The sequence below is a fragment of the Mesorhizobium sp. B1-1-7 genome (assembly GCF_006442705.1).
Taxonomy (GTDB): domain Bacteria; phylum Pseudomonadota; class Alphaproteobacteria; order Rhizobiales; family Rhizobiaceae; genus Mesorhizobium; species Mesorhizobium opportunistum.
This window is the reverse complement of record NZ_VFWQ01000009.1, coordinates 280,490-326,745: the sequence shown is the minus strand read 5'-3', so window position 1 is coordinate 326,745 and position 46,256 is coordinate 280,490. Positions and strand designations below refer to the sequence as shown.

Genomic DNA, 46,256 nt, shown 5'->3' with positions numbered 1-46,256 from the left:
GATCCACACGCCGATGTGGGTGGTCAGCGACGCCGCCCGCGAGGCGATCGACCTGATCGAGCGCGCGGTGGAAAAGCGCCAGGTGCTGACCATCGACTATTCGGACGAGGCAGGGCGCGGCACCGCGCGCGATATCCGGCCGCTCGGCCTGTGGTTCTGGGGCAAGGTGTGGACGCTGGTCGCCTGGTGCGAGATGCGCGACGATTTCCGCGCGTTCCGCATCGACCGCATCGCCTCGGTGGTCATCGCCGGCCGCATCTTCAAGCCGGAGCGCGGCAAGCAGCTCGCCGACTTCTACCGCGCGGTGGAACGCAGCGAGGACTACGGCATGGCGCCGGACCGCGCCGCGCGAAACTGACAAAAAAGCCCGCTCGAAGCGGGCTTTTTGTCGTCATGTTGCGGGCGCTCATTCCTCGTCGCCGGAATCCTCATCCTTCGACTTCAGTGCCGAGAGCTTGGCGAACACGGCGTTGGCATCGAGTTCGGCGTCCTCGTCCTTCGGCTTCTCCGGAGCCGGCACCAGCCGCTCGGTCAGGGCCGCCGGCAGCAGCGTGTCGCCGACCGGCTGCGCCTGTTCGCGGCCACGCGAAGCGCGGTTGACCTCCATGTCGAGGTCGATCTGCGAGGCCAGGCCCAGCGTCACCGGGTCCATCGGCTGCAGGTTGGCCGAATTCCAGTGCTTGCGTTCGCGGATCTGCTCGATCGTCGACTTGGTGGTGCCGACGAGGCGCGAAATCTGCGCGTCCTTGAGTTCGGGATGGTTGCGCACCAGCCACAGGATGGCATTCGGCCGGTCCTGGCGCTTCGACAGCGGCGTATAGCGCGGGCCTTTGCGCTTGGATTCGGGCACGCGAACCTTGGGGTCCGAAAGCTTCAGCCGATGGTTGGCATCCTTCTCGGCGCGCGCGATCTCGTCGCGGGTCAGCTGGCCGGTCATGATCGGGTCCATGCCCTTGATGCCTTGCGCCGATTCGCCATCGGCGATTGCCTTGACCTCGAGCGGATGCAGCCCACAGAACTGCGCGATCTGCTCGAAGGAGAGCGCGGTGTTGTCGACCAGCCAGACGGCGGTCGCCTTGGGCATCAGCAGCGTATTGGCCATTTTTAAAAATCCTTCTCGTTCGCCCGCGTTCCCGCGCGGGCGGTGGTTTAGAGCCACCAAAATGGGAAATTCGCGGCCTGTATAACCGTTCCCTGCCTGTTTCGCAACGTTTTTGGATACACTCGCCGGAAACCGCGAACTGGAGGCTAACGGAACGGCTCGGCGCCCTTGAGCAGCGCCACCGGCTGGCTCTGCTGGCGCGTTTCGGTCTTGGCGCCACCACGCCGTCACGCGGCAACCGCCTGCCAAAGTGTCATGCCGAAAACTGAGGTCAAGCCTGCCGCCGCCGATATCGCAAAACGGCTGGCCGGCCGCTTTCTCGGCCCCAAAAGACAAAACCCGCCGGACAGTGTCCAGCGGGTTCGGAACCGGAGACGGGTAACGTCTCGACGGCTCTACTTCCAGGCGTAGGCCCGGCCCTGTGGCCGGGTCACGCTTTGAAGTCAGATCGCCTGACGGGCGATCCGTTCGATGTCGCCACGGTTGATGCCGAGGTCGCTGAGCTGACGCGCGTTGAGGCGGTTCAGTTCACGCACGGTCTCGTTGTACATACGCCAGTTACGGAAAGCGCGGATCGGGTTCATGGTAGTCCTCCAAATGGGGTGTTCGTTTCGATGATGCTCAAATAGTCATCATCGAGGGCGACTTGAATGGCTGATTTTGCATAGCAATGATGCAAATGCTGCATTGCAGCATTAAGCTCTTGTTCATCTTGTAGGCAAGCGCGTGCCGCGCTGACTCAGGACGCAGAGATACCGTCAGGCCGGCATCACCGAATGTCGATACGCCCTAGTGCATGTCGCCCAAAAACGACCCCGGTTTTGGGAGAACGACATGCATAAAAACAAAGACCTAGCCAACGTCGAGCACGATCTTGCCGATATGCTCGCCCTCTTCCATCCGTTCGTGCGCGCGCCAGGCTTCGCTGAGCGGGAAGATCATGTCCATGACGGGAGCAACCTTGCGTGTGCCAAGCAGGGGCCACACCTGCGCTTCGAGCGCCGCCGCGATCGCCGCCTTGAATTCGACGGTGCGCGGCCGCAGCGTCGAACCCGTATGGGTCAGCCGCTTGACCATGATCTTCGAAAAATCGGCGCTGGCGATGGCGCCGGCCTGCACGGCGATCTGGACGATGCGGCCCTCGACCGCCGCGGCCTCGTAGTTCCGCTGGACATAATCGCCGCCGACCATGTCGAGGATGACATTGGCGCCCTTGCCATCCGTCGCCTCCTTGACCGCCGTGACGAAATCTTCCTCGCGATAGTTGATCACCCGGTCGGCGCCGAGCCTCAGGCAGGCGTCGCACTTCTCCTTGCTGCCGGCAGTGGTGACGACATAGGCGCCGAAGGCCGAGGCAAGCTGGATCGCCGTGGTGCCGATGCCGGACGAGCCGCCATGCACAAGCAGTGTCTCGCCCTTTTTCAGGCCGCCGCGTTCGAACACATTGTGCCAGACGGTGAAGTAATTCTCCGGCACCGCCGCCGCTTCGGTGTGGGTGAAGCCGGCCGGCAGCGGCAGCACACTGCCGGCATGGACCTTGACATATTCCGCGTAGCCGCCGCCCGGCGTCAGCGCGCAGACCCGGTCGCCGATGCGCCAGCGCGATATCTCGTCTCCAAGGGCGGCGACTTCACCCGACGCCTCCAGGCCCGGCAGGTCCGATGCGCCGGGCGGCGGCGGATAGGCGCCCTTGCGCTGCTGCACGTCGGGCCGGTTGACGCCGGCGGCATGCACCTTGATCAGGATCTCGCCGGGACCGGGCTGCGGCACGTCGCGCATTTCCGGCTTCAGCACCCGTGGGCCGCCCGGCTCCGAAATCGCGATCGCCGTCATCCTTGCCGGAATTTTCTGTCCGCTCGCCATGAAGTTTCCCGTCTTTCCTCGCCGCATTCTTACCGGCTGTTTGCATCGACACCCCCGCCCTATGTATGCTCATTGCCAAATCAGGCAAATGGCCAATCTGGTGTGGCGGAGGAGGAGCAACTATGGCGATCTTCGACGACGAACCCAAGAAGAAGGCGCGCCCGCACGAGATCGGGCAGGATCTGGCGCTGCTGTCCGTCGGTGAACTGTCGGAACGGATCGGCATCCTGCGCGACGAGATCGCCAGGCTGGAGGCGGAGCTCAAAACCAAGGACAGCACCAAGTCGGCGGCCGAGGCACTGTTCCGCCGCGGATAATCCGTCAGCGGCACGGGCCGCCGCTGAAAAGCCCGAATGCGACTGTCTTCAAACCCTGTCACCCGTTCCAGTGTCCAGCCGGATCAAAAAATGCTTGCATCCTACAGACCGATCCTTTCCCTGCTTCGCGGCACCGCCTTCCTGCTGGCGGCATCGGGGCTGCACGGGCTGCTGCTGCCGCTGCGCGGCCAGGTGGAGGGCTTCTCGACCGCATCGCTCGGCTTGATGGGCACGGCCTGGGCAGGCGGCTTCGTCACCGGCTGCTTTTTCGCGCCGCGCATCGTGCGCCGTGCCGGACATGTGCGCGCCTTCGGCGCCTTTGCCGCTTCCGGTGCCATCGTGGCGCTGCTCACCGGTCTCATCATCGACGAATATGTCTGGATCCTGCTGCGCGCCTTCACCGGCTTCACCATGGCCGGCGCCTTCATGGTCATCGAGAGCTGGCTGAACGAGAAAGCCACCAACGAGAACCGCGGCACCGTCTTCGGCCTCTACATGATGGTCACCTATGCTTCGATCATGGGCGGACAGATGATCGTCGCCGGCGGCGACGTGAAGTCGGCGTCGCTGTTCATGATCACCGGCATCCTGTTCTGCCTGTCGCTGATCCCGACCGCGGTGTCGACGGCGTCGCACCCCAAGCCGCTGCAGGACGTCAAGCTCGACGTCAGGGGGCTCTACGCCAACTCGCCGGTCTCCGCGATCGCCTGTCTATTGATCGGCATCGCCAATGGCGCCTGGGGCACGCTCGGTGCCGTCTATGGCGCCCGCATCGGCATCTCCACGGCGGAGATCGCCTTGATGATGAGCCTCGTGGTCGTTGCCGGCGCCGCCATGCAGCTTCCCGCCGGACGCCTGTCCGACAAGACCGACCGCCGTTTTGTGCTGGCGGGTGCCGCCTTCGGCGCGGCGCTCGTCGCGCTCATGATCTTCCTGTTCGAACCGCGCTCCGGCGTCTTCGTCATCGTCTTCACCGCAGCCTACGGCGCCTTCGCCTATACGCTCTATTCGATCGCCGTCGCGCACGCCAACGACCACGCCCGGTCGGAGGACTTCGTCAAGGTATCGGGCGGGCTGCTGCTGCTCTACGGCTTCGGCACCATGATCGGGCCGTTGCTGGCAGCGGCCCTGATGGGCTGGATGCGTCCGGAGGGCCTGTTCCTGGCAACCGCCTTCGCCCATCTCTGCCTGGGCGGCTACACGCTGCTGCGCATCAGCCGCCGCGCCCCGGTGCCGATCGAAGGCCGTGACGCCTTCAAGACCCAGCCGGCCGACCGCTCCGTGACGCCGGAAGCACTGCGTCTTGACCCAAGAAGAAAAGCAGAAGCAAGCAGTTGAGATTCGAAAGACTTTGCCCCACAAATAAGCGATGATGTTTTCCGATGCCTTCATGGCGATCGCCGACCCCAATCGGCGCCACCTTCTGGAAGAACTTCGACGCGGCCCGAAGACCGTCAACGAGTTGGCAGCCGGGCTGCCGGTTTCACGCCCCGCCGTCTCACAGCATCTGAAAGTTTTGCTCGACGCCGGTCTGGTCCATGCCAAGGCCGAAGGCACGCGGCGTGTCTATACGGTAAGCAACGCCGGCTTCCTGAGGCTCAACATCTGGCTCGATCAATTTTGGGAAGCTTGATTTTTTGATGTGCTGGATGGCTTCTCATCTTTCTCAGCCGGCCGGCCATCCGCCGCCGCGCCGGATCGGCAAGCGCCTGGAACGTCAGGTCGAGCTGGGCGGGATCGTGGCGGTCAGCCGTTGTTGTAGGGGAAGAGCTGGAAGTAGGGCTGCGCCTCCTCGATCACCCTGACGAAGGCGGGGCGCTGCAGCAGGCGGTCATGGTAACGCTTCACCGCCGGATACTTGTCGCCGAACGGCTCGACCTTGTTGGCATAGAAGAGCGCCGGAGAGGCCGCGCAGTCGGCCATGGTGAAGGCATCGCCCATTGCCCAGGCCTTCGACTGCATCTCCTGCTCGACGATGGCGTAGGAATTGCGCAGCTGGGCGCGCGCCTCTTCGACGCCGAACGGATCGGTCTTGTCCTGTGGCCGCAACCGGTCGCCGACGATCTTCTGCATCGGCTCCTGCACATAGAAATCATAGAAGCGATCGGCCTGGCGGACCGCCAGCGCCTGGTCGATATCGGCGGGAACGAGTTCGACCGGCCCGGGATAGTGCGCGGCCAGATATTCGACGACGATTGTCGATTCCAGCACCGTGCGGTCGCGCGCATCGTCGCGCAGCGCCGGCATCTTGCCGGTCGGCGAAATCTTCAGGAAGGCTTCGCGCGAGTGGGCATCGCCGAGATCGACGATGACTGGCGTAAAGGGCGTGCTGTTCTCGTAAAGCGCGATCAGCGGCTTCCAGCAGAAAGAGGCCAGCGGATGGAAATGAAGCGTCAGGGACATTCTTTTCTCTTCTGTTTTGGCTTTTCTCGTCTGTTTCTGGTTCATCGGTGACCGGATGTTGCGTCAGGCCTGGTCCGTCAAGGCTCACCCGGAAGTCTCAGTTGGATCGGATATGCGCGACAATGGCGGCGGCAATCGCCGGCCAGTCTTGCGGATGCAACTCGTGGCCGCCGCCTTCGACACGAAGCAGTTTAGCGCCGGCGACCGCCTTGGCCAGCGCCTCGCCATGCTCCACAGGAAAGATCGGATCCGTCGTGCCGTGGATGACCAGCAGCGGCGCCGTCATCTCGCGCAGGCGGCCGTTCCATTCGTCACTCCCCTTCAGCAGGAAGTGATTGGTGGCGCTCAGGAAACCACCGGAACGGTCATAATCGCGTTCGATAAAGTCTCTCATTCCGGCCTCGTCGAAGGGATGCGCCGTGCTGGCGATCGCCCTGGTATCCCGGACCATGAAATCGAGCACCTGGCCGCGATCCGACCAGTCGACACCAGCGCCCTCGGCCGAATGCTCGGCGTAAGCATCGCTCATATGCGGCAGATGCGAGGTGTCCATGCCCATCGGCGAGCTGCTGATCACGATCAGCGACGCGACACGGGAGGGATGCCTGAGCGCCACGCGTTGCGCAATCATCCCGCCCATCGACATGCCGGCGACATGCGCTTTGCCGATGCCATGGCTGTCGAGGACACCGATCGCATCATCGGCCATGTCGTCGAATGTGTAGGGCGGCTCGCCGGGCGGATATTTGGTCGAGCGGCCGGCATCGCGATTGTCGTAGCGGATCACGTAGAGGCCGGCATCGGCGAGTTTCCGGCAAAGCGCCTCCGGCCACCAGAGCATCGAGGCCATCGCGCCCATGATCAGCAGCAGCGGAGGATTTTCAGGGTCACCGAAAGCTTCGGATATGATCTCCGGGCGATTGATCGTCGTCATCGTATGGCCTCCTATCTGATTGCATTTTGCAATCGGTTGCACGATAATAAAACTGATACGATAATGCAACCGGTTTTGTGGAGAGAATCGAATGAGCCTCGATCGCCGGTCCGGCTGTCCGATCAACCTGTCGCTGGAAGTGTTCGGCGACCGCTGGAGCCTGATCATCCTTCGCGACATGATTTTCGGCGGCAGGCGCCATTTTCGCGAATTGCTCAATGGATCGATGGAAGGCATCGCCTCCAACATCCTCGCCGACCGGCTGAAGCGCCTGATGGAATTGGGCATGCTGACCAAGGCCGACGACCCCTCGCACAAGCAGAAGGCGATCTACAGCCTGACCGAGATGGCCATCACGCTGGTGCCGATCCTTGCCCATCTCGGCGCCTGGGGTCGCGTCTGGCTGCCGACCAGCGAGGAATTGTCGATCCGCGCCGAGCTTCTGGAAAAGGGCGGACCGCCGATGTGGGAAAAATTCATGGACGAGTTGCGCCATGAGCACCTCGGCAAACCGGCCGTCCCGACGGCCGGGCCATCCGTGCGGGCGACCCTGCAAGCGGCCTATGAGGCCGTCGTCGCCAGCAAGGCGCACGCCGCCAGCCCGGCCGCGTGACCAACTATTTTCCCCGTTGAGAGGTCGCCTCTGCTACAAGAGGCGGAAAACGCACTTTACGGGATTGGACAGGCTGTTGGTTGAGAACTCCAGGGATACGGCGCGCGCGCGCGCCGATCTGCGCTTCAAGAAGCAGGAAGAAGCAGCGACCGTCCGCCAGAAGGCGATGGCGGAATATGTCGCCGAGAGCGACGCCCGCAAGGCCAAGACCGACAAGCTGCGCGCGCTGCGGCTCGCCAAGGAAGCCGAAGACCTTGCCAACGCGCCGGCAGTGCCCGCCAAGAAGCCCGCCCGCGCCAAGAAAAAGTAACGCACGACACCGCCGGCAGCTTCGACTTGGTCTGAACCGGGCCATCGTCGATCGCGTATCGATACCATCTAGCTGCACGGCGCTGTCCATCACACCGCTTCACGAGAAGCAATTTCAACCGAAAGCGGGATTGCTTCATCCGGCTGGCGGCCGAAAATTGACTCATTTCAAAACAGGAGACTGCAATGACCGCACTGTCGCTGGAAAAAGCCAATGAGATCATCGCCGCGGCCTTCGCCAAGGGCGCCGATCTCAAGCTCAAGCCGCTTGGCGTCTCGGTGCTCGATGCCGGTGGACATCTGGTCGCCTTCCAGCGCCAGGACGGCGCCTCGTTCCTGCGCCCGCAAATGTCGGCCGGCAAGGCCTATGGCGCGCTGGCCATCGGCATGGGTTCGCGCAAGGTCGAGGCCTTCGCCAAGGAGCGCCCGCATCTGGTGGCCGGCATCTCCGACGTGTCGGGCGGACGCGTGCTGCCGGTGGTCGGCGGCGTGCTGATCCGTGACAAGGCCGGTGCCATTATTGGCGCCGTCGGCATTTCCGGCGATACCTCGGACAATGACGAGGCGGCGGCCATCGCCGGCATCGAGGTAGCCGGCTTCACCGCCGATCCTGGCTGAGGCGCCGGCTCTAATTCAGGTTCCGGCTAATTCAGGTTGATGTCCCGGCTGGCCGACCGCATCGACACCGCGAATCCGGCCAGCACATCGAACAGCGCGATGATCATCAGCGTGAAGAAGATGGAGTGCGCCGCGCCCTTCACCAGCAGGAACTCGACCAGGAAGGCGACGAAGACCAGCGTCGACAGGAGATGGTCCATGATCGAAGCGCTGGTGGTGCGCGCCGACTTCACCATTTCGAGGAACAGGAAGATCAGCCCGATCAATATCATCAGGTCGCCGAGCGTCATCGAGAACACCCCGCCCGACATCATGCGGAACGAGAACACCTCACTCGCCCACGGATCGTCACCGCCGCCGAAAATTCCGAGCAGTCCGAGATTGTAGAGAATGAAAGGCACGATCAAGAGCGGGACGGCACCGAACATCTGGCGTCTCCATATGGGGGCATCTTCTGTAGAATGCGCCGCAGGCACGCCGTCAAGATTTTTCGTGCAAAGCCGCAAACACGGTCGAAGACCGGATGCAACAACCCTGTCAGCCGGTTGTCCGGCTGGCAGGGTTTCGGTTCTAGAGCATTTCACCGTTTCACGGAAACGGCGAACCGCTCTATCTCTTTGTTTTTACGCAATTCCGGACGGAAAACCGTGTCACACTTTTCCTGGAATTGCTCTAGCGCTTGATTTTCAATTTTGGCGCTTGAATTGACCGGCGCGAACGGCGGCGCCGATGACATTGAGGATGATGTTGCCTGCCGTCATCGATGTGATCTCGTTGATATCGCGTGCCGGCGCGATCTCGACGATGTCGACGCCGACCACTTCTCCCTTGGCGAACAGCCCCTTGATCAGGTCGATCGTCTGGCGATAGGTGACGCCACCCGGCGACGGTCCCTCCACCGCCGGCATAATGGCCGGATCAAGACCGTCGGCGTCGATCGTGAGGTAGTAACGGCCGCCATCGGGAATGCGCTCGAGCAGGGCCGCCGTGCCGATATCCTGCCACTGGCCAGCGGTGATGATGTTGGAGCCGTAGGCGCGCGCCGCTTCGACTTCTTCCATGCGGGCGCTGCCCTGGCCGCGAATGCCGAGCTGGAAGATCGCGTCGATATGCGCCATTTCGGATGCCCGTCGGATCGGGCTGGAATAGCCTTCCTTGACGCCGTTGACATTGTCGCGCCAGTCGAGATGGGCGTCGATCTGCACCAGCGTGATCGGCCCCTCGCCATCGAGCGCCCGGAAGATCGGGATCGGAATGCCGTGGTCGCCGCCGATGGTGATCGGCAGCGCGCCGGCGGCACGTATCTTGCGGATCGCCGCCTCGGCTCTGGCGTAGTGCCCGGTGGAATCGGACGCTTCGCCCGGCACGTCGCCGACATCGACCACCTTGACGTCCTGCCCGTCGAACAGGGTACCGCCAATGTCGAAATCATAGCGATCGAGCCCAAGGCTGATACGCTGCGAGGCACGCCGCACCGCGGTCGGCGCATTGGTCTGGTCGTTGATGGTCTCGTCGATCGTATAGGGCGCGCCGTAGGGCATGCCGATGATCGCGACATCGGCGCTCAGCGTGTCGAGGTCCTCGACCAGCGGAAAGTCCAGGAATGTCTGGAAGACGGTGCGCGGCGTGACGGTCAGTTTGGACATGGGGTCTCCTCTGTTGCCTCGCCTTCGTCATCACCCGCGGCTCGAGCGGTCGGGGTCTCGCGTGTTTCCAACCACATGAAACGGCGGCGACGAAAGCGTTCAAACCCCGGTACAGCAAGGTCACTCCGGTGGGTATCGCCACCGACCGCCTTGCCCTTGGCATAGGTCATGCCGGCCCGGACACCTGCAAACGCAAAAAGACCGGCCACTGGCCGGTCTTTTGGAACCAAAAACCTTGGGAAAAGCTGGTCTCAGCTTTCCTTGGGGGTCAGCACCTGGCGACCGCGATACATGCCGGTCTTCAGGTCGATGTGGTGCGGGCGGCGCATTTCGCCGGAATTCTTGTCCTCGACATAGGTCGGGGCCTTGAGGGCGTCGGCCGAGCGGCGCATGCCGCGCTTGGACGGAGAGGTTTTGCGTTTCGGAACGGCCATGGATATGCTCCACTACATGGTCAAAAGCCCCGCCCGCCCTCGTGAAAGGGCCATGTCGGGGCCTAAATCTGAGAAAGTCGGGTGCCTATACACGCCTGATGCTGTTTTGGCCAGCGCTGCCGTGAATTTTTTTGAGCAAGGCTACCGGAGACAACCGACATAGGCGCCGGAACGGCCGGCCCTGCGTTCGATCAGATTGGCAAGCCTTCTCAGGCCCGGTCCGGGTTTCGCCGGGTTGCGGGCGATCGGGTTTGGCAGTGTGACGGCCAGAAGTGCCGCCTGCCGTCTGGACAGCTGTTTTGCCGAAACGCCGAAATGGTGCTGCGCCGCGGCCTCGATGCCGTAGATGCCCGGCCCCCATTCGGCGATGTTGAGATAGATCTCCATGATGCGCCGTTTCGACATCACCGCGTCGAAGTAGACGGCCAGCGGCAGTTCGACGACTTTGCGCACCGAGCCCAGCGGCCGCGACCACAGGAAAAGGTTCTTCACCGTCTGCATGGTGATGGTCGAGGCACCGCGCGTCGCCTCGCCGGCCAGCGCGTCGTCGACGACGCCGCGCAATTCGCCGAGATCGACGCCGCGGTGGAAGCAGAACTGCCCGTCCTCCGACATGATGACCGAATGGGCCAGCACCGGCGCGACATCGTCGATCGACACCCAGCGCCGGTCATAGCCGGAGAATGTCGTCAGATCCTTCAGCATCAGCGTCGACACCGGATGCACGAAGGGTGGCAAGTAAAGAAAGGTGAACACCACCGGGATGAGCGCCAGCACGGCGGCCACGACGATGCCGCGCCGGACCCAGCGCCTGAGACTGCGGCGGTTCACGCCGCGCGATCTCGGCGCCATGTCCAGCTTTTCGGTTTCATGATCGACGATCGGTTCCGCCAAGCCGCCCAACCCGTGCTTCTCCCTCCCCCGGCATAATGGCGCTTGCCTTCTTGCGCAACGTCTGAGTGTCGGCTACCGCTCCCGGCCATGACGAATGACGACGAAATGGCGTTCGAAATGGCGCTCATCCGGCGAGCGGCCGCCGTCGAGGTGCTGCTGCGGCGGCTGCTCGACGACCGTCCGCTTACGGGTGAGATCGCGCGGCCTGGCCGTCTGATGGCGGCGATGCGCCATGGCGTGCTGAACGGCGGCAAGCGCCTGCGCCCGTTCCTGGTGATGGAAAGCGCGGCGCTTTTTTCAGCCGATGGCGAGGCGGCGCTGCGCGTCGCCGCGGCACTTGAATGCGTACACTGCTATTCGCTGATCCATGACGACCTGCCGGCGATGGACGACGACGATCTGCGACGTGGCCAGCCGACCGTCCACAAGGCCTTCGACGAGGCGATCGCGATCCTGGCCGGCGATGCCTTGCTGACGCTGGCCTTCGACATCATTGCCGGCGAGGCGACCATGCTGCCGGCCGAGCGGCGGGCTGCCCTTGTGCTGGCGCTCGCCCGCGCCGCCGGGGCCGGCGGCATGGTCGGCGGCCAGACGCTCGACCTCCAAGCCGAGCGCACGCCGCCGGACGAAGCCGGCATCATCCGGCTGCAGGCGATGAAGACAGGCGCGCTGATCCGCTTCGCCTGCGAGGCGGGCGCCATCATTGCCGGCGCTCCGGCCGAAGACCGCGAGCGGCTGGCCGAATTCGGCTCGGCCGTCGGCCTTGCCTTCCAGCTTGCCGATGACCTGCTCGACCTGACGGCCGACGCCAGCCAGATGGGCAAGGCCACCGGCAAGGACGCCGCCGCCGGCAAGGCAACGCTGGTGGCGCTGCACGGGACGAACTGGGCGCGCAGCCAGTTGCACGGGCTTGTCGAGCAGGCGCACGCATTGCTCGAACCCTATGGCGAGAACGCAGCCTTGCTGAAGGCCGCCGCCACATTCGTCGCGACGCGGAACAACTGACGGGCGGCCGCCAATATCGGGACCGCATGGCGAGAACCAACGGAGATCAGCGTAGATGTCATCCAATCTGTTCGATCTCGCCGGGCGCAGGGCGCTGGTAACCGGCTCCTCGCAAGGCATCGGGTTCGCTTTGGCCAAAGGGCTGCGCCAAGCCGGCGCCGTGGTGATCCTCAACGGCCGTGACGCGGAAAAGCTCGACGCCGCGGCAGCGCAGATCCCCGGAGCGGAAACGCTCGCCTTTGACGCCACCGACCACGACGCGGTCCGCTCCGCGATCGACAGTTTCGAGCTGTCAGGCGGGCCGATCGACATATTGGTGAACAATGCCGGCATGCAATTCCGCACGCCGCTCGAGGACTTTCCCGCCGACGCGTTCGAACGCCTGCTGCAGACCAATGTCGCCAGCGTCTTCCATGTCGGCCAGGCCGTCGCCCGGCACATGATCCGTCGTGGGCGCGGCAAGATCATCAACATCGCCAGCGTCCAGACGGCGCTTGCCCGCCCCGGCATCGCGCCCTACACGGCGACCAAAGGCGCGGTCGGTAATTTGACCAAGGGCATGGCGACGGACTGGGCCAGGTTCGGCCTGCAATGCAACGCCATCGCGCCCGGCTATTTCGACACGCCGCTGAATGCCGCACTGGTCGCCGACCCGGCATTCACCGAATGGCTTGAAAAGCGCACGCCGGCCGGCCGCTGGGGCAAGGTCGAGGAGTTGGTCGGGGCCTGTGTCTTCCTCGCCTCCGATGCCTCGTCCTTTGTCAACGGCCATATCCTCTATGTCGATGGCGGCATCACGGCATCGATCTGATCTCGCTTCTCCGTTGTCGAGCAACTCGCCGGTCCGCGCGAACGAAATCTTAATGTAAATGAAGCGTAATCCCGACCATTAAAATAATGCGTATGTGTTGGGGTTGCGCATGCCGGAATATTCTTCCTTCATCCGATTGGTCCGGATTCGTTATCTTTCAGGATTGTTGGCCTTCGCGCTGGCTTCGGCCATCATCATTTTCGCGCTCAATCGCGTCAATTCCTTCCGCCATGAGGTCGATGCGCTGAGCGCCAATCTCGTGATCTTCACCCGCGACCTGCGCAACGCAACCAGCTTCTCCGAGACAACCAGCTCCGCCTGGCGGGCAGAAACGCGCGATGCCCTGACCACCGCGGCGCGTGGCCATTCGGAGCGCCTGACCGGCGAGATCGAAACGCTGAGCGCGCAGCTCGCCGCGATCCGGTCCCGCCTGTCCGCAGGGACCCTCAACGAGCTCGAAGCGGCCTCCGTCAACGGCGACCTGTTCTGGTCGCCGCGCGACATGGTGCGCAACTTCAACCTGATGTCGGTGGCGCAAAAGACCGACGAATGGAGCTCCCGCGAAATCCGCAACCAGAACGATCTGTTCGTCCAGCCCATGCTGGTCCGCGTGCGCACCGCCATGGATGAAGAGCGTCACCTGGCCGATATCGCCAGCGACCGGCTGCTGCTCTGGGCGAGCGGCCTTTTGTTCGCGGTCCTGGCCGTCGTCGCCTTCTGGATCTTTCGGCCGATGGAACAGGCGATCCGCCGCGCCTTTGCCCAATCGGCCGAATCCCTGTTCAAGGCCGAGGCCGCCGACCGCGCCAAGTCGGAATTCCTGGCCAATATGAGCCACGAGATCCGCACGCCGATGAACGGCGTGCTCGGCATGGCCGAACTCCTGGCCAAGACCGAACTGACCGCTCGCCAGAAGACCTTCACAGACGTCATCGTCAAATCGGGCAACGCTCTGCTCACCATCATCAACGACATTCTCGATTTCTCCAAGATCAATGCCGGCCAGTTGACGCTGGACCCCGCCCCCTTCCGCCTTTCCGAAGCGGTCGAGGACGTGGCGACGCTGGTATCGGCGCGCGTCGCCGAAAAGAACCTCGAGCTGATCGTGCGTGTCGACCCGCGCCTGCCGGCCTATGTCGTCGGCGACGCCGGCCGATTCCGGCAGATCGTCACCAACCTGGTCGGCAATGCGGTGAAGTTCACCGAGAAGGGCCATGTGCTGATCGATGTCGGCGGCGAGACCGTCAACGGCGTCGTCCAGCTCAAGCTGCGTGTCGAGGACACCGGCATCGGCATCCCGGCCGAGAAGCTTCAGAACGTGTTCGAGAAATTCGCGCAGGTCGACGGATCGTCGACCCGCCGTCACGAAGGCACCGGGCTCGGACTTGCCATCGCCGCCCGTCTCGTCGACCTGATGGCCGGCAAGATCGGCGTCGAGAGCGAGATCGGCCGCGGCTCGGTGTTCTGGTTCGCGGTGCCGCTGCCCCTTCACACTGCCCAGGCGCGCGACGAGATCGTGCCGGTGGACGTCACCGGCGCACGCGTGCTGGTCATCGACGACAATCCGGTCAACCGCGAGATCCTGCTCGAACAGCTGAGGAGCTGGAGCTTCGACTGCGCCGCCGCCGAAAGCGGCGCGGTGGGACTGGCCTTCCTCGACCGCGCCTACCAGCTGGGTGCCGCCGTCGACTGCATCATCCTCGACTACCAGATGCCCGGCATGAACGGTGCCGACGTCGCGCGGGCCATTGCCGCCGACAGCCGGCTGTCGGCCATCCCTATCGTCATCCTGACCTCGGTCGACCAGGTCGATTTCGGCAAGATGATCATCGACTTCGGCATTGCCGCGCATCTGACCAAGCCGGCGCGCTCCGCCGTTCTGCTCGGCACCGTCATCTCGGTCATCCAGAAGGCTCGCTCCCAGGTCGGCAAGGCGCAATTCACGCGCGAGCCTGTCCAGCCTCAGCCCCAGGCGGCACCGCTTCCCTTCACCGTCATCCGTGGCCCCGCCTTGCCCATGGTTCCGGCGCCGGAATCGACCGCCACGCCGAACGGGCCGATCGACATCCTCATTGCCGAGGACAATGACGTGAACCAGCTTGTGTTCGGCCAGATCCTCAACGGCCTGGGCCTCAGCTACCGCATCGCCGGCAATGGCCGCACGGCGGTCGAGATGTACCGGTCGCTGCGTCCCAGGCTGATCCTGATGGACGTCTCGATGCCCGAGATGAACGGCTATGAAGCGACCCTCGCCATCCGGGCGATCGAGACCTCTTCAGGCGGCCACATCCCGATCATCGGCGTCACCGCGCATGCGCTGAAGGGCGACCGGGACAAATGCATCGAGGCCGGCATGGACGACTATCTGCCCAAGCCGGTTTCACCCGATCGTCTCGGCGCCAAGATCGGCACATGGCTGAGCGAGACGGTGGTGGCCAAGACGGCCTGAGCACCCTCCATCGACACCTCAGACGGCTGCGTCCACATGAAAGCGGCGCATCCAGTCCAGGCTTGTCTCGTCGGAGAGCTTTGCGACGCCTGGCCGCACCTCCTCGGCGTCAGGCGCTTGAACGCCCAGGGCTTCGCAGATGGCTAGCAACGCCGCGGCCGGATCGGCGGAAAGGCGCTCATAGGCTACCCGCAACGGGGTGACGCCGTGTTTTGCGAACCATGTGTTCCAGGCCGCGTCATACGCTTCAAGCTCGATGAGCTCGCCCTTGATCCGCTGGAAATCATACCGAGGTTGCCCGGGAACTCCGACCCTCTCGATCTCGGTTCCGTCGGGCGCGACATGCCAAAGGCCGGTCTGCTGCGCCTTGACCAGCGAGACAGCCTGCGCCAGCTTGTCCTCGCGCGACAGGTGTATGTATAGGATACGGCCAAAGGCCTTTCCGAAACGCGCTGTGTCCGACCCAAGCCCAGGGAAAATCCTGTCGAGGATCGCCGAAAGCTCATCCAGGTTTTCGCGCATCAGGCGCAGGCCGAAGATATCTGTCCCGCCCTTCCCTGCGGCGATTGCCGCCTTGAGATAGGCAACACTGAATTCGAGCTCATCCATCGTCTCGCGGGCTGGCAGTTTCCACTCCTGCGCCCACTCCGGCAAATCCTGCCGCCGGTAGAAGGAGTGAGGATCGCCTGACGTCCCGGTGGAGGCCAGCAGCTTGCACAGCAAAGTGCTCCCGGTTCTCGGCGTGCCGCAGATAATATAGGCGTCGAACATGTGGCTGCCCCGGTCCTGTTTGAGGCAGGGGAAGCCCAGCCAATCGATCGCCGCCTATAGTCGAAATTGTTGCTGGATGCGACGGGTCGGCTATCGGTTGCGCACCACCACGCAGGCTCCGCCGACGCTCTGCAGTTTCTGGCAGATGAGATTGGCGTCGGCGCGGTCATTCACCCCGATCCTGACGGCGTAGATGCCGCGCCGGCCGATCGGCGTGCGCACACGGCTCACCACCGGATCATGGCCGCTGAGCAGGGCCGGGAAACGGCCTCTCACCCGCAGCCACTGGCCGATCGCCGCGCTGCGGCGGAAATTGCCCGCCACCTGGACGCCCCACGGCTTGACGTTGATCGAGGCCATCGCCACGGTCCTCGACATGATCACCGGCAGCTTGCGGCAGGCGGCGGCAAAATCCGTCTTAGCGTCGAGAGGCGCGATCTTGCCGGCATAGGCGCGGTCGGTGAACTTGTCGACCGGCTCGCCCATGACGTCGAAGACATAGCTCTCGGTCTCCATCGGCAGAAAGCCGCCCGAACCCAGCCAGCGCGACACCCGGCTTTCGCCGGCATTGTAGGCGGCCGCCGCCAGGCCGAGATTGCCGTAGCTGACTTTCATTTCGGCCAGGTATTTCGCCGACGCCGGGATCGCCTGGTTGATGTCGAAGGAATTGGCGAGCCCGCGCATCTTGGCGGTGCCCGGCATGAACTGGGCGATGCCTTCGGCGCCGACGGGGCTCACGGCGTTGGGATCGAACCGGCTTTCCTTCCAGATCAGCCGGGCGAAGAAATCCCGAGGCAGTCCGTTCTGGTCGGCATGGGCCTGGATCAGGTTGCAGACCTTGTCGATCAGCCTTTGCTTGGCCGATTGCGGCGGGTCGGCCTGAACCAGCGTCGACCAGGCCAGCCCGCACAGGGAAATCAGCGTCACCCAGAGGAAACGCTGCATTTGCCCTACTCTGCCGCGGCCTTGCCGCCGCGACCGAACCTCTGCTCGATATAGTCGGCGACCATTTTCTCGAAATCCGATGCGATCGACGGCCCCCGCAGCGTCGCCGCCTTCTTGCCGTCGACGAAGACGGGAGCCGTCGGCGTTTCACCGGTGCCGGGCAGCGATATGCCGATATCGGCATGCTTGGATTCACCCGGACCGTTGACGATGCAGCCCATCACCGCGACCTTGAGGTTCTCGACACCGGGATATTTTTCACGCCACACCGGCATGTTCTTGCGCAGGTCCGCCTGGATGTTCTGGGCGAGTTCCTGGAACACGGTGGAGGTGGTCCGGCCGCAGCCGGGGCAAGCGGCGACGATCGGCACGAACTGCCGGAAGCCCATGGTCTGCAGCAACTCCTGCGACACCTGCACCTCACGCGTGCGGTCGCCATTCGGCTCCGGCGTCAGCGAGATGCGGATGGTGTCGCCGATGCCTTGCTGCAAGAGGATGCCCATCGCGGCGGACGAGGCGACGATGCCTTTCGAACCCATGCCGGCTTCGGTCAGGCCGAGATGCAGCGCGTGGTTGGAGCGGGTGGCAAGTTCGGTATAGACCGCGATCAGGTCCTGCACGCCGCTGACCTTGGCCGACAGGATGATCTTCTCGCGCCCGAGGCCGATCTCTTCGGCCATCTCGGCCGACAGGATCGCCGACTGCACGATCGCCTCGCGGGTGACTTCCTGCGCGGTCAGCGGAAAACCCTTGTCCTGGTTGTCGTCCATCAGCCGGGTCAAAAGCTCCTGGTCGAGCGAGCCCCAATTGACGCCGATGCGCACCGGCTTGTCGTGTTTGATCGCCATTTCGACGATGTCAGTGAACTGCCGGTCCCTCTTGTCCTTGAAACCGACATTGCCCGGATTGATGCGGTATTTGGCCAGCGCCTCGGCGCAGGCCGGATGGTCGGCCAGAAGCTTGTGGCCGATATAGTGGAAGTCGCCGACCAGCGGCACGTTGATGCCAAGCCGCAGCAAGCGCTCATGAATGCGCGGCACGGCGGCCGCACTCTCGTCGCGGTCGACGGTGACGCGCACGATCTCGGAACCGGCGCGGTGCAGCGCCGCGACCTGCGCGACCGTCTGGTCGATGTCGGCGGTATCGGTGTTGGTCATCGACTGCACGACGACCGGCGCGCCGCCGCCGACGACCACGCCGCCGACATCGACGCCGACCGAGGTGCGGCGAGGGAAGGGAAAGGAAAAATATCCGGTCATGCCGGCAGCCTTTTGTCTCTGAAGCCCCATGCGTCCACTTGGACGCACGAACGCTCCCCGGGGCCGATACGCTGAAGTCCGGGCATGAGGTGGATGAGCAAAGATGGCTTGTCAATGGCGACAGGTCGCCACTGGCAGCAATTGGTCCCCGCCAGGGACCTGAAACGGTCCACGACCCGGGGTCAAAAAGTGAGACCGGAAGGTATATGCGGCAAACGGCACGGGCGGCGCGAACCGGCTAAACCCACATGCCAGCGGGTGGCCGGCATGATCGGGCGTGGCTTTCCTATTCTCTATCAGCATCATTGTGACGGTCGCATTTGGCCGTGGCCGTGCGGAAGCCTTGTTTGCCCAAAGCGGTGCTTGCATGGCAGAAATTTGTCCAATGCGGGCGGCCGAAGCTATCAGCGTAGTGAATATGCCCGTAGACGTAGAGGCGCAACTCACCGCTCTCTATGGCGGCCAATTCGGCGGGAGTCATCGAGCGAGCGCTGCCCGTGTGGTAGTGAGCCATCCCGTTGGGCGGGATGACGCTTCGCGTGACAGGTTGGTCCTCGATAAAAGGCCCCACGAAGGTAAAGCTATCGGGCAGGGGCCATTTTTCCAAAGCGACCCAACCAATGCCAATGACGTCATGGGCGGGAGTCAGGCCCAAGTTTCTGACGTGAATTTCAATCTCGACAGTCTCGGAAATAGATGGGTGACGGACAAATGTCATTTCTTTCTGGGGGTCGAGAAATACGTAGGGTCGCAACTGCCGTCTGGCAGTATCCTCAGCCCCGACAACCAGTTGCCTGGTAGCTCGCCAAAGAAATATGGTGGAGAAGCCAAGGATGGCCGTGAAGGCAGCTATAACGATAGTGCCGAAGGCGACCCAAAACTTGTCATGAGTTTCGAAAATGCTGATGAACCAACCCGTGCGGGAAATGCTCGGCTTATCGTCGGTTTGGGCTTTCTCTTCATTCCCGCCGCTGCTGTTGTCGTCGGCGGTCTGAGCAGCAGCCGTCTTGTCTTCTGGCTTTGCGTTGGCGTTCTCACTTGCTGGTTTGTCAGCGTTTCCATTGTGTTGATGGATGCTCTGGGGTGGTTGCTGTGACCAAGCAACACCTGCACCAAGCAAAAGGCATATGATCACCGCGACAAGCGACCAGCACGAACGACGCGAACATCTGTTTGTCATGGGGAAGGCATCGTGTCCTCGGAAGGCTCTGCACTGTTGCCATAGTTGTGGTAACGGGCCTTATCTGCGCTAATGAAAGCGCGGCTTTTGTTCGGCCTGCTGTCCACTTTGAGACTACGGTCTCTGCTCGCGGTAGCATACCTGTGGCAGAAGCGTGTGAAGCATCGGCGCCCGTACCCGTTGTCGTATTTGACGATCCCGTAGACGTAGACGTTATGATCGGGCACACTGAGTTCGGACATAGCTATGGTAGGCTTTTCGCTTCCTTGGCGCATTTCCCCGCCAGGTTGGATGACCCGATCCGATTCCGTGGCCACTTTTCGAATATTAAAAATCTCCCTGCGAAAGAACGAGTCAGGCTCTGGACCGGGCGACAACTCCATTGTTACGACGAGTGTCACGTTGCGCGCCGGCAGTCTGCCGACATTTCTCAGCACGACATGCCCCATAACGTCGGGCTCACCGATCAACTGATTGATTCCGTCCGGAACGACGGTGAGATAAGCGCGAAGTTCTTTTCTGGCATTACCCTCGATGAGGCTCATCTGCCTCTCGCCAGCAACTCCCAAGTCGTGGGTGGATTTCCAGAGAGTCCCAGTGAAAGCGGCGATGACAATGGTGGCCAAGGCGGTGATAAGCCCATCGTTATCGTCGATGGTCTCTTTGATCTCGACCAGGTAATACGCCGCGAGGTTATAGGGAGCGCAGTGTTCCTCGCCGCCCATTGTCTGCTTGCATATTATTTCTTGAGACCCGGAGGTCCAGGCAGCGGCTAGGAGCACGACCAAAAATAAAAATGGCACAGCTATTAATCGCGCCAAAGTTGGTTCGTGCATCCCCAAAGCCGCCCCTGAAAGCCTAGATGTTCTCCAGTATTACGCCCTCCCGGCTAGTGGCGGCAAGTACCGCAAGAAAGATGCGCAGACATAGTTGCGCCAGCAAGCTTGTTGGCAATGCTGGCCTTTGTTTCGTTGAAGCCGTGTTCCTTGAGCCGTTCGGCCAGATCATCATACGTTAGATCAGCGTGCTTTAGTTCGACCTTCAGATGACACGCGCCGGTAGTTGGTGGCCATTTCGGCGGGTATGTGAAGCCGGCCAACCGCAAGGAAAACCGGCTCGACCGTCGCCTTTGGGAAAACCAGAACGGCAAGCGTAAGGCCGTTGTCATCATTCATGAGCGCAATGGGAACTCGCTGCCGGCGGTTTTCGGCACAGAAGGCGCGGCTGGATTCAAATCCTGTGCTTTTGCGCCATGATACCGGACCGGAAAGGATATTAGCTGCGGCTCATGGTGGAGCGGTGAAAACCAAAGCTCACACCGGCGGCGCTTGCCGCCGGTAAGGAAAATCGCAAATGGCGAGCGGCTATATCAGGTGAGCGTCAATGCGTGGTCGCCCTCAGTTTTTCAATCTCGTCCTTGAGTGCCAGCTTGCGTCGCTTGAGATTCACGATTTCGAGGTCGTCCACCGACGGGTGGTTCATCGCGTCATCGATCTCGCGTTCGATGTCGCCGTGTTTCCGCTGCAACTCATCAAGATGGGATGCAAGAGACATGATTGGTTCTCCCTTTCATGGTTTCCTCGATTGCAGCCGTCAAAGGCACGTCCACCGCAGGTCGCTTCTGTGACGGCACAATGACACTGTGCCACCTTCCGGCTGGGATGTCGAATGCTGCGTGGTAGCATTCCACGACAATGTGAAATGTGATATGGCCTGCGCGCCGGTGGCAGAAATTGCCGCCCCCGCCCAATCAGGCCCAGTTTTGGGCGCCGCAGACGTGCAGACGGTAGAGAATGTCCGATCAGGAACAGGCCGATATTCGCCTCGAATTTTCCCGGCTGAAGCAGGAACACGCCGATTTCGACGCGGCGATCAACGCGATGATCGCCATGGGTTGCGATCCGCTGCAAATCCAGCGCATGAAGAAGAAGAAACTGGTCCTCAAGGATCGGCTGATGGCGTTGGAAGACAAGATCATTCCCGACATCATCGCTTGAGCCACGGGCACCAAGCGTCCTCCATCATGCTTCGCCTATCCGGCGATCGATAGCCTGGCGGCGCGGTCGCGCAGCAGGCCGATGAGGCTGGCGGTCCGCTCATCGGTGGTATCGATGGGAACCACCAGGCACATCGTCGCCTCGACCTTGCCCGGCGCTGAAAAGACCGGCACGGCAAGGCATTTCGTATAGGCATCGACCAGCCCCGAAGTGACGCAGTAGCCGGTGACCCGCGCCTCGGCGATGTCGGCGACGAAATCGTCGAGCTTGAGCTTGCGCCCGTCGGGCAGCACAAGATCGTCGTCCGACACCATGGCTTCGATCGTGGCCCTATCCAGCCCCGCCAGCAGCAGCCGCCCCGAAGCGGTCCACGGCAGCGGTATCTGCAGTCCGGTGGCCGAACTGATGCGGAACGGCCTGGTACCCGGGCTCGCGTGGACGATGGTGTAGCGGCCACTTTGCAGCATGCACAGTTCCGAGGTCTCGCCGGTCTCGCGCGACAGATTGTCGACCTCCTGGCGCCCGCGCCGCATCAGGTCGTTACCGCGCACATAATCCATCCCGTAGAGGTAGAGCTTCTTGCCGAAATAGACGCGGTTGCCGTCGCCTTCCATTTCCAGCAGGCCGGCGTCGACCAGCGATCGCACCAGCGTGTAGGTCGTCGAGCGCGGTGCGTTCACGCCCTTGGCAAGGTCGCCGATGCCGATGGCGCGCTGCGTCGTATGAAGAAACTCCAGGATTTCGAGCACCCGGTTGAGACCCTTTTCCCGGGAGCCGGAAATCTTCTCGCCGGCTGAAACAGCCAGGGCATTGCCATCTTGCATTGTCGGTTCCTGATGTTAGTATCTGTCTTGTACAGGATACATACGTCTCTTGTAAGAGACAATCGTTGTGAAAACAATGACGTGTCTTGCCTGTGCATAGGGGAACACAACACGAAAGGAGGTCGCCGTGAACGACACATCCGGAAGACGTGATTTTCTGAAATTGGGAATGGCGGGACTGGCGACGGCCGGCGTTTTGGCAACCGTCGATGCCCAGAAGGCCGCCGCCCAGGCAGCGTCCGACAGCTTGCTGCGCACCGTGCTCGATCGCGGCAAGCTCATCGTCGGCACCGGCAGCACCAACGCGCCCTGGCATTTCGAGAACGATGCCGGCGAGCTGGTCGGCATGGACATCACCATGGGGCGCATTCTGGCCAAGGGCCTTTTCGACGATCCGACCAAGGTCGAGTTCGTCATGCAGGATCCGGCGCAGCGCATTCCCAATGTCACCACCAACAAGGTCGACATCACCATCCAGTTCATGACGATGACGGCGCAGCGCTCGCAGCTGATCAACTTCACCAGGCCGTATTACGTCGAAGGCGTCGCCTTGCTGACGCTTCCCAACGCCGAGAACAAGACCTTCGACAAATTGCTTGCCGGCGGTTCGGCGACGCGCATCTCGATCCTGCAGAACGTCGATGCGGAAACCTCGGTCCATTATGCCTTGCCACAGGCGCAGGTGATGCAGATCGACACCCAGGCCAACGTGCTGCAAGCCTTGGAATCCAAGCGTGTCGATGCGGCCGCGGTCGATCTCTCCACCGTGCGCTGGCTCGCCTCGCGCAATCCCGACAAATATTTCGATGCCGGCAAAAGCTGGTACTCGATGCTCTATGGCGCGGCCCTGCGGCAAGGCGATCTCGACTGGCTGACCTTCGTCGACCAGACCTTCACCATCGCCATGTTCGGCCATGAAACAGCGCTCTACGACGCTGCCTTCAAGGACTATTTCGGCCAGGAGCCGCCGGCGCGCCACCCCGGCTTCCCGGTCATCTGACCCAGCAGGCGGAGGGGCGGCATTCGCCCTTCCGCTCTCTTCCGACGCCCTTCACACCGAGGCGGACGCATGGGCTATGCCCTCAATTTCAACCTGATCTGGCGGCATTTCGACAAGCTGTGGGGCGGACTGCTGCTCAGCCTCGAGCTTGCCGTGATCTCGATCGCCATCGGCGTCGTCATCGGGCTGGTGCTCGCGGTCTGGTATGTCTCGGCCGGACGCGTGGTGCGGGCAGTGATCGCCGCCTATGTCGAATTCATCCGCAACGTGCCACTGATCCTGCTGGTCTATCTCGTCTTCTACGGCTTGCCGACCGTGGTCGACCTCGCCTACAGCGCGCCGACATCGTTCGTCCTGACGCTGTCGGTCTATAGCGGCGCCTATCTGGTCGAGGTGTTTCGCTCGGGCCTCGAAGCCGTCCCGCGCGGCCAGCTCGATGCCGGCAAGGCGATCGGGCTGACACCGTGGCAGAGGCTGCTGCATGTGCGCCTGCCGACCATGCTGCGCATCACGCTGCCGGCGCTGTCCAACACCTTCATATCGCTGTTCAAGGACACCTCGATCGCCTCGGTCATCTCGGTGCCGGAGCTCACCTACGGCGCCCAGTGGATCAACTTCAACACCTTCCGCATCGTCGAGGTCTATCTGGTCACCACGGCCATGTATCTGGTCACCGGCTATGCCCTGCTTTTCGCGCTCAGGCTCGTCGAGCGCCGGTTCAGGGCGGCGCGCTGACATGCTTGGCCAGATTTTCTACGCCTTGCCGTTCCTCGCCGAAGGCTTCGCCGTGACCTTGTGGGTGTCGCTGCTGGTCGTCGTCCTGTCGCTCATCGCCGGTATCCTGCTGGGGGTCGGCCTGGTCTATGGCCCCACTCCGTTGCGCTGGGCGGTGCGCATCTTCTCGGACACCATCCGCGGCATCCCGATCCTGGTGCTGATGTTCTTCGTCTATTACGGCCTGCCGGCGATCGGGCTTCATCTGCCATCGTTCTGGGCCGCCGTGTTCGCGCTCACCTTGTTCAAGACGGCGCAAGTGGTGGAATATGTGCGCGGCGCCGTCGGCTCCATCCCCCAGGGCCAGTCCGAAGCGGCGATGGCGATCGGGCTGACCTTCCGCCAGCGACTGGCCTATGTGATCTTCCCGCAGGCCTTCCGGCGCTTCCTGCCGCCGTGGATCAACGGCGTCACCGATGCGGTCAAGGGCAGCGCGCTGGTGTCGCTGCTCGGCATCACCGATCTGATGCAGGCCATCAACCAGGTCATCGGCCGCACCTATGAGGCGATGCCGCTCTATATACTGGGCGCGCTCATCTACTTCGCGGTCAACTACGCGCTCTCGCTCGCCAGCCGGCGGCTCGAGCGGCGCTTCTCCTTCATCCGGGAATAGCACGATGTCCGAAGCCTCAACCGCCAGTCCCGCACTGCTCGACGTACGCAATGTCTCCAAGGCCTTCGGTGCCGTCGAGGTGTTGCGTTCCGTCAGCCTTGAGGTCAAGCGTGGCGAGGTGGTCACCGTCATCGGCCCCTCCGGCAGCGGCAAGACCACGCTGCTGCGCTGCGTCAACTTCCTGGAGAGCTACGACAGCGGCTCGATCCGCATCGATGGCAAGGAGGTCGGCTACCGCGAGGCCGCAACGCGCCAGCGCCGCAGCGAGCGCGACCTGGCCTCGATGCGCGCCGAAACCGGCATGGTGTTCCAGAGCTTCAACCTGTTTCCGCATTTGACGGCGGCCGGCAACATCATGCTCGGGCTCACCAAGGTGCGGGGAAAGAGCGAGGCCGAGGCGCGCCAGGCGGCCGAACACTGGCTCGGCCGCGTTGGTTTGGCCCACAAGGCCGACAGCCTGCCGGCTGAACTCTCCGGCGGCCAGCAGCAGCGCGTCGGCATCGCGCGCGCCGTGGCCATGGAGCCCAAAATCCTGCTGCTTGACGAGATCACCTCGGCGCTCGACCCCGAACTGGTCGGCGAGGTGCTGGCCGTGGTGCGCAGCCTCGCCGAGGATGGCATGACCATGCTGATGGTGACGCATGAAATGGCCTTCGCCCGCGACGCATCGAGCCGCATCGTCTTCATGGCCGATGGTGGCGTCAGCGCTGTTGGTCCGCCCAAGGAAATCCTCGCGGCGGAGAACAGCAACGAGCGCCTCCGCACCTTCCTGGCGCGCTTCCGCGCCTCGCATTTCTGACATTGGACGGCCGACGCCGTTCATTTTTGACATCGGATGGCTGAGCCATCCAAGGGAGCCTCCTTCCATGACGCCTTACATCCGGCTCGCCGAACTCGGCCTCAAGCTGCCCGAGCCGCCGACACCCATCGCCAACTTCGTCACCCATGCCGAAAGCGGCCGGCTGATCTTCCTCTCCGGCCAGGGACCGCTGCGCGCCGACGGCACGCTTTGCACCGGCAAGGTCGGCGAGGACGTGACGATCGAGCAGGCTTATGAGCATGCACGTCTGACCGGGCTCAACCTGCTCGCCGTCATGCATGCCGCCGCCGGCGATCTCGGCCGCATCGTGCGCGTCGTCAAGCTGCTCGGCTTCGTCAACGCGACGCCGACCTTCAGCGACCATCCGAAGGTGGTCAACGGCTGCTCGGACCTGTTCGCCGATGTCTTTGACAAGATCGGCGGCCACGCGCGCTCGGCGATCGGCGTCGGCTCGCTGCCTGGAAACATCACTGTCGAAATCGAGGCGGTCGTCGAGATCGCCGCCGCCTGATTTGTCATTCACGGGACCTGCTGACATGAAAACCTATTCCGACACCGGCTCCAACACCACCATCCGCGAACGGCTGGGCTTGCGGCCGATCATCAATGTCTCCGGCACAATGACCGCGCTGGGCGCCTCGATCATCGTTCCCGAAGCGATCAGCGCCATGGCCGAAATGGCCTCGCAATGGGTGGAGATGGACGATCTGCAGCGTGCCGCGAGCACGGTCGTCGCACGCCTCACCGGCGGCGAGGCCGGCTTCATCACCGCCTGCTGCGCCAGCGGCATCACCATGGCGATCGCCGGCGCCATGACGGGCACCAGCCTGCTCGCCATCGAACGCCTGCCTGACGACACCGGCGACCTCAAGTCGGAGGTCGTCATCCAGCTTGGCCACATCGTCAATTACGGCGCACCGATCGACCAGTCGGTCCGCGTCGCCGGCGCCAAAGTGATCCCTGCCGGCACGGTCAGCGTCACGCAGGACTATCACGTGCGCGAAGCGATCAACGAGCGCACCGCCGCCGGCCTCTATGTCGTCGCCCACCACACGGTGCAGTACGGCATGCTGTCGCTGGAGGAATTCTGCGAGATCTGCCACGCCAGGGGGGTGCCGGTGATTGTCGATGCCGCTTCCGAATATGATCTGCGCGGCTTCCTCGCGCGCGGCGCCGACGTCGTCATCTACAGCGGCCACAAATTCCTCTCAGGCCCGACCAGCGGCATCGTCACCGGACGCAAGGACCTGGTACGATCCGCCTATCTGCAGAACCGAGGCGTCGCGCGCGCCATGAAGGTCGGCAAGGAGAGCATCGCCGGCACCATGGCGGCGCTGGAAGCCTGGGAAAAGCGCGACCACGCCGGCATCCGCCGCCGCGAGGAGGCTGCGCTCAATCTTTGGAAAGACGCTTTGCAGGGACTGCCGGGCATCCTTGCCAACATCATCCCCGATCCGACCGCCAATCCGCTCGACCGGCTGCAGATCTTCGTCTCAGCCGAAAGCCGGTTCAGTGCCGCCGGCCTCGCCTCGGCGCTCGCGGCAGGCTCGCCGCCGATCATCGTGCGCAATCACGAGGTCGAGCGCGGCCATTTCTTCCTCGACCCCTGCAACCTCCATCCCGGCGAGGCGGAGATCGTCGCCGAACGCCTGCGGGCCATATTGACCGCGAAGGATCGTCCCGCCGATGCGATGAAAGCCGCCCGCAAGGATTCGTCCGGCGTCTTGCGCTGGCCGGATTGAACGCGGAACCAGCATCGACCGGCTAAATCAGGCTGATCACGCGACTGTGAACAGCCTGATTTGCGCGCTGCGGGAATAAACCGGCGCCACAGCAAGTCTCCTTGTCATACGCCACTGCTGGCGTTGAGGAGATCGGCATGCCCTATCATCGCGAGCCCGGCGAACACGGCTGCGGCGTCAGCCGTCGCCATGTGTTGGAGCGCATGATGGTCACCGATCTCTCCCCCGTGACGCTTGACACCGGTGACGCAGATGAATTCACTTCCAGCAAGGCAGGCGCCCTTGCCTATTCCCAGGGGTTTTACCCCTGCGAGCAAGGCAAACTCGCTGTCGCGTCCTGAGGCGGCACGCCCGGTCTTGTCCGGAGTATCGGATCATGGTGCTGCTTTGAGCGAGAGGGCGCTGGCGGAACGCTTCAACGAGGTGGTGCTGCCGCATCTCGGCGACGCGCTGGCACTTGCCCGCTGGCTGACCGGCAACGCCGCCGATGCCGAGGACGTCGTGCAGGACGCTTGCATCAAGGCGCATGTCGGGATCGCAGGCTATGCCGGCGGCAATTCGCGCGCCTGGCTGCTGACCATCGTGCGCAACACCTCCTATACCTGGATGGCGCGCAACCGGCCGCGCGGCATGATGGCCGTCGGCGATCTCGGCGATCTCGACGACATGGCCGCCGCGCACGGCACCAGCCTGCCGGACGAGGATGGCCCGGAAGCGAGCCTGATCGCCAGGGCCGATACAGCGGCACTCGAGGCGGCGATCGCCGCACTGCCGCAGCCGTTTCGCGAAACGCTGGTGCTGCGCGACATCAATGGCCTCAGCTATCGCGAGATAGCGGCCATGCTCGACGTGCCGATCGGTACGGTGATGTCCAGGCTGGCCCGCGCACGCGGCCTGCTGGCGTCTGAACTGGGGAGAGCGTCATGACACACGACGACGGACTGCCCAATGATCCCGAAGGTATCAGACTGATGATCCATGCCCTTGCCGATGGCGAACTCGATGCGGCCGCCGCACTTGCCGTGGAGCGGCGCATCGCCGCCGATCCGCGGCTTGCCGCCGAGCATGCCCGCATCGTGGCCTTGCGGGGAGCGGTGAGCCGCTTGCCGCGCCCCGATGTCAGCGATGCCTTTCGGGCCCGCATCGCGGCGATCGGCATGGCCGGCACCGAACAGCAGGAGCAGGCCGAGGCGACGGAGCCGCAGCGGGGCGTGCCGTCGGCGCTGCCGGGATTGATTGCGGGCGCCGGCGGCGGCCAGCGCCGGGAACCCGGGACACGGCCTTCCCAGGCGCGGCCATCGCCAAGGGCGCGCCGTTTCGGCTCGTTCGACTGGCGCGCCATGGCCGCGTCGATCATGGTCAGCGCGGTGCTGGCCAGCGGGGCGACGCAATGGGCGATGTTCAGCGGCGCGGAAGATGGCTTTGCCGCCGCAGTCGCCAGCGGTCATCGCCGCAGCCTGCTTGCCGCGAGACCGATCGACATCGTCTCGTCCGACCGCCATACGGTCAAGCCCTGGCTCGATGCCCGGATCGGCGTCTCGCCGCCGGCCCCGGACCTTGCCCAGGACGGCTTCGCGCTGATCGGCGGCCGGGTCGAGGTGATATCGGGCCGGCCGGTGCCGGCACTGGTCTACCGGCACCGCGAGCACCTGATCACGCTGGTCGCCGAGCCGCAGCAAGGCGGCAAGACCACCCAGCCGGACGACCTTTCGTCGGGCGGCTTCTCGATGGTCCACTGGAGCGACGGCGCCTTCTCCTACTGGGCGATCTCCGACATGGAGCGGCCCGAGCTCGACGACTTCGTCGCCCGCTTCCGCAAGGCTGCGGTGTGAGCCAATACGCGGCCACTTCGGCCACGTATCCTTGCCGTGGCGCGCGAATTCCGCTAAGGCGCGCCTTTGTCGCCGGGAGCATTAGCTTGAACGATCAACGCGCCGACGTCGCCATCATCATGGGCAGCCAGTCCGACTGGGCGACCATGCGCCAGGCCGCCGAAACGCTGGACGCGCTGGGCGTTCCGCACACGCGGCTGATCATCTCCGCGCATCGCACGCCCGACCGGCTCTACGAATTCGCCAAGGGCGCCAAGGCTGCCGGCTACAAGGTGATCATCGCCGGCGCCGGTGGGGCCGCTCATCTGCCGGGCATGACGGCGGCGATGACGCCGCTGCCGGTGTTCGGCGTACCGGTGGAATCGAAGGCGCTGTCGGGACAGGATTCGCTGCTTTCCATCGTCCAGATGCCCGCCGGCATTCCGGTGGGGACGCTGGCCATCGGCAAGGCTGGTGCGGCCAACGCCGCCCTGCTGGCCGCTGCCGTGCTGGCGCTGAACGACGACAAGCTCGCCCAGCGGCTCGATGCCTGGCGCGCCTCGCAGACCGCCAAGGTCGCGACCGAGCCGACGGACACGCCGTGAGCCTGCCTTTAGGATCCACCATCGGCATCATTGGCGGCGGCCAGCTCGGCCGCATGCTGGCGATGTCAGCCGCCCGCCTCGGCTACCGCACCGTGGTGCTGGAGCCGCAAGCGGATTGTCCGGCCGCGCAAGTCGCCAACCGGCAGATAATGGCCGCCTATGACGACCCGGCGGCCCTTGCCGAACTGGCAGCGGCAAGTGCCGTCGTCACCTACGAGTTCGAGAACGTTCCGGTTGCCGCCGCAGGCGCTCTTGCCGCCAAAGTGCCGGTCTACCCGCCGCCACGCGCACTCGAAGTGGCGCAGGATCGGGTGGGCGAGAAGACGTTCCTTAACGACATCGGCATTGCCACGGCTGATTTCCGCCCCGTCGACACTGACGACGAACTGACGGCGGCGCTGAAGGCATTCGGCGGCAGCGGCATCCTGAAGACGCGGCGCATGGGCTATGACGGCAAGGGCCAACGCGTCTTCCGCAACATGGAAACCGGCGGTTTTGCCGGCACCTGCGAGGCGATGGGCAATGTCCCGCTGATTCTGGAAAGCTTCGTGCCGTTCGAGCGCGAGATATCCGTGATCGCGGCGCGTGGACTGGACGGAACCGTGGCTGCCTACGACCCGGCCGAGAATGTCCACCGCGACGGCATCCTCCACACCTCGACCTTGCCGGCCGCGATCAGGCCTGAAACTGCGCAGGCGGCGCGAGCGGCGGCGGCAAAAATCCTGTCGGCGCTCGACTATGTCGGCGTCATCGGCGTCGAGTTCTTCGTGCTGGCCGACGGCTCGCTGCTGGCCAACGAGATCGCCCCCCGCGTCCACAATTCCGGCCATTGGACGGAGGCCGCCTGCACCGTCTCGCAGTTCGAGCAGCACATCCGCGCCGTCGCCGGCCTGCCGCTGGGGGACCCGAGACGTCATTCCGATTGCGTGATGGAGAACCTGATCGGCGATGACGTGCTGCGTGTCCCCGAACTGCTCGCCGAGCCCGATCTGATGCTGCATCTCTATGGCAAGGCCGAGGCGCGCCCAGGCCGCAAGATGGGCCATTTCACCCGCATCAGCCGCCTGGCTTAATGCATGTCGCCCAAAAGTGACCTCGGTTTTGGGAGAACGACATGCGTAAAAACAAGTCCCCGGACACGAGCTATTGCACCTCGTCGCTGTCCTCGTCGGGGCTGGCGCAACTGACATCGCCTTCCTCGCAATTGGCCGCGGCGGCGAGTTGCCTAGTGCGATCATCGGTCAGCCTGGTGAGGCATTGCGAAACCGCCATCGCGTGAATGGAACCGCCTGCGCTGGCGGCTGTGGAGTGCGCGCACTCGGCGTCGCGGAAGGCGATCCAGGCACGCTGTGCCGCCTGCAGCAATCTCTTGCCGTCGGCATCGTCCGAGCTGATCAGGTCCTGGTAGGCCGCATTGAGCCTGGCGTCGGCAGCCTGGTAATCCTCGCCGGCGCAGATGTTCATCATTTGCTGGCTGTCGTCGGAGCGGTCGCATTCCTGCGCCTGGACAATCGAGATCCCCGCCAGCAGGACAAGGCAGGCGGACAGGAAAATTCGGCGCATGGTCATCCCCAAATCACGTCACGGCTGGCGGATCATTCCAGCCAGGCCACGACCATGCAATGCCGCTAGGCCGACATGGCGGATATTTGATGATAAGGCGGAGTGGAGCACGCTTGCGGTTGACACGGACAAGGCTCCTCGTTTATGAGCCACCCACAGTTCAAAGGCGCGTCTTCTGGCGCGCCTTAAAATTTCGACCCGGGACCGGGTCCACACCGACAGGCAAGACCATGAAGATCAAGAATTCGCTCAAGGCGTTGAAGGCGCGTCACCGCGACAACCAGCTGGTTCGCCGCAAAGGCCGCGTCTACATCATCAACAAGACCGCCCCCCGCTACAAGGCGCGCCAGGGCTGAGTTTTCGGCCGGAGGCTTTTTGCCTCCGCCAATTGATGCTTGTCGGCCTGCCGGCCTCTCACGCTAAAATCACTTTGATGTTCCGCCGCCCGGGACTAGGATCGGGCGATGCGGATTCTTTTTGCATTCTTGACAGCTTTGCTCGTTGCCGGCGCCCTGCCGGCGATGGCGGATGACCAGGCGGCTCCGCCGGCAGCCCCGAATGCACCGGCCGCGCCGATGACGAAGCAGGATCGGCTCGACAAGCTGTTCACCGACCTGAAGCGCGAGCGCAACGAAAAGGCGGCCGAACGCATCGCCGGCAACATCTGGAACGAATGGTCCCAGTCGGGCAGCGCCTCGATCGACCTGATGATGCAGTGGTCGCAAAAGGCGATCGAGAACCAGAAGTTCGACGTCGCCCTCGATTTCCTCGATCAGGTGGTGACCTTGCAGCCGAGCTACGCCGAAGGCTGGAACCGGCGCGCCACGGTGCATTTCATGATGAAGAACTACGGCAAGTCGATGTCCGACATCGACCATACGCTGCAGCTCGAGCCGCGCCATTTCGGCGCGCTGTCCGGTCTGGCGCAGATCATGGCGCTGACCGGCCACAAGCAGTCAGCGCTCGAGGCCTGGCAGAAGGTGCTGGTCATCTACCCGATGATGCGCAGCGCCCAGGACCAGGTCGCGACGCTTTCGGAAGAGCTTGCCGGCGAAGGGATTTGAACTGGGGATTAGACAGTAGGGAATAGGCACTAGACGCGCGAGCTTCCCCTACAGCCTAAACCCTACTGCCTATTCCCTATTCCCTGTTCCAGAACTTATCCCCTCCACCCCCGTATCTCCCCGAATGAACCTGATCTCCGCCGCACTCGCCTTCCTGATGGCGCTTGTCTTTGGCTTCGTCGGCGTCACCCGCGTCGGTTCATGGCTGATCGAGCGTCGCAATCCGCCGATCGGTGAATTCGCCGACATCAACGGCGCGCGCATCCACTATGTCCACGTCCCGGCGCCCGCCAATGCGGACCTGCCGCCGATCGTCTTCATCCATGGTGCCAGTGCCAATCTCCGGGATCAGATGCTGCCGCTGCGGCCACCGCTCGAAGGACGCGCCGAAATGCTGTTCTTCGATCGGCCGGGGCACGGCTGGTCGGGGCGCGGCCCCGGCAACAATGAGGATCCGTCGGCTCAGGCAAGAACGCTGGCCGCACTCATGGATCATCTCGGCATCCGCAAGGCGATTATCGTCGGCCATTCCTTCGGCGGAGCCATAACCGCCGCCTTTGGCCGCGAACACGCCGACAAGACGCTCGGCCTAGTCTTCCTCGCGCCCGCGACCCATCCCTGGCCGGGCGGCGCGACTGCCTGGTACTACGACCTGACCACCCTCCCGGTGATCGGCCGGCTGTTCTCCGAAACGCTGGCCTATCCCGCCGGAACGCTGCAGATGGCCGATGCCACCACCTGCGTGTTTTCGCCCAACAAGGTGCCGGACAATTATCCCGGCATTGCCTCGATCCCGCTGGTGCTGCGGCCGGCGGCCTTTCGCGCCAACGCCACCGACGTCGCCGGGCTCTATCGCTATGCGCTCGGCGCGGCACCGCACTACAACGCGATCACGGCGCCGACCGTGATCATCTCCGGCGACCGCGACAAGGTCGTCTATGCGCATATCCATTCCGTCGGCCTGGCGCGCGACATATCGGGCGCTGAGCTGATCTGGGTGCGCAATCTCGGCCACAAGCCCGACTGGATCGCCGCCGATCTCGTGGTTGGCGCCATCGAGAAGTTTGCCGGCAAGACCGTCGATCTGGAGGCTATGGCCAAGGTGGTGGAAGCACGGATTGCAGGCGATACATACGGTGCCGGGAAGTGCGCCGACATCAAGGAACCTGAAGCCGAGCTGGCACCGACCTGATGCGCGTCCCCAGAAAACGGTCATCGCAAGGCGCCATCAGGACCCGAGCGGCATGTACGTCCTGAAGCACGGCATAAAGAGAAACCCCGAAAAGCGATGGGCGCTGCCGGATCGCATCTTCTTCGGTCATGGCGCATGCGCCATTCTCGCCGGCACCTTCCTCAAGCATCCCCCTCTGGGGGGATTTTACGCAGAGCGGATCATTCCAGGCGAAGGTTTTTCGGGAAACCATATCTATGTGACGAACGGCATCGTCGCTTTCGACTACCACGGCTACTCCAGCCGTGAGCGGCTCCTGGTACACCACAGCAAAGGATGGGCCTCGCACAGTGCGGGATGGCATTGCACGATCGAGAAGGTCGATTTCGATCTGCTCGATACGGCCGAACTCAACCGGCGAAAGATACTGGGCCCGGATCAGTACCTGCACGACCCTATTCCTCGCGCATACCGGTTTCTTCAGCGCAGAGATCACGCTGAAGCCGCGGCACGAGCACTCAGAATTGCGACAGGCTGAAGCCCCGCTTTACCGGCCGGCAGTTTCCGATCCGACATAGGCGATGCGCAGCATGTTGGTCGATCCGGGCGTCCTCAGCGGCACGCCGGCCGTGATGATGACGCGGTCGCCAGGCTTGCCGAATTCCTCTTCGAGCGCGATGCGGCAGGCACGGTTGACCATGTCGTCGAGGTCGGTGGCATCGGGCGAGACGACGCAATGCGTGCCCCACAACAGCGACAGCCGCCTGGCCGTGTTGAGAATCGGCGACAACGCGATGATCGGTACCTGCGGCCGTTCGCGCGCAGCGCGCAGGCCAGTGGTGCCAGATGCGGTGTAGGTGATGATCGCCGACAGCTTCAGCGTTTCGGCGATTTCGCGCGCGGCCAGCGAAATGGCGTCGGCACCGGTCGCTTCGGGCTCGGAGCGCTGCGCGTTGATGATGCCGGCATAGGTCGGATCGGTTTCGACCTTGGCGGCGATGCGGTTCATCATTGCCACCGCTTCGACGGGATAGGCACCCGCCGCCGATTCGGCCGACAGCATGATGGCGTCGGCGCCTTCGAACACGGCGATCGAGACGTCGGACACCTCGGCGCGGGTCGGCACGGGCGCGGTGATCATCGATTCCAGCATCTGCGTGGCCACCACCACCGGCTTGCCGGCGCGGCGCGCGGCGCGCGTGATCTGCTTCTGGATGCCAGGCACGGCCTCGAGTGGCATCTCGACGCCGAGATCGCCACGGGCGACCATCAGCGCATCGGACAATTCGATGATCTCGGCCAGCCGGGCAACGGCTTGCGGCTTTTCGATCTTGGCCATGATCAGCGCCCGGCCGCGTGCGATCTTGCGCGCCTCGGCCAGATCCTCGGGCCGCTGCACGAAGGACAGCGCGACCCAGTCGACGCCCGTGGCGAGCACCGCGTCGAGATCCCTGCGGTCCTTTTCGGTCAGCGCGCCGACCGGTAGGTCTGTGTCAGGCAGGCTGACGCCCTTCTTGTCGGAAATCGTGGTGCCGGCAACGACGGTGCAGACGATCGACTTGCCATTGCTCTTCACCGCCTTCAGTTCGAGCTTGCCGTCGTCGATCAGCAGGCGGTGGCCGGCCTCGACCGAACTCAGGATTTCCGGATGCGGCAGATAGACCCTGGCCGACGTGCCCGGCTCGGGATTGTCGTCGAGCGTGAAGGTCTGGCCTAGCGTCAGCACTTCCTTGCCATTGGCGAACTTGCCAACGCGCAGCTTCGGACCTTGCAGGTCGGCGAGGATGCCGATCGGCCGCCCGACCTGTTCCTCGACGGCCCGGATGCGGCCGACCAGCGTGCGCATCAGTTCGTGATCGGTATGGCTCATGTTGATACGGAAGACATCCGCACCGGCTTCGAACAGCTTCTTCAGCATCTCCTCGGAGGAGGAGGCCGGACCGATGGTGGCTAGGATCTTGACCTTGCGGCTGCGTCTCATTGACTATTTGTTCCCGGGGCGGCTGGAGCGCCTCCCGTTGCGGGCTCATCGGTCAGCTGGACCATCCAGCTTGCCTGTTCGCCCGTGTCATATTCCTGGAATCCGGCGCGTTGGAAGCCCCGGGCGACGCAGTCGTTTACGCCGGCGATCTTGAACTCTTTTTCAGCCACGCACATGTTGATCGGGCCGTCCCAGCGTCCGCCGCGCTCTGCGTCTTCTGCATAAAGATAGTAAAACCTTGATGACAGCGGCCCTTCGATCAACGTCTTGCAGCTCGATCCTTCGATGTGCCACCAGCCTTCGGTGATCCAGCCGGCCTTGGCGCGATAGCCGATGCCGACGCCGACCAGGTTCTGCGTGGCGTTGCAGACACGGAAATCGGCGCGCGCCGGCGAGGCCATGACCATTGCCGACATGCCGACGGTCAGGGTCAGGAGCGGCATGGCAAAGGCAGAGCGCATGCGCTGCCTGCCGGCGGAACCCATTCCAAAACCCCTCAAGAACCACATCAGCATCTCTCTGCGCCCCTTTTCGGAAAAGTCCGGGCGCATGTCAACGCACCGTTTTGTTCAATTCCAATCGATTTAGAAAGGCTCCGGCGCACAATTCGCCGACTTCCACCAGATTTCCCGGGAAACCTTGGCCAAACAACGGCATTGCGCAAGCGTCGCCTTCGTGGAATGACGATAGCACCCTCCCTGGAAGCCAGCGAACAGACCATTTTCCGCCAATGACCCGATCCACAGTTTTCGCGCCTTTCGACATTGTCGAGGGCGATCGCAAGCGAGGCATCGTGCTCCTGGCCGATCATGCCCGACGCGACCTGCCCGACGAGTATGGCAGCCTCGGCCTGCCCCCGGCGGAGTTCGACCGCCATATCGCCTACGATATCGGTGTCGAAGCGGTGACGCGCGAACTCGCCGCCTTGCTCGACGTCCCGGCGGTGCTCGCCAATTTCTCACGGCTGCTGATCGATCCCAATCGCGGTGAGGACGACCCGACGCTCATCCGCCAGCTCTACGACGGCACGGTGGTGCCCGGAAACTATCCGCTCGCGCCTGAGGAGCGTGAAAGGCGGCTCGACCGCTTCTACCGGCCCTATCACGACGCGGTCGGCGCCATGATCGCTTCGGTTGCGCAAGCGTTCGGGCAGGCACCTTTCATTTTCTCCGTGCATTCCTTCACGCCGGTCATGCAGGGCAGGCAGCGTCCGTGGCATGTCGGGATCCTCTGGGATCGGGACGACCGGGTGGCGCGGCCGCTGATCGACATGCTGGCCGAGGACGAGGGTCTCGTGGTTGGCGACAATGAACCCTATGACGGCGCGCTGCGCGGCGACACCATGTTCAGGCATGCCATCGTCAATGGCTATGCCCACGCGCTGATCGAAATCCGCCAGGACCTGATATCGGATCAGAAGAGCGCCATCGCCTGGGCCGAACGCCTGGCGCCGATCGTTGACGCCATCGACCGCCGTCCCGATATACATGCGGTAAAAATGTTCGGCTCGCGCACCGGGCCGCTATGACGGAGGTTTCGATGACCAAACTCAGCGACGAGCAGAAACGCGACTTCGAAGCCGCAGCCTTTCGCCGGCTGGTCGAGCATCTCAGGGAGCGCAGCGACGTGCAGAACATCGACCTGATGAACCTCGCCGGCTTCTGCCGCAACTGCCTGTCGAACTGGTATCGCGAGGCGGCAAACGCCGAAGGCGTCGATCTCGACAAGGACCAGTCGCGCGAGATCGTCTACGGCATGCCCTATGCGCAATGGCAGGCGCTTCACCAGACCGAAGCTTCCGAAGCCAAGAAGGCCGAATTCGAGGCAAGGCGGCCCACGGATCATTAGAGCAATCCACGTTCTTCATCGATAATGCTACGCGCCTTCGTCATCCTCGGGTCTGCGCCGCGTCGCTTCGCTCCTTGCTCCGCCCGTGGATGACGAAGAGAGAAGCGTTTTCGCTAATCTCCAACGCGGATAAGTCCGCTACGAACGATACCGACCTTATTTGCGTCTTTGGTCCAAACACTTCCGGGCAACCGACGCTTGACTGCAAATTGAATCGATCTAATTTCCCGCGCAAAGTCCAATTCTCGACCGGATTCACCGTATGAATGCGTCAACCGCCATGCAGACTGCCATTCGCGGACGGTGGGCCGTCGCGGCCATTTTTCTGGCCAACGGCTTCCTGACCGGCAGTTGGGCGCCGCAGATCCCGGTGTTCCTGACCCGGCTGGATATCTCGAAGTTCACGCTCGGCCTTTTGATCCTGCTGTTTGGCGCCGGCGCGGTCACGGCCATGACCTGGTGCGGCCACCTGATCTCGAAACATGGTTCGCGCACCGTGCTGCGCTGGTTCGGTCTTTGCGGCAGCCTTGGCTTGCTGGTCGTGGCGCTGGCGCCCAACGTGCCGCTGGCGGCGATCGCCATGTTCATCTTCGGCGGCTCGATCGGCGGCATGGATGTCGCCATGAACGCCAATGCCGTGGTGGTGGAGCGAAAATTGTCGCGCGCGATCATGTCGTCCTCGCATGGCTTCTGGAGCCTCGGCGGTTTCGCCGGCGGCGCCCTTGGTGGCTTCGCCATCCAGAACTATGGCCATCTCGCCCATGCCGCGGTGGTGACCGCACTCGCTTTCGCGGTGATCGCGTTGGCGGTCGGCCATCTCATTGCCGAGGGCAAGCCGCAAGCGGCCGAGCATCGCAAGTTCGCCCTGCCGGCGAACCCGCTGGTCTATCTGGTCGGGCTGATGGCGTTGCTGACGATGGTCTCCGAGGGCGCGGTGCTCGACTGGGCAGCGCTTTACCTCAGGCAGGAACTCGGCGCCGACCTTGCCATTGCCGGCCTCGCCTATGCCGCCTTTTCCGGCGTCATGGCCATCATGCGCTTCTTCGGCGATGGCGTGCGCAATCGTTTCGGAGCCGTGACGACCCTGCGCGGCTCAGCTGTCATTGCTGCTGCCGGCATGCTGATCGCCGGCCTGTCGCCCTCACCCTGGCTCGCCATCGCGGCCTTTGCCCTTTGCGGCTTCGGCATCGCCAATATGGTGCCGATCATCTTTTCGGCCGGCGGCAACCAGGAAGGCATGTCGTCCGGCACCGGCATGAGCGTCGTCACCACCATGGGCTATTCCGGCATCCTCGTGGCGCCATCGGCGATCGGCTTCGTCGCCGAGCATTCCAGCTTCGGCCCGATCTTCGTTGCCATGTCGGGTCTGCTGATCGTCGTGCTGCTGATGGCAGGCCTTGCTCACCGCGCCGAATTCGCGCCTGCGCCGGCCGAATAGCGTTTCAGTTCCTCATGGAGAAAATCCGCCACGCGGCGGATGCGCACGCTGGTGCGCACGTCGCGATGCATGGCCAGCCAGACCGGCAAAGCGGGCAGCGGCAGGCCGGGCAGCACCTTCTCCACCAGCGGGTCACGCTCGGCCAGCGGCTCCTGGCCGAGGCCAATGCCATTTCCCGCCCGCACCGCTTCCCACAGAACCATCTGGTTGTCGGCCCTGAAGCGGAAACTGTTCCGCGTGACGGGGATGCCGGCCTGCACAAAGCCTCGGATCATCTCGTCGCTGCGGTCGAAGCCGATCAGGGCGTGATCGACGAGGTCGCCCGGCTCCAGGGGGCGACCGCGCCTGTCGAGATAGGAAATGGCCGCGCAGGCGCAGAGGGGGATGTCGCAGACCTTGCGCGCCACCAATTCGTTCTGCGCTGGCTTGACCATGCGGATGGCGATGTCCGCGTCCCTGCGCAACAGGTTCTCGACCTGGTTCGAGGCAACGATTTCGACCTCGATGCCGGGCTCCTCGATGCCGAGCCGTGCCATCATCTCCGGCAGCACATAGGCAGCCACCACCTCGCTGGCGGCAATGCGCACCGTGCCTTCGATGGCCTCGACCGAGCCCTGCGCCAAGAGTGAGAAGGCACTTGCCTGCTCGCTGACCGTCTTGCCACGCTCGAACAGCGTGGCCCCGGCTTCCGTCAGCGCATAACCGCTGCGCCCACGCCGGAACAGCGTGACGCCGAGCGCCTGTTCCAATTCCGAGATGTGGCGGCCAAGCGTCGGCTGGCTTGCCGACAGCTTTCGCGCCGCGGCCGACAGGCTGCCGGTTTCCGCCACCGTGACGAAGCTCTTGATCAGGTTCCAGTCGATGTCAGCCATTCAAGAATGAATATCAGAACTGCATCCATGGTCAATTTCAATTCATCCGTGCGGCAATCATATTCGGCCTGCAAACACCGATACCGACCGCAACAACCCAAACAGGAGTAACTCAAATGACCAAGATCGCAATCCTCGGCGCCAATGGCCGGCTCGGCCGCGTCGTCGCCAAGGCATTCATCGATGCCGGCTTCGACGTCCGCGCCGTCACCCGCAGCGGCAAGCTGCCGGCCGGACTCAAGGGTGCGACCGCAATTGCCGGCGACGCGCTTGACCGCGAGGCCCTCATCCGCGCCACGCAAGGTGTCGACATCATCTTCAACGGCCTCAATCCGATCTACACCGACTGGGGCAAGTGCCTGCCGATGGCCGAGAACGTCATGGCCGCCTGCCATGCCAACGGCGCGCTGCATCTCTTCCCCGGCACCGTTTACAACTACGGCTCGCCGATGCCGGCGGTGATCACCGAGGACACGCCCTTCCATCCGACGACGGAAAAAGGCCGCATCCGCTGCGCCATGGAGGCGCTGTTTCGCAGCGAGGCCGACGCCGGTCGGGTTCGCACCATTGTTCTGCGGGCCGGCGACTTCTTCGGCGGCACCGGCAGCGGCTCTTGGTTCGACCTGATCGTCGCCGCCAAGATCGCCAAGGGCGTCTACACCGCGCCCGGCCCGGCCGATCTGGTGCATGAATGGGCCTATCTGCCGGACTTCGCCGTGGGCTTCGTCGCGCTGGTCAAGAATCTCGACAAGCTCGGCTCCTACGAGGCGCTGAACTTTCCCGGCCACGCGGTCACCGACCTGGAGATCAAGGCGGCGGCCGAGAAGGCTGTTGGCCGCCCGCTCAAGATGACCTCGATGCCTTGGTGGGTGCTGCGCGCCGGCAGCCCGTTCGTGGCGATGTGGCGTGAGATCGTCTCGATGTCCTATCTGCGCTTCGAGCCGCACCGGTTGGCCTCGACGCGGCTGGAAGCCATCATCGGCGAGATCCCGCATACGCCGCTCGACCAGGCTGTCGCCGAGGCTCTGGAGGACATCGGCATCGCGATGGCCGGAACTTTGGCCAAGACCGCCTGAACGCACCCCAGGAGCTGCGCGTCAGCTCAGATCCTGCCCATCAGCACAAGTATCAAAACCACCACCAGCACCACGCCAAGAATGCCCGACGGCCCATAACCCCAGGAGCGTGAATGCGGCCATGCCGGCACCGCGCCGATGAGGACAAGGACCAGGATGATAATGACGATGGTGGTGATCGGCATGAGACTTCCCCGCATTTGAACCCATGAGGCTGAGGGACAATGCAAAAGGCCGCCCGGTTGTTCCGGACGGCCTTTTGCACTCAAATCGGAAAGTCGTGCCTATTCGGCGGCTTTCGGGAAGGCGATCGCTGGTTCCGAACCGGCATCCGGTTTTGGCGCATCCGACGAGATCTCGCCCTTACCGCGCCGGAACAGCCGGCTGAACAAGCTGCGCCGGGCGCCGGGCTTGACCTTGGCGCGGGTGAACACCATCAGCATCGAGGGTGTCACCACCAGCGTCAGCACCGTGGCGAAGGACAGGCCGAAGACGATCGCCGAGGACAGCGAAATCCACCATTGCGTCGACGGCGCGTTGATCGTCGTCTCGTGGTGGAAGATTTCCAGGCCAAGACCAAAGGCGATCGGCAGCACGCCGAGAATGGCCGACACCGCCGTCAGCACCACCGGGCGCGCGCGCTCGCGGCAGGTCTGCAGCACGGCCTCCATCTTGTCCCAGCCCTCTTCGCGCAGCCGGTCATAGGTGTCGATCAGCACGATGTTGTTGTTCACCACAACGCCGGCCAGAGCGATGACGCCGATGCCCGACATGACGATGCCGAACGTCTCGCCCGTTATCAGCAGTCCGAGGAACACGCCGATCGTCGCCATGACCACGCAGGACAGCACCAGCCAGACGCTGGTGAACTTGTTGAACTGCGCCAAGAGCACCAGGAAGATCAGGAAGATCGCGGCGCCGAAGGCCTTGCTGAGGAAGGCGCTGGCTTCGGCGCTGTCCTCGTTCGAGCCGGCCAGCTTCCAGCGGATGCCGCTGCCGAGATCCATGCCGGCGACCGCCTTGGTGACCTCCTGCTGGACAGCCGCGACCTGTTGGCCGGCGGCAACGTTGGCCTGCACCACCACCGTACGCGCGCCGTCGATGCGGTTGAGGATACCGACCGTCGGCTCGGGCTTGCGGATGACGAAGTTCGAGATCGGCACCGAGCCCTGCGAGGTCTGCACACGAAGTTCGTCGAGCGTCGACAGTGTGCGCCGGTCTTCGGGCAGGCGCAGTCTGATATCGACGGCATCATCAGCGCCGGCCGGCCGGTATTCCGAGAGCTTCAGCCCGTTGGTTACCAGCTGGACGACTGTGCCGACAGCAGTCGGACTGATGCCGTATTGCGCCGCCTTGGCGCGGTCGACCTCGAGCGCCCAATCCACACCGGGTGGCGGCAGGCCATCGGAAATATCTATGACGCCGGGCACTTTGGCCACGCGCGCCGCAACGGCCCGGGCCTTGTCGTCGAGCCCCTTGGGATCGACAGCCGAAAGCCTGATCTGGATCGGCTTGCCGGTCGGCGGTCCGGCCTCGGGCACGCGAACCTCGACGTCGACGCCTGGAATGCCGGCCATGACGCCGCGCAGATCGTTCAGGATCTGGTTCGCCGATTTGCGCTCGCGCCAGTCGATGAATTCATACTGGATGACGCCGACCACGTCTTCGGGCACATCCTGGCCGCCGCCCTGCGTCTTGCCGACGCGGGTGTAGACGGATTTGATCCCGGGCCAACCAAGCATCCGATTTTCCGCGATCTTCGTCGCGGTATCCATTTCGGCCAGCGAAAGGTTGCCACGGGCGTGCACATAGAGCAGGCCGTAGTCGGGCTCGACACTCGGGAAGAACTCGACGCCTGCGCCGTATTTCGAATAGCCGACGAAGATGCCGGCAAGCAGGACGACGGTGAGCACCATCACGGTGATGGGGAAGCGCACCGCTTGCTTGACGACGGCCATGTACCAGCCGTCGCGATTGTCATCCTCGTGATGCTGCGGCGCCTTGGCGAAGATCGCGCCCAGCGTCGGCGCGAAGACCAGCGCGTAGAGCATCGACGCCGACAGCGTGACGATCAGCGTGATCGGCATGTACTTCATGAAATCGCCGATGATGCCGGGCCAAAATAAGAGTGGCGAGAAGGCGGCAATGCGCGTCATCGTCGCCGCGATGACCGGACCAGCCATGCGCTTGGCGGCCAGCGCGAAGGCATCCTGCTTCGGCATGCCCTCGCTCATGCGCCGTTCGGCGAATTCGGTGACGATGATGGCATCGTCGACCAGCATGCCGACGGCCAGGATGAGGCTGAACAGCACGATCATGTTGATCGTGTAACCCATCATGGCGAGCAACAGGATGCCGATCAGGAAGGACGACGGGATGGCCAGGCCGATGAGCAGCGAGGCACGGCCGGACAGCGCATAGAGGATGACGATGAACACCAGGATCACCGCGATCATCACATGGTTCTGCAGATCGCCAAGCAACTGGTTGACGAAGACCGACTTGTCCTGCGTGTAGGTGACGTGCATGCCCTCGGGCATCGTCTTGACGAAACCGTCGGACACCTCCCTCACCTTGGTGAGCGTGTCGATCAGATTGGCGCCGATGCGCTTCTTGACTTCGATGGCGATGGCCGGCTTGCCGTTGAGGCGGGTGATCGTCTCTGCGTCGGCAAAGGTCGAGCGGATCGTCGCGATATCCTTGGCCTGCACCACGGCATTGGGACCGGCGACCACCGGCAAGGCCGCAACATCCTCGGGCGTCTCGATCAGCGATGGCACCTTGACCGCGTATTTGCCTTCGGAGCCTTCAATGTTGCCGGCGGCGACCAGGCTGTTGGAAGCGCCGACGGCGCCGATCAGCTGGTCGAGCTGCAAGCCATAGGAAGACAGTTTCATCGGATCGATGACGACTTCGACGAGATCGTCGCGCGAGCCCTGCAGCGAGCCTTCGAGAACGCCGGGCACTTCCTCGATACGGTCGCGCAATTCGCGCGCCGCGGCGGTCAGGACGCGTTCGGGCAAATCGCCCGACAGTGTCACGACGAGCACCGGAAATTCGGAAATGTTGACCTCGGTGACGACGGGCTCCTCAGCCGCCTGCGGCAGGTCGGCCTTGCCGTCCTGCACCTTGGAGCGCGTATCCTGCAGCGCCGTCGCAAGGTTGGTCTGCGGCTGGAACTCGACCAGCACATAGCCGCCGCCCTGGAAGGCGGCCGAGCGCATCTCCTTGAGGCCCTTCAGGCTTTTCAGCTTGCTTTCCATCGGCCGCAGCAGAAGGCGCTCGGAATCCTCAGGCGAAATGCCTTGATAGATCAGGCTGACATACATCATCGGAATCGGAACGTCCGGTTCCGCTTCCTTCGGTGTCGACTGATAGGCGACCCAGCCTGCAATCAGCAGGAAGACCAGGACCGAGATGGTCAGGCGGGCATTGTTGATTGCGAGTCTGACGATATCCATGACATCTGCCTGCTGTTGCTTCGGGAGTGGCGAACGGACTGACGTCGCCGGGCAAGGCCCGGCGCCGGCGTCGCCGCGCTACTGCGTCCCGGCGGTGGCTTCGCCGATCAGCTTGTTGATGGTCGCCTGGTCGGCCTCGACCGGCTTGACCTCATCGCCTTCCTTCACCAATTCCTGGCCGGCGACGATGATGCGCGCATCGGCCGGGATACCGCCGAGCACGAGACCGGTCGGCGTGTCGTCGACCAGGTCGATCGGGAAGAACGCCACCTTGTTGTCCTTGCCGACGGCGCGGATGCCCAGATCGCCCTTGTCGCCGAGCGTCACCACCGAACGCGGCAAAAGCACCGCGTCGGTGGGCAGCGCGCTGAGCTGGATTTCCGCCGTCATGCCGGCCGGCACCGAGCCGTCGCCATTGGGGATGGCGACCTCGACACGGAAGGTGCGGGTCGCCGACGACGCATCGCGGCTGATGTAGCGCACGGTGCCTTCGACCGTCTGGCCGCTGACCAGCCGCACATTGGCCTTGTCGCCGAGCTTGAGATAGCCCAGGTCGCGCTCGCTGATCTCGCCGCGGGCGATCACCGGATCGAGCTTGAGGATGGTCGCCACCTCGCCGCCCTGCATGACCGAACTGCCAAGTTCCACCGGCACCCGGTCGATGACGCCGTCGAACGGCGCCTTGACTTCGTTGCGATCAAGCTCGGCCTGTGCGGTATCCAGCTGCGATTGCGCCAGGGTCAGATTGGAGCGGGCGGTGTCGAGCTGCAGCTTGGGCAAATTGCCGGTCTTCATCAGCCGCAGCGACGCCTCCAGTTCGGCCTGGCGCTGCGCGACAAGCTGCTTGGCATTGTCGCGCATCGAGATCTTTTCCTCGGCCGCCAACATCAGCACCAGATCGCCGGTCTTGACGTGATCGCCTTGCTTGACTGGCAGCTTTTCGATGACGCCAGCGACGCGTGTCGCCAGCACCGCGCGCTTGTCGGCCTCGGTCAGCCCGGAAATGCGGATGGCGCGCGCATAGGTCTTGCGCGGCGGCGTCACCACCGCGACGGTGCGCAACGGCGCCTTCGGCTCGGCTTCAGCCTTCGGCTTGCCAGCGTCCTGCGCCTTGGCGGGCTCGCCCGCCTTCTGGTGGTCGACAGCGGCGCTGCCCACCGACGAGAATTCGCCTGTCGCCATCCAGGCCGCGAAACCGATAAGCACAACAATGGCTGCAAGCTTGTGAAACCTGATTCTCGGCATCGTCGTTTTTTTCCACTGCGGGTTCGGCCAGCACCGCGCCCTCATGACGCGGGCGCGTCGCCGATATGGGTGCGCGCCTGACCGTGTTCAAATTGCCGTGATCGGCGAGCGCGCTTCTACATCAAAGTTGCACCGCAATATAGTCGGAAAGTTGCAACGGCATTGCGGAACCGGACAGAGTGTGGCAGCCGCGAAACGGTCCGTGACGTCCTGGCCAGCCCCTGAGGAGCGCCTGCTGCCGGCTCACGATCTGCCCCCACGACCAACCCGGACGACCGGCTTGGCATTGCCGGCGGGCAACGTGGCGTTCTCGAAAAATACAGCTGCCGTCGCGCGCCGGATCGTTGATCCGGACGCTGATTTTCATCGATGAACAATCATTTCGGCCGACGGCAGGCACCGATGCCCGGCGCCGGAAAATCCAGGCAATGCATTGGAATACTGATGAAATTGCCAGGAATGTTATTCCGATTAAGATTGCCAAAGACCAGTCCGCGGGCATCGAACCTGGCGTCGAAAGTGCCTGTGCGTCCAACACCGGAGGGTGCTGGACCTGCCATTCGTGACGCATCCCCAACGCCCTGTGCGTGCAGCAATGCCGGTCATTGTCCATGCGACGCGCAACGACGATGCCGACCATTCCGCTCGCCGGTTTCCGGCAATATCGTGCGATAGCGCAAGGCATTGCCGGAAGGTCGGTGGCAGCAGGCGTCAGCATGATGATGCGTTGTTCACACGCATTGGTTGCCGGTACGGGTTGTCGCTCTGTCCGAAATCCATGGATGCCGAAAGCCCTCG

General features: G+C 63.5%; 56 protein-coding genes and 1 pseudogene. 33 read left to right on the top strand and 24 right to left on the bottom strand.

Going from position 1 to position 46,256, the window contains the following annotated elements; translation table 11 throughout:
- Window positions 1-358: WYL domain-containing protein (locus tag FJ978_RS17995; RefSeq protein WP_140573142.1), on the top strand; the 358-nt coding region annotated here is incomplete at its 5' end.
- Between the two features lie 48 nt (window positions 359-406).
- Here FJ978_RS17995 and FJ978_RS17990 read toward each other — a convergent pair.
- The 3 genes from FJ978_RS17990 to FJ978_RS17980 all read right to left on the bottom strand — a co-directional run bounded on the left by FJ978_RS17990 (window position 407) and on the right by FJ978_RS17980 (window position 2,965).
- On the bottom strand, window positions 407-1,102 hold the full coding sequence (locus FJ978_RS17990; RefSeq protein WP_013892620.1) for a DUF1013 domain-containing protein: 696 nt from the start codon (window positions 1,100-1,102) through the stop codon (window positions 407-409).
- Between the two features lie 443 nt (window positions 1,103-1,545).
- The gene (locus FJ978_RS17985) at window positions 1,546-1,686 is read right to left on the bottom strand and encodes a DUF1127 domain-containing protein (RefSeq protein WP_013892619.1); all 141 of its coding nucleotides are present in this window, start codon (window positions 1,684-1,686) and stop codon (window positions 1,546-1,548) included.
- A 268-nt stretch (window positions 1,687-1,954) separates the two neighbouring features.
- Window positions 1,955-2,965, bottom strand: a complete 1,011-nt coding sequence (locus tag FJ978_RS17980; protein ID WP_140573141.1) for an NAD(P)H-quinone oxidoreductase — start codon at window positions 2,963-2,965, stop codon at window positions 1,955-1,957.
- 122 nt (window positions 2,966-3,087) lie between these two features.
- Between FJ978_RS17980 and FJ978_RS17975 the strand changes: the two genes are divergently transcribed.
- The 3 genes from FJ978_RS17975 (at window position 3,088) to FJ978_RS17965 (ending at window position 4,915) form a co-directional block, all read left to right on the top strand.
- The gene (locus tag FJ978_RS17975) at window positions 3,088-3,282 is read left to right on the top strand and encodes a DUF1192 domain-containing protein (protein WP_023763713.1); all 195 of its coding nucleotides are present in this window, start codon (window positions 3,088-3,090) and stop codon (window positions 3,280-3,282) included.
- A 90-nt stretch (window positions 3,283-3,372) separates the two neighbouring features.
- Window positions 3,373-4,620, top strand: a complete 1,248-nt coding sequence (locus tag FJ978_RS17970) for an MFS transporter (protein WP_013892616.1) — start codon at window positions 3,373-3,375, stop codon at window positions 4,618-4,620.
- Window positions 4,621-4,651: 31 nt separating this feature from the next.
- Complete coding sequence (locus FJ978_RS17965) at window positions 4,652-4,915, top strand: metalloregulator ArsR/SmtB family transcription factor (RefSeq protein ID WP_023763711.1); 264 nt, start codon at window positions 4,652-4,654, stop codon at window positions 4,913-4,915.
- A 113-nt stretch (window positions 4,916-5,028) separates the two neighbouring features.
- On the opposite strand, the gene FJ978_RS17960 is transcribed toward FJ978_RS17965, so the two are convergent.
- Window positions 5,029-5,685, bottom strand: a complete 657-nt coding sequence (locus tag FJ978_RS17960) for a glutathione S-transferase family protein (RefSeq protein WP_140573140.1) — start codon at window positions 5,683-5,685, stop codon at window positions 5,029-5,031.
- Between the two features lie 97 nt (window positions 5,686-5,782).
- On the bottom strand, window positions 5,783-6,619 hold the full coding sequence (locus FJ978_RS17955) for an alpha/beta hydrolase (RefSeq protein ID WP_140573139.1): 837 nt from the start codon (window positions 6,617-6,619) through the stop codon (window positions 5,783-5,785).
- A 91-nt stretch (window positions 6,620-6,710) separates the two neighbouring features.
- On the opposite strand from FJ978_RS17955, the gene FJ978_RS17950 reads away from it, so the two are divergent.
- From FJ978_RS17950 to FJ978_RS17940, 3 genes are all read left to right on the top strand, one after another.
- On the top strand, window positions 6,711-7,232 hold the full coding sequence (locus FJ978_RS17950) for a helix-turn-helix domain-containing protein (protein WP_013892612.1): 522 nt from the start codon (window positions 6,711-6,713) through the stop codon (window positions 7,230-7,232).
- A gap of 76 nt (window positions 7,233-7,308) precedes the next feature.
- Complete coding sequence (locus FJ978_RS17945) at window positions 7,309-7,542, top strand: hypothetical protein (protein WP_013892611.1); 234 nt, start codon at window positions 7,309-7,311, stop codon at window positions 7,540-7,542.
- A 185-nt stretch (window positions 7,543-7,727) separates the two neighbouring features.
- Entirely contained in the window at window positions 7,728-8,159 is a 432-nt protein-coding gene (locus FJ978_RS17940) for a heme-binding protein (protein ID WP_140573138.1), read from the top strand.
- Between the two features lie 26 nt (window positions 8,160-8,185).
- On the opposite strand, the gene FJ978_RS17935 is transcribed toward FJ978_RS17940, so the two are convergent.
- The 4 genes from FJ978_RS17935 to FJ978_RS17920 form a co-directional block, all read right to left on the bottom strand.
- The gene (locus tag FJ978_RS17935) at window positions 8,186-8,587 is read right to left on the bottom strand and encodes a hypothetical protein (RefSeq protein WP_013892609.1); all 402 of its coding nucleotides are present in this window, start codon (window positions 8,585-8,587) and stop codon (window positions 8,186-8,188) included.
- 258 nt (window positions 8,588-8,845) lie between these two features.
- Entirely contained in the window at window positions 8,846-9,805 is a 960-nt protein-coding gene (locus FJ978_RS17930; protein WP_140573137.1) for an agmatinase, read from the bottom strand.
- A 251-nt stretch (window positions 9,806-10,056) separates the two neighbouring features.
- Window positions 10,057-10,239 (bottom strand): 50S ribosomal protein L32, encoded by a 183-nt coding sequence (gene rpmF, locus FJ978_RS17925; protein ID WP_008834724.1) that lies wholly within the window; start codon window positions 10,237-10,239, stop codon window positions 10,057-10,059.
- Between the two features lie 141 nt (window positions 10,240-10,380).
- Window positions 10,381-11,142, bottom strand: a complete 762-nt coding sequence (locus FJ978_RS17920; RefSeq protein ID WP_031249896.1) for a transglycosylase domain-containing protein — start codon at window positions 11,140-11,142, stop codon at window positions 10,381-10,383.
- A gap of 96 nt (window positions 11,143-11,238) precedes the next feature.
- On the opposite strand from FJ978_RS17920, the gene FJ978_RS17915 reads away from it, so the two are divergent.
- From FJ978_RS17915 to FJ978_RS17905, 3 genes are all read left to right on the top strand, one after another.
- Window positions 11,239-12,138, top strand: a complete 900-nt coding sequence (locus tag FJ978_RS17915; RefSeq protein ID WP_246678161.1) for a polyprenyl synthetase family protein — start codon at window positions 11,239-11,241, stop codon at window positions 12,136-12,138.
- A gap of 55 nt (window positions 12,139-12,193) precedes the next feature.
- The gene (locus FJ978_RS17910; protein WP_140573135.1) at window positions 12,194-12,949 is read left to right on the top strand and encodes an SDR family oxidoreductase; all 756 of its coding nucleotides are present in this window, start codon (window positions 12,194-12,196) and stop codon (window positions 12,947-12,949) included.
- 109 nt (window positions 12,950-13,058) lie between these two features.
- Entirely contained in the window at window positions 13,059-15,398 is a 2,340-nt protein-coding gene (locus tag FJ978_RS17905) for a response regulator (protein ID WP_140573134.1), read from the top strand.
- An 18-nt stretch (window positions 15,399-15,416) separates the two neighbouring features.
- Here the strand turns inward: FJ978_RS17905 and FJ978_RS17900 are convergent, their stop codons facing one another.
- From FJ978_RS17900 to ispG, 3 genes are all read right to left on the bottom strand, one after another.
- Complete coding sequence (locus tag FJ978_RS17900) at window positions 15,417-16,169, bottom strand: Stf0 family sulfotransferase (protein ID WP_181176755.1); 753 nt, start codon at window positions 16,167-16,169, stop codon at window positions 15,417-15,419.
- Between the two features lie 90 nt (window positions 16,170-16,259).
- Window positions 16,260-17,114, bottom strand: coding sequence for a lytic transglycosylase domain-containing protein (locus FJ978_RS17895; RefSeq protein ID WP_140573132.1), 855 nt, complete (start codon window positions 17,112-17,114; stop codon window positions 16,260-16,262).
- 5 nt (window positions 17,115-17,119) lie between these two features.
- Window positions 17,120-18,373 (bottom strand): flavodoxin-dependent (E)-4-hydroxy-3-methylbut-2-enyl-diphosphate synthase, encoded by a 1,254-nt coding sequence (gene ispG, locus FJ978_RS17890; protein WP_140573131.1) that lies wholly within the window; start codon window positions 18,371-18,373, stop codon window positions 17,120-17,122.
- A 277-nt stretch (window positions 18,374-18,650) separates the two neighbouring features.
- Between ispG and FJ978_RS17885 the strand changes: the two genes are divergently transcribed.
- On the top strand, window positions 18,651-19,469 hold the full coding sequence (locus FJ978_RS17885; protein WP_140573130.1) for a hypothetical protein: 819 nt from the start codon (window positions 18,651-18,653) through the stop codon (window positions 19,467-19,469).
- Window positions 19,470-19,549: 80 nt separating this feature from the next.
- Here the strand turns inward: FJ978_RS17885 and FJ978_RS17880 are convergent, their stop codons facing one another.
- Together FJ978_RS17880 and FJ978_RS33240 are read right to left on the bottom strand one after the other, a co-directional pair.
- Entirely contained in the window at window positions 19,550-20,278 is a 729-nt protein-coding gene (locus FJ978_RS17880; protein ID WP_140573129.1) for a hypothetical protein, read from the bottom strand.
- A gap of 164 nt (window positions 20,279-20,442) precedes the next feature.
- Window positions 20,443-20,652 carry a DUF6471 domain-containing protein gene (locus FJ978_RS33240; RefSeq protein WP_246678159.1) on the bottom strand — a complete coding sequence of 70 codons (210 nt, stop codon included), beginning with the start codon at window positions 20,650-20,652 and terminating at the stop codon, window positions 20,443-20,445.
- Here FJ978_RS33240 and FJ978_RS32835 point away from each other — a divergent pair.
- Window positions 20,612-20,779, top strand: a pseudogene (locus tag FJ978_RS32835) (IS1595 family transposase); the annotation flags it as partial. The gene FJ978_RS33240 and the pseudogene FJ978_RS32835 sit on opposite strands and share 41 nt — an antisense overlap.
- A gap of 154 nt (window positions 20,780-20,933) precedes the next feature.
- Here the strand turns inward: FJ978_RS32835 and FJ978_RS17870 are convergent.
- A complete protein-coding gene (locus FJ978_RS17870; protein WP_013892599.1) occupies window positions 20,934-21,107 on the bottom strand; it encodes a YdcH family protein in 174 nt (57 codons plus the stop codon).
- Window positions 21,108-21,346: 239 nt separating this feature from the next.
- Here FJ978_RS17870 and FJ978_RS17865 point away from each other — a divergent pair, with 239 nt between their 5' ends.
- Window positions 21,347-21,550, top strand: coding sequence for a YdcH family protein (locus tag FJ978_RS17865; protein ID WP_013892598.1), 204 nt, complete (start codon window positions 21,347-21,349; stop codon window positions 21,548-21,550).
- A gap of 35 nt (window positions 21,551-21,585) precedes the next feature.
- Here the strand turns inward: FJ978_RS17865 and FJ978_RS17860 are convergent, their stop codons facing one another.
- A complete protein-coding gene (locus tag FJ978_RS17860; protein ID WP_140573128.1) occupies window positions 21,586-22,374 on the bottom strand; it encodes an IclR family transcriptional regulator in 789 nt (262 codons plus the stop codon).
- Between the two features lie 169 nt (window positions 22,375-22,543).
- Between FJ978_RS17860 and FJ978_RS17855 the strand changes: the two genes are divergently transcribed.
- The 11 genes from FJ978_RS17855 (at window position 22,544) to FJ978_RS17805 (ending at window position 30,812) form a co-directional block, all read left to right on the top strand.
- Window positions 22,544-23,374, top strand: coding sequence for a transporter substrate-binding domain-containing protein (locus tag FJ978_RS17855; protein ID WP_181176759.1), 831 nt, complete (start codon window positions 22,544-22,546; stop codon window positions 23,372-23,374).
- A gap of 69 nt (window positions 23,375-23,443) precedes the next feature.
- A complete protein-coding gene (locus FJ978_RS17850; RefSeq protein ID WP_013892595.1) occupies window positions 23,444-24,109 on the top strand; it encodes an amino acid ABC transporter permease in 666 nt (221 codons plus the stop codon).
- Window position 24,110: 1 nt separating this feature from the next.
- Entirely contained in the window at window positions 24,111-24,761 is a 651-nt protein-coding gene (locus tag FJ978_RS17845; protein WP_140573126.1) for an amino acid ABC transporter permease, read from the top strand.
- Between the two features lie 4 nt (window positions 24,762-24,765).
- Window positions 24,766-25,560: an amino acid ABC transporter ATP-binding protein gene (locus FJ978_RS17840; protein WP_140573125.1), complete on the top strand. Its 795-nt coding sequence runs from the start codon at window positions 24,766-24,768 to the stop codon at window positions 25,558-25,560.
- A gap of 67 nt (window positions 25,561-25,627) precedes the next feature.
- On the top strand, window positions 25,628-26,092 hold the full coding sequence (locus tag FJ978_RS17835; RefSeq protein ID WP_140573124.1) for a RidA family protein: 465 nt from the start codon (window positions 25,628-25,630) through the stop codon (window positions 26,090-26,092).
- 25 nt (window positions 26,093-26,117) lie between these two features.
- Window positions 26,118-27,323 carry an aminotransferase class V-fold PLP-dependent enzyme gene (locus FJ978_RS17830; protein ID WP_140573123.1) on the top strand — a complete coding sequence of 402 codons (1,206 nt, stop codon included), beginning with the start codon at window positions 26,118-26,120 and terminating at the stop codon, window positions 27,321-27,323.
- Window positions 27,324-27,460: 137 nt separating this feature from the next.
- Window positions 27,461-27,664 (top strand): hypothetical protein, encoded by a 204-nt coding sequence (locus tag FJ978_RS17825; protein ID WP_140573122.1) that lies wholly within the window; start codon window positions 27,461-27,463, stop codon window positions 27,662-27,664.
- A 46-nt stretch (window positions 27,665-27,710) separates the two neighbouring features.
- On the top strand, window positions 27,711-28,250 hold the full coding sequence (locus FJ978_RS17820; protein WP_140573121.1) for a sigma-70 family RNA polymerase sigma factor: 540 nt from the start codon (window positions 27,711-27,713) through the stop codon (window positions 28,248-28,250).
- A complete protein-coding gene (locus FJ978_RS17815) occupies window positions 28,247-29,155 on the top strand; it encodes an anti-sigma factor (protein WP_140573120.1) in 909 nt (302 codons plus the stop codon). The genes FJ978_RS17820 and FJ978_RS17815 overlap by 4 nt, the downstream gene beginning before the upstream one ends.
- An 86-nt stretch (window positions 29,156-29,241) precedes the next feature.
- Window positions 29,242-29,739, top strand: a complete 498-nt coding sequence (purE, locus tag FJ978_RS17810) for a 5-(carboxyamino)imidazole ribonucleotide mutase (protein WP_013892587.1) — start codon at window positions 29,242-29,244, stop codon at window positions 29,737-29,739.
- Window positions 29,736-30,812, top strand: a complete 1,077-nt coding sequence (locus tag FJ978_RS17805; RefSeq protein WP_140573119.1) for a 5-(carboxyamino)imidazole ribonucleotide synthase — start codon at window positions 29,736-29,738, stop codon at window positions 30,810-30,812. The genes purE and FJ978_RS17805 overlap by 4 nt, the downstream gene beginning before the upstream one ends.
- Window positions 30,813-30,882: 70 nt before the next feature.
- Here the strand turns inward: FJ978_RS17805 and FJ978_RS17800 are convergent, their stop codons facing one another.
- On the bottom strand, window positions 30,883-31,302 hold the full coding sequence (locus FJ978_RS17800; RefSeq protein ID WP_140573118.1) for a lysozyme inhibitor LprI family protein: 420 nt from the start codon (window positions 31,300-31,302) through the stop codon (window positions 30,883-30,885).
- Window positions 31,303-31,532: 230 nt separating this feature from the next.
- Here FJ978_RS17800 and ykgO point away from each other — a divergent pair, with 230 nt between their 5' ends.
- From ykgO to FJ978_RS17780, 4 genes are all read left to right on the top strand, one after another.
- Complete coding sequence (gene ykgO, locus FJ978_RS17795) at window positions 31,533-31,658, top strand: type B 50S ribosomal protein L36 (RefSeq protein WP_006327841.1); 126 nt, start codon at window positions 31,533-31,535, stop codon at window positions 31,656-31,658.
- 108 nt (window positions 31,659-31,766) lie between these two features.
- The gene (locus tag FJ978_RS17790; protein WP_023763687.1) at window positions 31,767-32,366 is read left to right on the top strand and encodes a hypothetical protein; all 600 of its coding nucleotides are present in this window, start codon (window positions 31,767-31,769) and stop codon (window positions 32,364-32,366) included.
- Window positions 32,367-32,490: 124 nt separating this feature from the next.
- On the top strand, window positions 32,491-33,558 hold the full coding sequence (locus tag FJ978_RS17785) for an alpha/beta hydrolase (protein ID WP_140573117.1): 1,068 nt from the start codon (window positions 32,491-32,493) through the stop codon (window positions 33,556-33,558).
- Between the two features lie 52 nt (window positions 33,559-33,610).
- Window positions 33,611-34,075: a hypothetical protein gene (locus FJ978_RS17780; protein ID WP_140573116.1), complete on the top strand. Its 465-nt coding sequence runs from the start codon at window positions 33,611-33,613 to the stop codon at window positions 34,073-34,075.
- 9 nt (window positions 34,076-34,084) lie between these two features.
- On the opposite strand, the gene pyk is transcribed toward FJ978_RS17780, so the two are convergent.
- A complete protein-coding gene (pyk, locus tag FJ978_RS17775; RefSeq protein WP_140573115.1) occupies window positions 34,085-35,518 on the bottom strand; it encodes a pyruvate kinase in 1,434 nt (477 codons plus the stop codon).
- Window positions 35,515-35,979 (bottom strand): DUF1036 domain-containing protein, encoded by a 465-nt coding sequence (locus FJ978_RS17770; protein ID WP_174324774.1) that lies wholly within the window; start codon window positions 35,977-35,979, stop codon window positions 35,515-35,517. Before FJ978_RS17770 ends, pyk begins: the two co-directional genes overlap by 4 nt.
- Between FJ978_RS17770 and FJ978_RS32830 the strand changes: the two genes are divergently transcribed.
- The 4 genes from FJ978_RS32830 to FJ978_RS17755 all read left to right on the top strand — a co-directional run bounded on the left by FJ978_RS32830 (window position 35,918) and on the right by FJ978_RS17755 (window position 38,804).
- The gene (locus tag FJ978_RS32830; protein ID WP_167313525.1) at window positions 35,918-36,106 is read left to right on the top strand and encodes a hypothetical protein; all 189 of its coding nucleotides are present in this window, start codon (window positions 35,918-35,920) and stop codon (window positions 36,104-36,106) included. The genes FJ978_RS17770 and FJ978_RS32830 overlap by 62 nt on opposite strands.
- A gap of 142 nt (window positions 36,107-36,248) precedes the next feature.
- Window positions 36,249-37,046, top strand: coding sequence for an N-formylglutamate amidohydrolase (locus FJ978_RS17765; protein WP_140573114.1), 798 nt, complete (start codon window positions 36,249-36,251; stop codon window positions 37,044-37,046).
- Window positions 37,047-37,057: 11 nt separating this feature from the next.
- Window positions 37,058-37,366 (top strand): DUF1244 domain-containing protein, encoded by a 309-nt coding sequence (locus FJ978_RS17760; RefSeq protein ID WP_013892578.1) that lies wholly within the window; start codon window positions 37,058-37,060, stop codon window positions 37,364-37,366.
- Window positions 37,367-37,628: 262 nt separating this feature from the next.
- Complete coding sequence (locus FJ978_RS17755) at window positions 37,629-38,804, top strand: MFS transporter (RefSeq protein WP_140573113.1); 1,176 nt, start codon at window positions 37,629-37,631, stop codon at window positions 38,802-38,804.
- Here FJ978_RS17755 and FJ978_RS17750 read toward each other — a convergent pair.
- On the bottom strand, window positions 38,768-39,676 hold the full coding sequence (locus FJ978_RS17750; RefSeq protein ID WP_140573112.1) for a LysR family transcriptional regulator: 909 nt from the start codon (window positions 39,674-39,676) through the stop codon (window positions 38,768-38,770). The two genes, FJ978_RS17755 and FJ978_RS17750, sit on opposite strands and share 37 nt — an antisense overlap.
- Window positions 39,677-39,792: 116 nt before the next feature.
- On the opposite strand from FJ978_RS17750, the gene FJ978_RS17745 reads away from it, so the two are divergent.
- Complete coding sequence (locus FJ978_RS17745; protein WP_140573111.1) at window positions 39,793-40,752, top strand: SDR family oxidoreductase; 960 nt, start codon at window positions 39,793-39,795, stop codon at window positions 40,750-40,752.
- A 26-nt stretch (window positions 40,753-40,778) separates the two neighbouring features.
- On the opposite strand, the gene FJ978_RS17740 is transcribed toward FJ978_RS17745, so the two are convergent.
- The 4 genes from FJ978_RS17740 to FJ978_RS17725 form a co-directional block, all read right to left on the bottom strand.
- Window positions 40,779-40,937 carry a DUF3309 family protein gene (locus FJ978_RS17740; protein WP_023763678.1) on the bottom strand — a complete coding sequence of 53 codons (159 nt, stop codon included), beginning with the start codon at window positions 40,935-40,937 and terminating at the stop codon, window positions 40,779-40,781.
- A 99-nt stretch (window positions 40,938-41,036) separates the two neighbouring features.
- Complete coding sequence (locus tag FJ978_RS17735) at window positions 41,037-44,213, bottom strand: efflux RND transporter permease subunit (protein WP_140573110.1); 3,177 nt, start codon at window positions 44,211-44,213, stop codon at window positions 41,037-41,039.
- Window positions 44,214-44,291: 78 nt separating this feature from the next.
- Window positions 44,292-45,458, bottom strand: coding sequence for an efflux RND transporter periplasmic adaptor subunit (locus FJ978_RS17730; protein ID WP_140573109.1), 1,167 nt, complete (start codon window positions 45,456-45,458; stop codon window positions 44,292-44,294).
- A gap of 121 nt (window positions 45,459-45,579) precedes the next feature.
- On the bottom strand, window positions 45,580-46,098 hold the full coding sequence (locus tag FJ978_RS17725; protein ID WP_140573108.1) for a hypothetical protein: 519 nt from the start codon (window positions 46,096-46,098) through the stop codon (window positions 45,580-45,582).
- Window positions 46,099-46,256: the final 158 nt, after the last annotated feature.

Coding starts and splice junctions, on each gene's coding strand:
- FJ978_RS17745 (WP_140573111.1), top strand. CDS start 39,793: ATGACCAAGATCGCAATCCTCGGCGCCAATGGCCGGCTCGGCCGCGTC.
- FJ978_RS17830 (WP_140573123.1), top strand. CDS start 26,118: ATGAAAACCTATTCCGACACCGGCTCCAACACCACCATCCGCGAACGG.
- FJ978_RS17750 (WP_140573112.1), bottom strand. CDS start 39,676: ATGGCTGACATCGACTGGAACCTGATCAAGAGCTTCGTCACGGTGGCG.
- FJ978_RS17895 (WP_140573132.1), bottom strand. CDS start 17,114: ATGCAGCGTTTCCTCTGGGTGACGCTGATTTCCCTGTGCGGGCTGGCC.
- FJ978_RS17730 (WP_140573109.1), bottom strand. CDS start 45,458: ATGCCGAGAATCAGGTTTCACAAGCTTGCAGCCATTGTTGTGCTTATC.
- FJ978_RS17985 (WP_013892619.1), bottom strand. CDS start 1,686: ATGAACCCGATCCGCGCTTTCCGTAACTGGCGTATGTACAACGAGACC.
- FJ978_RS17755 (WP_140573113.1), top strand. CDS start 37,629: ATGAATGCGTCAACCGCCATGCAGACTGCCATTCGCGGACGGTGGGCC.
- FJ978_RS17760 (WP_013892578.1), top strand. CDS start 37,058: ATGACCAAACTCAGCGACGAGCAGAAACGCGACTTCGAAGCCGCAGCC.
- FJ978_RS17965 (WP_023763711.1), top strand. CDS start 4,652: ATGATGTTTTCCGATGCCTTCATGGCGATCGCCGACCCCAATCGGCGC.
- FJ978_RS17940 (WP_140573138.1), top strand. CDS start 7,728: ATGACCGCACTGTCGCTGGAAAAAGCCAATGAGATCATCGCCGCGGCC.
- FJ978_RS17740 (WP_023763678.1), bottom strand. CDS start 40,937: ATGCCGATCACCACCATCGTCATTATCATCCTGGTCCTTGTCCTCATC.
- FJ978_RS17970 (WP_013892616.1), top strand. CDS start 3,373: ATGCTTGCATCCTACAGACCGATCCTTTCCCTGCTTCGCGGCACCGCC.
- FJ978_RS17910 (WP_140573135.1), top strand. CDS start 12,194: ATGTCATCCAATCTGTTCGATCTCGCCGGGCGCAGGGCGCTGGTAACC.
- FJ978_RS17930 (WP_140573137.1), bottom strand. CDS start 9,805: ATGTCCAAACTGACCGTCACGCCGCGCACCGTCTTCCAGACATTCCTG.
- FJ978_RS17785 (WP_140573117.1), top strand. CDS start 32,491: ATGAACCTGATCTCCGCCGCACTCGCCTTCCTGATGGCGCTTGTCTTT.
- rpmF (WP_008834724.1), bottom strand. CDS start 10,239: ATGGCCGTTCCGAAACGCAAAACCTCTCCGTCCAAGCGCGGCATGCGC.
- FJ978_RS17840 (WP_140573125.1), top strand. CDS start 24,766: ATGTCCGAAGCCTCAACCGCCAGTCCCGCACTGCTCGACGTACGCAAT.
- FJ978_RS32830 (WP_167313525.1), top strand. CDS start 35,918: ATGACCATTGCCGACATGCCGACGGTCAGGGTCAGGAGCGGCATGGCA.
- FJ978_RS17980 (WP_140573141.1), bottom strand. CDS start 2,965: ATGGCGAGCGGACAGAAAATTCCGGCAAGGATGACGGCGATCGCGATT.
- FJ978_RS17990 (WP_013892620.1), bottom strand. CDS start 1,102: ATGGCCAATACGCTGCTGATGCCCAAGGCGACCGCCGTCTGGCTGGTC.
- FJ978_RS17825 (WP_140573122.1), top strand. CDS start 27,461: ATGCCCTATCATCGCGAGCCCGGCGAACACGGCTGCGGCGTCAGCCGT.
- FJ978_RS17790 (WP_023763687.1), top strand. CDS start 31,767: ATGCGGATTCTTTTTGCATTCTTGACAGCTTTGCTCGTTGCCGGCGCC.
- FJ978_RS17725 (WP_140573108.1), bottom strand. CDS start 46,098: ATGGTCGGCATCGTCGTTGCGCGTCGCATGGACAATGACCGGCATTGC.
- pyk (WP_140573115.1), bottom strand. CDS start 35,518: ATGAGACGCAGCCGCAAGGTCAAGATCCTAGCCACCATCGGTCCGGCC.
- FJ978_RS17780 (WP_140573116.1), top strand. CDS start 33,611: ATGTACGTCCTGAAGCACGGCATAAAGAGAAACCCCGAAAAGCGATGG.
- FJ978_RS17960 (WP_140573140.1), bottom strand. CDS start 5,685: ATGTCCCTGACGCTTCATTTCCATCCGCTGGCCTCTTTCTGCTGGAAG.
- FJ978_RS17770 (WP_174324774.1), bottom strand. CDS start 35,979: ATGCGCTCTGCCTTTGCCATGCCGCTCCTGACCCTGACCGTCGGCATG.
- FJ978_RS17950 (WP_013892612.1), top strand. CDS start 6,711: ATGAGCCTCGATCGCCGGTCCGGCTGTCCGATCAACCTGTCGCTGGAA.
- FJ978_RS17815 (WP_140573120.1), top strand. CDS start 28,247: ATGACACACGACGACGGACTGCCCAATGATCCCGAAGGTATCAGACTG.
- FJ978_RS17735 (WP_140573110.1), bottom strand. CDS start 44,213: ATGGATATCGTCAGACTCGCAATCAACAATGCCCGCCTGACCATCTCG.
- FJ978_RS17935 (WP_013892609.1), bottom strand. CDS start 8,587: ATGTTCGGTGCCGTCCCGCTCTTGATCGTGCCTTTCATTCTCTACAAT.
- FJ978_RS17955 (WP_140573139.1), bottom strand. CDS start 6,619: ATGACGACGATCAATCGCCCGGAGATCATATCCGAAGCTTTCGGTGAC.
- FJ978_RS17870 (WP_013892599.1), bottom strand. CDS start 21,107: ATGTCTCTTGCATCCCATCTTGATGAGTTGCAGCGGAAACACGGCGAC.
- FJ978_RS17800 (WP_140573118.1), bottom strand. CDS start 31,302: ATGCGCCGAATTTTCCTGTCCGCCTGCCTTGTCCTGCTGGCGGGGATC.
- FJ978_RS17975 (WP_023763713.1), top strand. CDS start 3,088: ATGGCGATCTTCGACGACGAACCCAAGAAGAAGGCGCGCCCGCACGAG.
- FJ978_RS17905 (WP_140573134.1), top strand. CDS start 13,059: ATGCCGGAATATTCTTCCTTCATCCGATTGGTCCGGATTCGTTATCTT.
- FJ978_RS17855 (WP_181176759.1), top strand. CDS start 22,544: ATGGCGGGACTGGCGACGGCCGGCGTTTTGGCAACCGTCGATGCCCAG.
- ykgO (WP_006327841.1), top strand. CDS start 31,533: ATGAAGATCAAGAATTCGCTCAAGGCGTTGAAGGCGCGTCACCGCGAC.
- FJ978_RS17880 (WP_140573129.1), bottom strand. CDS start 20,278: ATGGGCGGCGAGGAACACTGCGCTCCCTATAACCTCGCGGCGTATTAC.
- FJ978_RS17850 (WP_013892595.1), top strand. CDS start 23,444: ATGGGCTATGCCCTCAATTTCAACCTGATCTGGCGGCATTTCGACAAG.
- ispG (WP_140573131.1), bottom strand. CDS start 18,373: ATGACCGGATATTTTTCCTTTCCCTTCCCTCGCCGCACCTCGGTCGGC.
- FJ978_RS17835 (WP_140573124.1), top strand. CDS start 25,628: ATGACGCCTTACATCCGGCTCGCCGAACTCGGCCTCAAGCTGCCCGAG.
- FJ978_RS17915 (WP_246678161.1), top strand. CDS start 11,239: ATGGCGTTCGAAATGGCGCTCATCCGGCGAGCGGCCGCCGTCGAGGTG.
- FJ978_RS17845 (WP_140573126.1), top strand. CDS start 24,111: ATGCTTGGCCAGATTTTCTACGCCTTGCCGTTCCTCGCCGAAGGCTTC.
- FJ978_RS17860 (WP_140573128.1), bottom strand. CDS start 22,374: ATGCAAGATGGCAATGCCCTGGCTGTTTCAGCCGGCGAGAAGATTTCC.
- FJ978_RS17900 (WP_181176755.1), bottom strand. CDS start 16,169: ATGTTCGACGCCTATATTATCTGCGGCACGCCGAGAACCGGGAGCACT.
- FJ978_RS17865 (WP_013892598.1), top strand. CDS start 21,347: ATGTCCGATCAGGAACAGGCCGATATTCGCCTCGAATTTTCCCGGCTG.
- FJ978_RS17765 (WP_140573114.1), top strand. CDS start 36,249: ATGACCCGATCCACAGTTTTCGCGCCTTTCGACATTGTCGAGGGCGAT.